This is a genomic window from Mesorhizobium sp. 113-1-2 (assembly GCF_016756475.1).
Classification (GTDB): Bacteria; Pseudomonadota; Alphaproteobacteria; order Rhizobiales; family Rhizobiaceae; genus Mesorhizobium; species Mesorhizobium loti_C.
In genome coordinates this window covers 738,460-796,130 of the sequence record NZ_AP023242.1, presented here as the reverse complement: position 1 = coordinate 796,130, position 57,671 = coordinate 738,460, and the positions used below count along the sequence as shown (strand labels likewise).

The 57,671-nt window shown below is 64.0% G+C and carries 46 protein-coding genes (2 of these 46 only partly in view); 19 read left to right on the top strand and 27 right to left on the bottom strand.

Annotation, left to right across the window (positions count from 1 at the left end; translation table 11 throughout):
- The 5 genes in view from JN279_RS03705 to JN279_RS03685 are tightly spaced (at most 10 nt apart) and all read right to left on the bottom strand, a layout consistent with a single transcriptional unit that may run on beyond the window.
- Positions 1–102: the beginning of an NAD(P)/FAD-dependent oxidoreductase gene (locus JN279_RS03705; RefSeq protein WP_202352022.1), read on the bottom strand. It extends 1,014 nt beyond the left edge of the window; the window shows 102 of its 1,116 coding nt (coding positions 1–102); its start codon is at positions 100–102; its stop codon lies off the left edge, out of view.
- A gap of 10 nt (positions 103–112) precedes the next feature.
- Positions 113–1,285 (bottom strand): N-acetylglucosamine-6-phosphate deacetylase, encoded by a 1,173-nt coding sequence (gene nagA, locus JN279_RS03700; protein WP_202352021.1) that lies wholly within the window; start codon positions 1,283–1,285, stop codon positions 113–115.
- Positions 1,282–2,316 carry an SIS domain-containing protein gene (locus tag JN279_RS03695; protein ID WP_202352020.1) on the bottom strand — a complete coding sequence of 345 codons (1,035 nt, stop codon included), beginning with the start codon at positions 2,314–2,316 and terminating at the stop codon, positions 1,282–1,284. Before JN279_RS03695 ends, nagA begins: the two co-directional genes overlap by 4 nt.
- Entirely contained in the window at positions 2,313–3,095 is a 783-nt protein-coding gene (locus JN279_RS03690) for a GntR family transcriptional regulator (RefSeq protein ID WP_095202943.1), read from the bottom strand. Before JN279_RS03690 ends, JN279_RS03695 begins: the two co-directional genes overlap by 4 nt.
- A complete protein-coding gene (locus tag JN279_RS03685) occupies positions 3,092–3,973 on the bottom strand; it encodes an N-acetylglucosamine kinase (RefSeq protein ID WP_202352019.1) in 882 nt (293 codons plus the stop codon). Before JN279_RS03685 ends, JN279_RS03690 begins: the two co-directional genes overlap by 4 nt.
- Before the next feature lie 198 nt (positions 3,974–4,171).
- On the opposite strand from JN279_RS03685, the gene JN279_RS03680 reads away from it, so the two are divergent.
- From JN279_RS03680 to JN279_RS03655, 6 genes are all read left to right on the top strand, one after another.
- The gene (locus JN279_RS03680) at positions 4,172–5,101 is read left to right on the top strand and encodes an N-acetylmuramic acid 6-phosphate etherase (protein WP_244734398.1); all 930 of its coding nucleotides are present in this window, start codon (positions 4,172–4,174) and stop codon (positions 5,099–5,101) included.
- 117 nt (positions 5,102–5,218) lie between these two features.
- Entirely contained in the window at positions 5,219–6,478 is a 1,260-nt protein-coding gene (locus JN279_RS03675; RefSeq protein ID WP_202352018.1) for an ABC transporter substrate-binding protein, read from the top strand.
- 254 nt (positions 6,479–6,732) lie between these two features.
- The gene (locus JN279_RS03670; RefSeq protein WP_096452264.1) at positions 6,733–7,662 is read left to right on the top strand and encodes a carbohydrate ABC transporter permease; all 930 of its coding nucleotides are present in this window, start codon (positions 6,733–6,735) and stop codon (positions 7,660–7,662) included.
- A 226-nt stretch (positions 7,663–7,888) separates the two neighbouring features.
- A complete protein-coding gene (locus tag JN279_RS03665) occupies positions 7,889–8,728 on the top strand; it encodes a carbohydrate ABC transporter permease (protein ID WP_202352017.1) in 840 nt (279 codons plus the stop codon).
- Positions 8,729–8,978: 250 nt separating this feature from the next.
- Positions 8,979–10,040, top strand: coding sequence for a Gfo/Idh/MocA family protein (locus tag JN279_RS03660; protein WP_202352016.1), 1,062 nt, complete (start codon positions 8,979–8,981; stop codon positions 10,038–10,040).
- A gap of 17 nt (positions 10,041–10,057) precedes the next feature.
- Positions 10,058–11,056, top strand: coding sequence for an ABC transporter ATP-binding protein (locus JN279_RS03655; RefSeq protein ID WP_202352015.1), 999 nt, complete (start codon positions 10,058–10,060; stop codon positions 11,054–11,056).
- A 193-nt stretch (positions 11,057–11,249) separates the two neighbouring features.
- Here JN279_RS03655 and JN279_RS03650 read toward each other — a convergent pair whose 3' ends face one another.
- From JN279_RS03650 to JN279_RS03620, 7 genes are all read right to left on the bottom strand, one after another.
- Positions 11,250–12,095 (bottom strand): fumarylacetoacetate hydrolase family protein, encoded by an 846-nt coding sequence (locus tag JN279_RS03650; RefSeq protein WP_202352014.1) that lies wholly within the window; start codon positions 12,093–12,095, stop codon positions 11,250–11,252.
- 26 nt (positions 12,096–12,121) lie between these two features.
- Positions 12,122–12,853, bottom strand: a complete 732-nt coding sequence (locus JN279_RS03645; protein ID WP_096452273.1) for an SDR family oxidoreductase — start codon at positions 12,851–12,853, stop codon at positions 12,122–12,124.
- Between the two features lie 300 nt (positions 12,854–13,153).
- Positions 13,154–15,526: an aldehyde dehydrogenase family protein gene (locus JN279_RS03640; RefSeq protein WP_202352013.1), complete on the bottom strand. Its 2,373-nt coding sequence runs from the start codon at positions 15,524–15,526 to the stop codon at positions 13,154–13,156.
- Between the two features lie 66 nt (positions 15,527–15,592).
- A complete protein-coding gene (gene deoC / locus JN279_RS03635) occupies positions 15,593–16,648 on the bottom strand; it encodes a deoxyribose-phosphate aldolase (protein WP_202352012.1) in 1,056 nt (351 codons plus the stop codon).
- Between the two features lie 201 nt (positions 16,649–16,849).
- Positions 16,850–20,008 carry an efflux RND transporter permease subunit gene (locus tag JN279_RS03630; RefSeq protein WP_202352011.1) on the bottom strand — a complete coding sequence of 1,053 codons (3,159 nt, stop codon included), beginning with the start codon at positions 20,006–20,008 and terminating at the stop codon, positions 16,850–16,852.
- Positions 20,008–21,162, bottom strand: coding sequence for an efflux RND transporter periplasmic adaptor subunit (locus JN279_RS03625; RefSeq protein ID WP_244734396.1), 1,155 nt, complete (start codon positions 21,160–21,162; stop codon positions 20,008–20,010). The genes JN279_RS03630 and JN279_RS03625 overlap by 1 nt, the downstream gene beginning before the upstream one ends.
- A gap of 501 nt (positions 21,163–21,663) precedes the next feature.
- Positions 21,664–22,491 (bottom strand): ferredoxin--NADP reductase, encoded by an 828-nt coding sequence (locus JN279_RS03620; RefSeq protein WP_202352009.1) that lies wholly within the window; start codon positions 22,489–22,491, stop codon positions 21,664–21,666.
- Between the two features lie 220 nt (positions 22,492–22,711).
- Between JN279_RS03620 and JN279_RS03615 the strand changes: the two genes are divergently transcribed.
- The 4 genes from JN279_RS03615 to JN279_RS03600 all read left to right on the top strand — a co-directional run bounded on the left by JN279_RS03615 (position 22,712) and on the right by JN279_RS03600 (position 28,640).
- Complete coding sequence (locus JN279_RS03615; protein ID WP_202352008.1) at positions 22,712–24,796, top strand: hydantoinase/oxoprolinase family protein; 2,085 nt, start codon at positions 22,712–22,714, stop codon at positions 24,794–24,796.
- A gap of 16 nt (positions 24,797–24,812) precedes the next feature.
- Entirely contained in the window at positions 24,813–26,555 is a 1,743-nt protein-coding gene (locus JN279_RS03610) for a hydantoinase B/oxoprolinase family protein (protein ID WP_202353635.1), read from the top strand.
- A gap of 125 nt (positions 26,556–26,680) precedes the next feature.
- A complete protein-coding gene (locus tag JN279_RS03605; protein WP_202352007.1) occupies positions 26,681–27,457 on the top strand; it encodes an ABC transporter substrate-binding protein in 777 nt (258 codons plus the stop codon).
- Positions 27,458–27,524: 67 nt separating this feature from the next.
- A complete protein-coding gene (locus JN279_RS03600) occupies positions 27,525–28,640 on the top strand; it encodes an aminomethyltransferase family protein (RefSeq protein WP_244734394.1) in 1,116 nt (371 codons plus the stop codon).
- 23 nt (positions 28,641–28,663) lie between these two features.
- On the opposite strand, the gene JN279_RS03595 is transcribed toward JN279_RS03600, so the two are convergent.
- The 6 genes from JN279_RS03595 to JN279_RS03570 all read right to left on the bottom strand — a co-directional run bounded on the left by JN279_RS03595 (position 28,664) and on the right by JN279_RS03570 (position 36,879).
- Positions 28,664–30,568: a BTAD domain-containing putative transcriptional regulator gene (locus JN279_RS03595; protein WP_202352005.1), complete on the bottom strand. Its 1,905-nt coding sequence runs from the start codon at positions 30,566–30,568 to the stop codon at positions 28,664–28,666.
- 369 nt (positions 30,569–30,937) lie between these two features.
- Entirely contained in the window at positions 30,938–31,594 is a 657-nt protein-coding gene (locus tag JN279_RS03590) for a methionine ABC transporter permease (RefSeq protein ID WP_202352004.1), read from the bottom strand.
- Positions 31,575–32,672, bottom strand: a complete 1,098-nt coding sequence (locus JN279_RS03585; RefSeq protein ID WP_202352003.1) for a methionine ABC transporter ATP-binding protein — start codon at positions 32,670–32,672, stop codon at positions 31,575–31,577. The genes JN279_RS03590 and JN279_RS03585 overlap by 20 nt, the downstream gene beginning before the upstream one ends.
- Positions 32,673–32,755: 83 nt before the next feature.
- Positions 32,756–33,610 carry a MetQ/NlpA family lipoprotein gene (locus tag JN279_RS03580; protein WP_096452293.1) on the bottom strand — a complete coding sequence of 285 codons (855 nt, stop codon included), beginning with the start codon at positions 33,608–33,610 and terminating at the stop codon, positions 32,756–32,758.
- A gap of 254 nt (positions 33,611–33,864) precedes the next feature.
- Positions 33,865–35,352: an aldehyde dehydrogenase gene (locus JN279_RS03575; RefSeq protein WP_202352002.1), complete on the bottom strand. Its 1,488-nt coding sequence runs from the start codon at positions 35,350–35,352 to the stop codon at positions 33,865–33,867.
- Positions 35,353–35,430: 78 nt separating this feature from the next.
- Positions 35,431–36,879 (bottom strand): APC family permease, encoded by a 1,449-nt coding sequence (locus JN279_RS03570; RefSeq protein WP_202352001.1) that lies wholly within the window; start codon positions 36,877–36,879, stop codon positions 35,431–35,433.
- A gap of 176 nt (positions 36,880–37,055) precedes the next feature.
- On the opposite strand from JN279_RS03570, the gene JN279_RS03565 reads away from it, so the two are divergent.
- Genes JN279_RS03565 through JN279_RS03540 form a run of 6 tightly spaced genes read left to right on the top strand, consistent with a single transcriptional unit; the run spans position 37,056 to position 43,509 of the window.
- The gene (locus JN279_RS03565) at positions 37,056–37,826 is read left to right on the top strand and encodes an IclR family transcriptional regulator (RefSeq protein WP_202352000.1); all 771 of its coding nucleotides are present in this window, start codon (positions 37,056–37,058) and stop codon (positions 37,824–37,826) included.
- On the top strand, positions 37,826–39,112 hold the full coding sequence (locus JN279_RS03560) for a Tm-1-like ATP-binding domain-containing protein (RefSeq protein WP_202351999.1): 1,287 nt from the start codon (positions 37,826–37,828) through the stop codon (positions 39,110–39,112). Before JN279_RS03565 ends, JN279_RS03560 begins: the two co-directional genes overlap by 1 nt.
- Positions 39,113–39,120: 8 nt before the next feature.
- Positions 39,121–39,777: an HAD family hydrolase gene (locus tag JN279_RS03555; protein WP_202353634.1), complete on the top strand. Its 657-nt coding sequence runs from the start codon at positions 39,121–39,123 to the stop codon at positions 39,775–39,777.
- 21 nt (positions 39,778–39,798) lie between these two features.
- Positions 39,799–41,148, top strand: coding sequence for an aminotransferase class III-fold pyridoxal phosphate-dependent enzyme (locus JN279_RS03550; protein WP_202351998.1), 1,350 nt, complete (start codon positions 39,799–39,801; stop codon positions 41,146–41,148).
- A 37-nt stretch (positions 41,149–41,185) separates the two neighbouring features.
- On the top strand, positions 41,186–42,493 hold the full coding sequence (locus tag JN279_RS03545; RefSeq protein ID WP_446720394.1) for an aminotransferase class III-fold pyridoxal phosphate-dependent enzyme: 1,308 nt from the start codon (positions 41,186–41,188) through the stop codon (positions 42,491–42,493).
- Positions 42,490–43,509: a phosphotransferase enzyme family protein gene (locus JN279_RS03540; protein WP_202351996.1), complete on the top strand. Its 1,020-nt coding sequence runs from the start codon at positions 42,490–42,492 to the stop codon at positions 43,507–43,509. Before JN279_RS03545 ends, JN279_RS03540 begins: the two co-directional genes overlap by 4 nt.
- A gap of 12 nt (positions 43,510–43,521) precedes the next feature.
- On the opposite strand, the gene hpaH is transcribed toward JN279_RS03540, so the two are convergent.
- From hpaH to JN279_RS03515, 5 genes are read right to left on the bottom strand one after another with little or no spacing between them, the layout of a single operon-like run.
- On the bottom strand, positions 43,522–44,328 hold the full coding sequence (gene hpaH / locus JN279_RS03535; protein WP_202351995.1) for a 2-oxo-hept-4-ene-1,7-dioate hydratase: 807 nt from the start codon (positions 44,326–44,328) through the stop codon (positions 43,522–43,524).
- Entirely contained in the window at positions 44,325–45,191 is an 867-nt protein-coding gene (locus JN279_RS03530) for a fumarylacetoacetate hydrolase family protein (protein ID WP_202351994.1), read from the bottom strand. Before JN279_RS03530 ends, hpaH begins: the two co-directional genes overlap by 4 nt.
- Before the next feature lie 8 nt (positions 45,192–45,199).
- Positions 45,200–46,180 (bottom strand): 3,4-dihydroxyphenylacetate 2,3-dioxygenase, encoded by a 981-nt coding sequence (hpaD, locus tag JN279_RS03525; protein WP_202351993.1) that lies wholly within the window; start codon positions 46,178–46,180, stop codon positions 45,200–45,202.
- 15 nt (positions 46,181–46,195) lie between these two features.
- Positions 46,196–47,713, bottom strand: a complete 1,518-nt coding sequence (gene hpaE, locus JN279_RS03520) for a 5-carboxymethyl-2-hydroxymuconate semialdehyde dehydrogenase (protein ID WP_202351992.1) — start codon at positions 47,711–47,713, stop codon at positions 46,196–46,198.
- Positions 47,714–47,725: 12 nt separating this feature from the next.
- Positions 47,726–48,112: a 5-carboxymethyl-2-hydroxymuconate Delta-isomerase gene (locus JN279_RS03515; protein WP_096452319.1), complete on the bottom strand. Its 387-nt coding sequence runs from the start codon at positions 48,110–48,112 to the stop codon at positions 47,726–47,728.
- Between the two features lie 186 nt (positions 48,113–48,298).
- Here JN279_RS03515 and hpaR point away from each other — a divergent pair, with 186 nt between their 5' ends.
- On the top strand, positions 48,299–48,727 hold the full coding sequence (gene hpaR / locus JN279_RS03510; protein WP_096452321.1) for a homoprotocatechuate degradation operon regulator HpaR: 429 nt from the start codon (positions 48,299–48,301) through the stop codon (positions 48,725–48,727).
- A gap of 3 nt (positions 48,728–48,730) precedes the next feature.
- Here hpaR and JN279_RS03505 read toward each other — a convergent pair whose 3' ends face one another.
- The gene (locus JN279_RS03505) at positions 48,731–49,240 is read right to left on the bottom strand and encodes a flavin reductase (protein WP_027040919.1); all 510 of its coding nucleotides are present in this window, start codon (positions 49,238–49,240) and stop codon (positions 48,731–48,733) included.
- 6 nt (positions 49,241–49,246) lie between these two features.
- The gene (locus JN279_RS03500) at positions 49,247–50,791 is read right to left on the bottom strand and encodes a 4-hydroxyphenylacetate 3-hydroxylase N-terminal domain-containing protein (RefSeq protein ID WP_202351991.1); all 1,545 of its coding nucleotides are present in this window, start codon (positions 50,789–50,791) and stop codon (positions 49,247–49,249) included.
- A 93-nt stretch (positions 50,792–50,884) separates the two neighbouring features.
- Between JN279_RS03500 and JN279_RS03495 the strand changes: the two genes are divergently transcribed.
- Positions 50,885–51,754 carry a helix-turn-helix domain-containing protein gene (locus tag JN279_RS03495; protein ID WP_202351990.1) on the top strand — a complete coding sequence of 290 codons (870 nt, stop codon included), beginning with the start codon at positions 50,885–50,887 and terminating at the stop codon, positions 51,752–51,754.
- 50 nt (positions 51,755–51,804) lie between these two features.
- Here JN279_RS03495 and JN279_RS03490 read toward each other — a convergent pair whose 3' ends face one another.
- Both JN279_RS03490 and JN279_RS03485 read right to left on the bottom strand, forming a co-directional pair.
- Complete coding sequence (locus JN279_RS03490) at positions 51,805–53,208, bottom strand: RtcB family protein (protein ID WP_202351989.1); 1,404 nt, start codon at positions 53,206–53,208, stop codon at positions 51,805–51,807.
- 1,107 nt (positions 53,209–54,315) lie between these two features.
- Positions 54,316–55,875, bottom strand: a complete 1,560-nt coding sequence (locus JN279_RS03485) for a vWA domain-containing protein (RefSeq protein ID WP_202351988.1) — start codon at positions 55,873–55,875, stop codon at positions 54,316–54,318.
- Between the two features lie 208 nt (positions 55,876–56,083).
- Here JN279_RS03485 and rtcR point away from each other — a divergent pair, with 208 nt between their 5' ends.
- On the top strand, positions 56,084–57,671 hold the 5' portion of the coding sequence (gene rtcR, locus JN279_RS03480; RefSeq protein WP_202351987.1) for an RNA repair transcriptional activator RtcR. It continues 11 nt past the right edge of the window; the window shows 1,588 of its 1,599 coding nt (coding positions 1–1,588); it begins with the start codon at positions 56,084–56,086; its stop codon lies off the right edge, out of view.

The following is a 57,671-nucleotide window of genomic DNA, read 5'->3' as shown; positions in this document are numbered from 1 at the left end:
CTGTTCGATCACCACCACCTCGCGGCCCGAGACGGCAAGCGCCCTGGCGACAGCAAGCCCGACGACGCCGGCTCCGGCGACGACACAATCGATTGTCTGCATGGCCTCGCTCTCAGTGCGGAGCGACAGCCTCGAACATTTTGGCGCCGCCGATCCAGACGCTTCCTATGCCAAGATCGTCCGACAGCGCAACGATGTCTGCCGCCGTGCCATTGGCAAAGCGGCCGAGCCGGTGCGACTGGCCGATCGCCTGCGCCGGATAGAGCGAGGCCATGCGCAAGGCTTCGGACAGATCGATGCCAACGACATTGTGCATGAAGCGCACGGCCGAGATCATATCGAGATCGGCGCCCGCCAACGTGCCGTCGGCAAGCCTGAGGCTGCCATCCCGGCGGTAGATGGTGCGGCCGTTCAGCGTGAACGAGGTCATGTCGGTGCCGATCGTCGCCATCGCGTCTGAAACCAGCACGATCCTGCCCGGCCCCTGTTTGGCGTCTAGCGCGATCCTGATGCTGGCCGGATGGACATGGATGCCGTCGGCGATCAGCCCGGCGGACAAGGTGCCGATGTCGATGGCCGCTCCGACGAGGCCAGGTTCGCGGTTGCCGATCTGGCTCATGGCGTTGAACAGATGGGTGACCACGCCGGCGCCAGCCTCGGCGAAGGCCTTGGCCGTGGCGTAGCCCGTGTCGGAATGGCCGAGGCTGACGATGATGCCGGCCTTGGCCAATGCCGTTACGCGCGCCGGATCGACGGACTCCGGCGCGATCGTGGTGAGCAGCACCGGCAGCTTCTGCCGCGCCGCGATCAGCATCGCCTGGTCTTGATCCGTCATCGGTCGGATCAGCGCCGGATCATGCGCGCCCTTGCGGGCGATCGACAGATGCGGACCTTCGAGATGCAGGCCGAGGAAACCAGGCAGCTTTTGCAGCGCGGCGGTTTCACCGGCGGCGATGGCGGCCGCGGTGATGGCGGGTGTGTCGGTGATCAGCGTCGCCAGCAGCGCCGTCGTGCCGAATGGCGCATGCGCCCGGCAGATGGTTTCGATCGAGGCGACATCGGGATGGTCGTTGAGCATGACGCCGCCGCCGCCATTGACCTGAATGTCGACGAAGCCCGGCGCCAGCATGCCGCCGCCGGTGTCGACGGTGCGGATGTCCGAGCCGATGGCGCCGGTGGGCAAAATAGCCTCGACAAGACCGTCGCGCACGACAAGGGCGTGGCTGTCATGCCAGTCGTCGCCGTCGAAAATGCGGGCGCCAGTCAGGGCAAAACGGTCGCTCATACGGTCTCCGTCACCTTGCGAAGGTTGCGCGGCGTGTCCGGATCGAGACCGCGGTGGCGCGCGAAGGCTTCGACGAACACGTAGAAGGAGACGATCAGCGTCAGCGGGTCGGTCAGCGGGTGACCGGTGGCGACATGCGGCAGGCGCGTCGCGCGTTTGGCAAGCGCCGAGGTGACGAACACGGGTGCGCCCTTGGCCGCCAGCCCGTCGGCCGCTTCGGCGATGGACGGTTCCGACGCATCGCGCGCGGCCAGCGCCAGCACTGGAAAGTCGGGGCCGATCAGCGCCAGCGGGCCATGCATGACTTCGGCCGCGCTATAGGCCTCGGCATGCATGCCGCAGGTTTCCTTGAATTTCAGCGCCGCCTCGTTGGCCATCGCTGCCGACGGCCCACGGCCGAGAATGAACAGCGATTTCTGCTTCTCGATGGTTTCGGAGAGCACGCTCATCCAGTCGCAGGCGATCGCCTTGCCGAAATGCTCGGGCAAGCGGGCGAGTGCCGCCAGAAGCGCGTCGTCACCGGTGGAATGCGCCATCAAAGCGAGGCCGGCGACGGCCGAATTGACGAAGGTCTTGGTCGCCGCGACGCTGCGCTCGGGTCCGGCAAGGATGTCGATCGCATAGTCCGAGGCGCGCGCCAGCGGCGAATCGGCGGTGTTGGTCACGGCAATGGTCAGCGCGCCGCCGGCCCGTGCGGTTTCGGCCATGGCGACGATGTCCGGGCTCTTGCCCGATTGCGAGATCGCCAGGCAGGCCGAGCCGCCAAGCCGCAGCTTGCGGCCATAGATCGAAGCGATGGAGGGGCCGACCGAGGCGACGGCAAGGCCGGCGGTCAGTTCGACGGCGTATTTCATGAAGGTGGCGGCATGGTCGGACGAGCCGCGCGCCACGGTGACGACGAATTGCGGGTCACGTTCCCGGATGCCGCGTCCGGCTTCCGCCAGCACGGCGCCGGAGCCATCGAGCAGGCGGGCGACGGCCTGCGGGATCTCCTCGATCTCGCGCTGCATATGGGTGGTGTTGGAGATCATGGTCGGCCCTCTTCGCTCGGCCCTGTCAGCCGCAGTTCGGCGACGAAGTCATAGGCATCGCCCCGGTAGATGGAGCGGGTGAATTCGATCACCTTGCCGCTCGCCAGATAGGAAATGCGTTCGATGTGCAGGCCGGCAATGCCCGGCGGCACTTCGAGCAGGCGCGCATCGCTGTCGCCGAGATTGGCGGCGGAAATGCGCTGCACCGCCCGCACCGGCCGGTTGCCGGTCAATTCCAGCGCGGCATAGAGCGAGGAACCGATGCCTGCCGGGTCGGGCAGCACGCTGGCCGACAGTGAGGCACGTTCGATTGCCAGCGGCGTGTCGTTGGCGATGCGCAGGCGCGCCACGCGTGCCACCAGTTCGCTCGACGACAGGCCAAGCACCATCATCTCGTCAGGCGAGGGCGCGTAGAGGCCGCGGTCGAGCCAGGCCGAACGCACCGCCATGCCGCGCCGCGCCATGTCTTCGGTAAACGAGGTCAGCCGCGACAGCGACTGCTCGACGCGTTCCATGCGCGGCGCCACGAAGGTGCCGGAGCCATGGCGCTGGACAAGAATGCCGCCCTTGACCAGGTCCTGCACCGCCTTGCGCACGGTGACGCGCGAAATGTCGGCCTTGGTGGCGATGTCGCGCTCGGAAGGCAGCGCGTCGCCCGGGCCGATCAGGCCGCGATTGACCGCATCCTCGATGCTCTTGCGCAGTTGCAGATAGAGCGGCGCGCCGCTCTGCGCGGATTGCTTCAGCGTGGCGAAGATCTGGTCGGCGGCATCGCTCATCGCGCCGCCTCCACGGGCTTGGCGAAAAGCCGCGCCGCCATCTGCACCGCGCCGCCCAACGCGTCATCGAGCGGCGGCTTGAGCAGCGCCTTGTAGCGCGCCGACAGCCGCGGCGCATAAAGCGGCGCCAGCCCGCCGAGCAGGCAAAGCGGCGCATCGTCCGAAAGGCCGAGCGCACCCAACGAGGCTTCGACATCGCCGACCGCCTTATCGACGATCCAGTTGGCGACGGCATCGCCCTTTTCGGCATGCTCGAACACTTTCGGCGCGAAGCCGCCGAAATCGCCGGGTTTGGCATTGGTGGTGAATTCCACCACATCCTCGGGATTGTTGCGGAAGATGGCCATCATGGCGTCGGTCAGCGGCGAAGCCGCGCGGACTCCGTCATAGGCAAGCAATGTCTGTTCGAGCAGATCGCGGCCGATGCGGGCGCCGCTGCCTTGGTCGCCGACCTGGAACCCCCAGCCGCCGATGGCGCGCGACTTGCCATCCTTGCGTGCCATATAGGCGGTGCCGGTGCCGAGGATGGCCATGGCGCCGTCGCCTGAGCCGACGGCGCCTTCAAGCGCGATCTCGGCGTCGGTCTCGACGCGGCTGATGCTGAACGGCAGGATGGCCTCGAGCTGCTGCCGATAGGTGCCGACATTGGCGCCGGCAAGGCCGAGAATGGCCGGTGTTTGCGGGATCAGCTCGGGATCCTGCCCGGCGGCGATGAAGGCCTGCCGCGCGGCGTCGACAATGTTCGAGCGCGCTCCGGTGAGGTCGGTGCGGATGTTGGCGGCGCCGCTTTTGGCACGGCCGATGACCGTACCTTCAACCGTTGCCAGGGCGGCCCTGCAGCTGGTGCCGCCGCCATCGATACCGAGCACGAATTTCACGCGATTTCTCCTCCGGGCGGATAATACCAATAAAATACCAATAGCCAAGGGTTAATTTCCGTTTCAAAAAGATTAAGCCGTATTTTATTGAAAAATCTGCACATTTCGCCGGCTCAGCGATTTCCTGCTCGCGAATTCGTTAATGCATGTGGACAAGTGGTATTTTTTTGGTATTGTTCTGGTATTGGAGGAACACGGATGGCTGAAACGCGCACCGAAGCGCTTCACAGGAATGCCGAGGGGCTGGATATCCAGGCTCCGGAGGCCATCCTTGTTTCGCTGGCCGACGCGCAGATCGAAGCCGCCAAGGCCGTCCGCAACGCCATTCCCGCCATCGCCAAAGCCGCCGGGATCATCGCCGTCCGGTTGAGCGGCGGCGGCAAGCTCGCCTATGCCGCCGCCGGCAGTTCCGGCCTTATGGCTCTGGCCGATGCCTTGGAACTTCCCGGCACTTTCGGCATTCAGCGCGACCGCATCGCCATACTGATCGCCGGCGGCGACGAAGCTTTCAAGACGCTGGCCGGAGGACCCGAGGATGATACGGAGGAGGCCGCGGCCGCCGTCGCCAACGCGGGCATCGGCGCCGGCGATTGCCTGATCGCCCTTTCCGCCAGCGGCACCACACCCTATGCGGTGCGCTCCATCGAGGAAGCCGCCCGCCGGGGCGCTGCCACCATCGGCATCGCCAACAATCGGGACTCGGCGCTGCTGCGCCAGGCCGAAACCGCCATCCTGCTCGAAACGCCGCCGGAAGTGATCGCCGGCTCGACACGCATGGGCGCCGGCACCGCGCAGAAGATCGCGCTCAACATGCTGTCGACGCTGACCGCTGTCCATCTCGGCCATGTCCATGACGGCTACATGGTCAATCTCATGGCCGACAACATCAAGCTGCGCGACCGCGCCGCGCGCATCGTCGCCGCCATCAGCGGGCGCAGCACGGATGATGCCGCCCGTCTGCTCGAACAGAGCGGCGGCGCGGTCAAGACCGCCATTCTGCTCGCCGCCGGCGCCGACAGCGCCGATGCGGCGCAGAAGATACTGGAAGAGGCCGGCCACAAGCTGCGGCCAGCCCTTTCCGCGCTGAGGCATGATCCCGGAAAAGATCATGCTCGAACAAAGAAATAGAGCCTGTTTCATCCCGATTTCCATCGGGGTGAAGCGGGCTTTCGAGGGGAGCAAGGGGTCAAAAGCCTCTGTTCTCATCAAAACCGAACCTGAAAAAGGTCAACAGGGAGACTGAGCATGACAACGAAACTACTGACGGCACTGCTTCTGGGCACCAGCATTCTCGGCTCGGCCGGGGTTGCTTACGCCGAGGACGTAACGCTCAACATCGAAAGCTGGCGCGGCGACGACCTGTCCATCTGGAAGGACAAGCTGATCCCGGCCTTCGAAGCCAAGAACCCCGGCATCAAGGTGGTGTTCGCACCCTCGGCGCCGACCGAATATGACGCGGCCCTCGGCGCCAAGCTCGCCGCAGGCTCGGCGGGCGACCTGATCACCTGCCGCCCGTTCGACAAGTCGCTTGAACTCTACAAGAAGGGCAACCTCGCCGATCTCTCGGCCCTGCCCGGCATGGAAAACTTCTCAGCCGTGGCCAAGTCCGCCTGGCAGACCGACGACGGCAAGGCGAGCTTCTGCGTGCCGATGGCGTCGGTCATCCACGGCTTCATCTACAACAAGGACGCCTTCGACAAGCTCGGCATCAAGGTGCCGACGACCCGTGACGAGTTCTTCGCCGCGCTCGACAAGATCAAGGCCGACGGCACCTACATCCCGATGGCCATGGGCACCAAGGATCTCTGGGAAGCCGCGACCATGGGCTACCAGAACATCGGCCCCAACTACTGGAAGGGCGAGGACGGCCGTGCAGCGCTGATCAAGGGCGAGCAGAAGCTGACCGACAAGGACTGGGTCGCTCCCTATGAGGAACTGGCCAAGTGGAAGCCGTATCTCGGCGACGGCTTCGAAGCCCAGACCTATCCGGACAGCCAGAACCTGTTCACGCTTGGCCGCGCCGCCATCTACCCGGCCGGCTCGTGGGAGATCGGCCTGTTCAACACCCAGGCCCAGTTCAAGATGGGCGCCTTCCCGCCGCCGGTCGAGAAGGCCGGCGACACCTGCTACATCTCCGACCATACCGATATCGGCATGGGCCTGAACGCAGCCTCCAAGCACGCGGATGCGGCCAAGACCTTCCTGTCCTGGGTGGCCTCGCCGGATTTCGCCACCATCTACGCCAACGCGCTGCCGGGCTTCTTCAGCCTGAACTCCGCTCCGGTGAAGATGGCGGACCCGCTCGCGCAGGAATTCGTCTCCTGGCGCGGCAAGTGCAAGTCGACGATCCGCTCGACCTACCAGATCCTGTCGCGCGGCACGCCGAACCTCGAAAACGAGACCTGGGTTGAATCGGCCAACGTCATCAACGGCACCGACACCCCGGAAGCCGCGGCCAAGAAGCTGCAGACTGGTCTCGACAGCTGGTACAAGCCGGCGAAGTAAGAGCTCAGGCAACGGAGCCGGCTGGGCGCATGCCTGGCCGGTTCCGGATACTCTGGTTTTCGGAAGTGCATCCGTCCAGATAGCGATTGTCGGCACCGCCTCGCGGCCTTACCCTTGTTCGTCTTGGGGAAGGCTAGCTGATCAGTCGCAGGCCTTTGTTCTTGCCGTACCGGGCAAGGATGTCTGGGCCGTGCATCGAGGCATCATCTAGCATTGACACCCTTTGGAACCGAGAGACGGCGGGGACCGAACTCATGGCCGCAGAAATACGACCGAAAAGACCGTTTCGCTGGCACATCGGCATCTTCCTGGCGCCGGCCGTGCTCGTCTACACGGCGATCATGATCCTGCCGCTCGCCGGCACGCTGCAGCTGTCGCTGTTCCGCAACATCGAGCAGCACCAGATCTTTGTCGGTCTGGACAATTTCCGCACCTTGTTCGGCGATCCCAACTGGTCGGTGAATTTCTGGAATGCGCTGCGCAACAACGTCTGGTTCTTCATCATCCACATGCTGGTGCAGAACCCGATCGGCGTCATGCTGGCCGCGCTGCTGTCCAGCCCAAGACTGAGATTCGCAGCCTTCTACCGCACGGCGATCTTCGTGCCGACCATCCTGTCCTTCGTCATTGTCGGCTTCGCCTGGAAGCTGATCCTGTCGCCGCTCTGGGGCGTGGCGCCGCATATGATGGACCTGGTCGGCCTGAAAAGCTTCTTCACGCCCTGGCTCGGCAAGGAAGAATATGCGCTGACCGCGCTCAGCCTGATCTCGGTGTGGCAGTTCGTCGGCATCCCGATGATGCTGATCTATGCCGCCCTGCTGTCGATCCCCGAAGAGGTGATCGAGGCGGCCGAATGCGACGGCATCACCGGCCTGTCGCAATTCTGGAAGATCAAGCTGCCGCTGATCCTGCCGTCGATCGGCATCATCTCGATCCTCACCTTCGTCGGCAATTTCAACGCCTTCGACCTGATCTACACCGCGCAAGGGGCGCTCGCCGGGCCGAACTACTCGACCGATATTCTCGGCACTTTCCTCTACCGCGCCTTCTTCGGCTTCCAGCTGCAGGTCGGCGATCCCAATATGGGCGCGGCGATCGCCACGATGATGTTCCTGATCATCCTCGGCGGTGTCTGCGTCTACCTCTTCCTCGTCCAGACGCGCCTGCGTCGCTACCAGTTCTGAGGGCGGATATGTTACGGCTGAACACCCCCCTCTGGCCTGCCGGCCATCTCCCCCTCAAGGGGGGAGATCAGATGTCATCACTGCTTTCGCAAATCGCCACCGTTGCAGAATGGGCGATGAGATCGACGCTGCCGATCTCCCCCCTTGAGGGGGAGATGCCCGGCAGGGCAGAGGGGGGTGCCTTGGCGCCAGCCCCGCCTGCTTTGGCTCATCAGGAGACCTTCCAATGAGCACCGCCACCCGTTCGCTGTCCCGCACCATCGGCGCCCACGCGATCCTGTTGACTTACACGGCGATCGCGCTGTTTCCGGTGATCCTGGTCATCATGAATTCGTTCAAGTCGCGCGCCGGCATCTTCGGCGCGCCGCTGACGCCGCCGACGCCGAAGACGTTCGACCTGATCGGCTACACCACCGTCATCGGCCAGGGCGATTTCATCCACTATTTCCAGAACAGCCTCGTCGTCACCGTCGCCTCGCTGTTCTTCGTGCTGTTGTTCGGCGCCATGGCGGCCTTCGCGCTGTCGGAATACCGCTTTCGCGGCAACACGCTGATGGGGCTTTACCTGGCGCTCGGCATCATGATTCCGATCCGGCTCGGCACTGTCGCCATCCTGCAATTGATGGTGGCGAGCGGGCTGGTCAACACGCTGACCTCGCTGATCCTGGTCTACACCGCGCAAGGCCTGCCGCTCGCCGTCTTCATCCTGTCGGAATTCATGAAGCAGGTGTCCGACGATCTGAAGAATGCCGGCCGCATCGACGGCCTGTCGGAATACACCATCTTCTTCCGCCTGGTGCTGCCGCTGGTGCGGCCATCGATGGCGACGGTCGCCGTTTTCACCATGATCCCGATCTGGAACGATCTGTGGTTCCCGCTGATCCTGGCGCCCTCGGAAGAGACCAAGACGGTGACGCTCGGCGCGCAGCTCTTCCTCGGCCAGTTCGTCACCAACTGGAACGCCATCCTGGCGGCGCTGTCGCTGGCGATCATGCCGGTGCTGATCCTCTACGTCATCTTCTCGCGGCAACTGATCCGCGGCATTACTTCCGGAGCCGTCAAGTGAGCGGAGACCAACAAATCTCTGCTGGAGCCTTCACCCCACCCGGCGCTTCGCGCCGACCTCCCCATCAAGGGGAGGTAGAAGGTCGCGGCTCCATTTACGACCGTCAAGGGGCACCTTTCGGAGAGGCTTCTTTGGCAGTGGGGGTATTCGCGCCAACGCCCTACCTCCCCTCGATGGGGAGGTCGGCGCGAAGCGCCGGGTGGGGTGACACCCTCTCAGTAGGAACAACCGGAATATCTGGAGTAGCCAGGTGAGCTCAAAACCACCCCTTCGTGTCGTCGTCGCCGGGCTCGGCAATATGGGCCGCAGCCATGCGCTGGCCTATCACACCAATCCGGGCTTCGAGATCGCGGCACTGATCAACCGCTCCGACGTGCCGCTGCCGGACGGGCTGTCCGGCTATGGCATCAGGCGCTCCTTCGACGACACGTTGCGCCACGAAAAGCCCGATGTCGCCTGCATCGCCACCTATTCCGACAGCCATGCCGACTATGCGGTCAGGGCGTTCGAAGCCGGCTGCCACGTCTTTGTCGAAAAGCCGCTGGCAACGACGGTCGCGGACGCCAAGCGCGTCGTTGCAGCGGCCAAGGCCAATGGCAAAAAGCTGGTGATCGGCTACATCCTGCGCCATCACCCGTCCTGGATCAGGCTGATCGCCGAGGCGCGCAAACTCGGCGGCCCCTACGTCTTCCGCATGAACCTCAACCAGCAATCCTCGGGCCATACCTGGGAGACGCACAAGCAATTGATGCAGACGACCTCGCCGATCGTCGACTGCGGCGTCCACTATCTCGACGTCATGCTGCAGATCACCGACGCAAGGCCAGTCGAGGTGCGTGGCATGGGCGTGCGGCTGAGCGAGGAGGTCGCGCCAACGATGTACAATTACGGCCACCTGCAGGTGCTGTTCGATGATGGTTCGGTCGGCTGGTACGAAGCCGGCTGGGGTCCGATGATTTCGGAGACGGCTTTCTTCGTAAAGGACGTCATGTCGCCGAATGGCTGCGTGTCGATCGTCATGAAGGAAGGTGTGAAGTCGGATGACATCGACACCCACACCAAGACCTCGACGATCCGCCTGCACAGTGCCGCGACCGGTCCGGACGGCAAATTCGTCAAGGAGGACCAGATGCTATCGATGGCAGGTGAACCCGGCCACCAGGATCTCTGCGACCTCGAACAGGCCTTCGTGCTGAAGGCGATTCGCGAGGATCTGGATCTCACCAAACACATGGACGACGCGGTCAAATCGCTCGCCGTCTGCCTTGCCGCCGACGAGAGCGTGCGCAGCGGCGCAGCCGTCAAACTCTAGAGCTAGGAACAAATATTGTGGGCTCGCTGAAGATCGAGAATGTGAAAAAGGCCTTCGGGCCGGTCGAGGTGCTGAAGGGCATCAACCTCGAAGTGAATGATGGCGAGTTCGTCGTCTTCGTCGGCCCCTCAGGCTGCGGCAAGTCGACCTTGCTCAGGGTCATTGCCGGGCTCGAGGATTCGACCTCGGGCAGGGTGGTGATCGATGGCGAGGATGTCTCCGTCACGCCGCCGGCCAAGCGCGGCATCGCCATGGTGTTCCAGACCTATGCGCTCTACCCGCATCTGACGGTGAAGAACAATATGGGCCTTGGCCTGAAACAGGCCGGCACGCCCGCCCCAGAGATCGATCGCCGCATCGGCATCGCCTCGTCGATGCTGTCGCTGGAGCCCTATCTCGAAAGGCGGCCGGCCGAACTCTCCGGCGGCCAGCGCCAGCGCGTCGCCATCGGCCGCGCCGTGGTGCGCGAGCCAAAACTGTTCCTGTTCGACGAGCCGCTGTCGAACCTTGACGCGGCACTGCGCGTCAACACGCGGCTTGAGATCGCGCAGCTGCATCGCCGGCTCAAGGCGACGATGATCTACGTCACCCACGACCAGGTCGAGGCGATGACGCTGGCCGACAAGATCGTCGTGCTCAACGCCGGCCGCATCGAGCAGATCGGCGGCCCGATGGAGCTCTACAATGCGCCGGCAAACGAGTTCGTCGCCGGCTTCATCGGCTCGCCGAAGATGAATTTCATCGATGGCGCGCGTCTCGGCGAAACGGCCAAGACCATCGGCGTGCGGCCGGAGCATCTGACGGTCGACACGAAGTCAGGCGCCTGGAAGGGCACGGTGGTACATGCCGAGCATCTCGGCGCCGACACCAATCTCTATCTCGATTGCGAAAAGGCCGGGCTGATCACGGTGCGCATCTTTGGCGTCTATGACGCTGAGCCAGGTGCGACGTTGTATGCGACGCCCGATCCGGCGAAGACCTATCGGTTTGGCGCGGATGGGAAAGTGCTGAAGTAGGCCCGGCGCCAACGCTTCTTACCTTCTCCCCCTGTGGGAGAAGGTGGATCGGCGCGCAGCGCCGAGACGGATGAGGGGTGTTCCAGCGGAGTGAGGCGTAAAAAGATCGAAAGATTTCAGGCGCTTACCCCTCATCCGACCTCGCTTCGCGAGGCCACCTTCTCCCACAAGGGGAGAAGGTAGGAGGCTGTCGCTACACGTCCGCCCTAAACGTCTGCTTCTGCTGGCCGAGGCCCTCGATGCCCAGCTCCACCACATCGCCGGCCTTCAGGAACACCGGCGGCTTCATGCCCAGCCCGACGCCGGGCGGCGTGCCTGTGGAAATAATGTCGCCGGGGTGCAGCGACATGAACTGGCTGAGATAGGAAACCAGATATTTGACGCCGTAGACCATGGTCTTGGTCGAGCCGTTCTGCATGGTCTTGCCGTTGACGGTCAGCCACATCTTGAGGTTCTGCGGGTCGGCGACTTCGTCCTTGGTCACCAGCCATGGGCCGGTCGGACCGAACGTGTCGCAGCTCTTGCCCTTGGTCCACTGGCCCTGACGCTCGGCCTGGAAGGCGCGCTCGGAGACATCATGCGCAACGGCATAGCCGGCGACATAATCGAGTGCATCGGCTTCGCTGACATATTTTGCCGTCTTGCCGATGACCACGGCGAGCTCGACTTCCCAGTCGGTCTTTTCAGAGCCGCGCGGGATCAGCACGTCGTCGTCTGGGCCGACAATGGCCGAGCTTGCCTTCATGAAGATGATCGGCTCCGGCGGCACGGTGGCGCCGGTTTCGGCGGCGTGGTCGGAATAGTTGAGGCCGATACAGATGAACTTGCCGGTGCCGGCGACACAGGGGCCGAGGCGCGGCTTGCCGGATACCGCCGGCAGCGACTTCGCATCGAGCTTGCCCAGCATCTCCAGCGAGGCCGGATGAAGCGTGGTGCCGGCAATGTCGGCGACATGGGCGGAGAGATCGCGGATCGTTCCATCCGCATCGAGCAGGCCGGGACGTTCGCTCCCGGCTTCGCCATAGCGCAGCAGTTTCATTGAATTCTCTCCTCAGTCAGATTGGTTCAGATCGACCAGCCGCCGTCGATATTATAGGCCTGTCCGGACGTATAGGTGGCGCCGGCGAGATAGACGGCGAGATCGGCGATTTCCTCCGGCGTGCCGAGCCGGCCCATCGGCTGGCGGGCGATGAAGGCGGCGCGGGCAGCCTCATAGTCGCCTTGCGCGTGCATGCGGTCCTGCAGCGACGGGCTTTCGACCGTGCCCGGGCAAATGGCGTTGCAGCGTATGCCCTTGCTGACATAGTCGGCGGCAATTGCCTTGGTCAGGCCGATGACCGCGGCCTTGGTGACGCCATAGGCGAAGCGGTTCGGCACGCCTTTGCCGGCGCCGGCGACGGAAGACATGTTGATGATCGATCCATCGCCGCGCTCCAGCATGCCGGGCAGCACCGCCCTGATGGTGCGGATCATGGCACGGACATTGAGGTTGAAGGCGAAATCGAGATCGCCATCCTTCATCTCGAGGATCGAGCCGGAATGGACGAAACCGGCGCAGTTGAACAACACGTCGACGCGGCCGATCTCGGCGAAGGCGGCGTTGACGGCCTCGTCGTTCAGCACATCGAGCTTGCGGGTCTTGATCCCTGGCGTCTTGGCGAGTTCGGCGAGAAGCGCCTCGTTGATGTCGGTGGCATGGACGGTGGCCCCAGTCCTGGCGAAGGCCAGTGCACTCGCCTTGCCGATGCCTTGCGCCGCTGCCGTGATGACAACGACCTTGCCTGCCAGATCCGCCATGTTTTTCCTCGTCAGCTTGGGTCAACTGCCTTTATCGGCGGCCGGCGAAGGCGTCATGTGCCAGTCAGGCTCGATTGTGCGGCCTGTGTCGCAGCCAGTTCACTGATAAAGATGTTTTTTCTCGTTAAAGAACATGTGTCCGGGCGTCAAGCCCGAACACGATCACCTTCGCGGCGTCAGATGTAATGCATATCGGTTGCTCTGATGCAACGACATGTATGACAACCGGACAATGAGTCGCGCTGCCACACAGGTTCAGGCGTATCGCAGCGAAAATGGGCACATTGCTGGCAGTATCAATCAATCTCCGTATGGCACCCAGACATTCTTGACCTCGATGGCGCGGCGCAGGAAAGCGTCGCCGGCGGCCTCGTCCGACGCCCAGTCGAGGCCGCGGCCATTGCCGCTCCAGACGCGCTTGAGGTTGCCGATGGACTCGGCTTCCGCCTTGGCGCAGGTGTCGGCATCGGCGAATATCCAGAGCCCGTCGACATCGTCATGCTTGGCCAGCACGCCGGCAAGCTCGGCGCTCCGTCCGGTGACGATGTTGATGGCGCCGGCCGGAACGTCGGAATATTCGATCACCTGATAGAGATCGGTGGCGAGCAGCGGATAGCGCTCGGACGGCACGGCGACCACGGTGTTGCCCATGGCCAGCGCCGGCGCGATGAGCGAGATCAGGCCAAGCAGCGGCGAGGCGTCCGGCGCGACGATGCCGACGACGCCGACCGGCTCGTGCAGTGCCAGCGTCACGGCACGGGCCGGCGGCTGGTGCACGCGGCCCTCGAACTTGTCGGCAAGGCCGGCATAGAGGAACAGCCGTTCGATCGACTGGTCGACCTCTTCCCGCGCTGCCTTGGGCGTAGCGCCGGTCAGTTCTGTCAGGCGGAAGGCAAACTCGCCGGCCCGACCGGAAAGGTTCTCGGCCAGATAATAAAGCACCTGGGAACGGTTGTAGGCGGTCGCCTCCGGCCACGCCTTGCAAGCGCGGGCGGCCGCAACGGCGTCACGGATATCCTTGCGGTTGCCAAGCCCGACTTCGCCGGCGAGCTTGCCCTTGGCGGTGGCAACCGCGAGCGAATAATTGCCGTCCGGCCGAACTTGCTTGCCGCCGATGAATAGTTTCGCGGTGCGGTCGATGGCCGTGCCGTCAGCCTGTTCGACCGGTTGCGCGGAGGTCGTCGCCGGCTTGATGACCGGGCCGAGCGGCAGCTTTGCCGCGAGATATTCGAACATGCCTTCGCGCCCGCCCTCGCGGCCGAAGCCGCTTTCGCGGTAGCCGCCAAAACCGCAGGCGGCGTCGAACATGTTGGTGCCGTTGACCCAGACGACGCCGGCCTTCAACTGCGGCGCGACATGCAGAGCGAGGTTGATATTCTCGCTCCACACGCTCGCCGCAAGACCGTAGCGCGTGTTGTTGGCAAGCTCGATCGCTTCTTCGGTGTTGCGGAAGGTCATGGTCGCCAGAACCGGTCCGAACACCTCTTCCTGCGCCAGGATGTTAGCCGGCGAAACGCCGGTGGCGAGCGTCGGCAGATGGTAGTAACCGGAAGACGGCAGCGCCGCATCCGGCTGCCAGCAGACGGCGCCTTGCTTGGCACCTTCGGCGACCAGGCCCTTGACCCGGTCGAGCTGGGTCAGATCGACCAGCGGGCCGATGTCGGTGTTCTTGTCGAGCGGACTGCCAACGCGCAACCGGCTCATCCGCGTCTTGACCTTGGCGATCAAGGCGTCGGCGATGCCTTCCTGCACCAAGAGCCGCGAGCCGGCGCAGCAAACCTGGCCCTGGTTGAACCAGATGCCGTCGACCAGACCCTCGACCGCGCTGTCGAGATCGGCATCCTCGAAGACGATGAAGGCCGACTTGCCGCCAAGCTCCAGCGACAGTTTCTTGCCCGACCCTGCGGTGGCTTTACGGATGATCTTGCCGACCTCGGACGAACCGGTGAAGGCGATCTTCTGGATGCCGGCATGGTTGACGATGGCCGCACCTGCTTCAGGGCCACCGTGAACAATGTTGACGACGCCTTTCGGCACGCCGGCGCGTTCGCAGATTTCGGCGAAGAGGATGGCGGTCAGCGGCGTGAACTCGGCCGGCTTCAGCACCACCGTGCAGCCGGCGGCCAGCGCCGGCGCGATCTTCCAGGCCAGCATCAGCAGCGGGAAATTCCACGGGATGATCTGGCCGACGACGCCGACGCCCTTGTGCCCGGGAAAATCCTTGTCCAGCGCCTGCGCCCAGCCGGCATGATGAATGAAATGCCGGATCGCCAGCGGCACGTCGATGTCGCGGCTTTCGCGGATCGGCTTGCCGTTGTCGATCGATTCCAGCACCGCGAACAGGCGCTGGTGCCGCTGCATGGCGCGGCCGATGGCATAAAGCACCTTGGCGCGCTGGTAGCCGGTGCTGGCGCTCCACTTCGGCAGGGCCTTGGTGGCGGCCGCAACCGCCGCGTCGATATCGGCGGCACTGGCGTCGGACACCTTGGCCAGCAGCTTGCCGGAAGACGGCTCGCTGGTCTCAAAGGTCTTGCCGCCGGTGGCGGCTTTCCAGCCGCCGTCGATGAACAGCGCCTTGCCGAAATCGCGCGCGGCAAGCCACGCATCGGCCTCGTTGCGGGCTTCCGGCGCCGGGCCGTATTCCATGGCGTGATAGCGGTCGAGAATGTTCATGGGGTGCCTCCTTCACCCTTCCCCTTCGCGGGAAGGGTCGATCGGCCAAGCCGATCGGGGTGGTGCTCAAGCCATTGCGTGGCGGTGATTGGCCGAATAATGCCCGGTCAGATGATGCTCGAGCTGCCGCTCGATGTCGGTCAAAAGGCTCGACGCGCCGAAGCGGAACAGCTCCGGCTCCAGCCACGGCCGGCCAAGCTCCTCCTTCATCAGCACCAGCCAATCGAGCGAGGCCTTTGCCGTGGAAATGCCGCCGGCCGGCTTGAAGCCAATGAGGTAGCCGGTTTCCTCGAAATAGGCCCTGATGGCGCGCACCATGGCCAGGCCAACCGGCAGCGTCGCATTGACGCTTTCCTTGCCGGTCGAGGTCTTGATGAAGTCGGCGCCCGCCATCATCGCCACCATCGAGGCCAGCATGACGTTGCGCAAAGTGGCGAGGTCGCCGGTGCCGAGAATGACCTTCAGATGTGCGTCTCCGCAGGCAGCGCGCATCGAGACGATCTCGTTGTAGAGCTCCCGCCATTTGGCGCCGAACACCAGGCCGCGCGGAATGACGACGTCGATCTCGTCGGCGCCGTCGCGCACCGAGGCTTCGATCTCCTGCAGGCGGGTCGACAGCGGTGCCAGGCCATGCGGAAAGGCGGTGGAGACGGCGGCGACATGGATGCCAGTGCCGCGCACGGCGTCCACCGCGGTGGCGACGAAGGGATGGTACACGCAGACCGCCGCCGGCCGGATGGTTTCCCCCCCAATGCCGAGCCCCTCGACGATGTCGCGGCGGAACGGGTTGATCGCCTTGGCGCAGAGCCGGCGCACGCGCTCCTCGGTGTCGTTGGAATTCAGCGTCGTCAGATCCATGCAGGCGACAGCGCGCAGCAGCCAGGCCGCCTGGTTGTCGGCCTTGATCGAACGCCGCTTGGTCAGGCTGGCGACGCGGCGTTCCAGCGCCGATCGGTTGACGCTGCGCACCGATTCCATGAAGCCGAGGTCGAGTTTCATGCCGGGATTGCGCGCAATGCGATGGTCCAGCGGTACGGGGGTGTTGGCGGCGGCGCGGGCCGGCAGCGGCGTCACCTTGGACGCGCTGGTGCCAGGCTCGGCTTCGCGGATCGTGTTGCTCATTTCCTGCCCTTTCTCGTTCAATGCATGTCGCCCAAAAGTGACCTCGGTTTTGGGGGAACGACATGCATAAAAACAAAAACCTAAAGCGCGTTGCGTGAATCCGTTTCGACGCGACGCGCCTTAGGGCGATACTTACACGATCGTTTGGACCGAGGCCACAAGCCTGTCCTGTCTGATGCCGGCCTTAAGCGTTGAGGGCGCCTATTCGGCCGCCAGCTTGCGCTGAGGCGCGCCGATTTCAACCTCCACGCGCTCGGGTTCACTGTCATCCTGCTCATGCTTACGCAATGAAGTGAGCCAATGCGAAAGGTCGTCGAGATAGAGATAGATCACCGGCGTGGTGAACAGCGTCAGCGCCTGGCTGACAAGCAGACCGCCGAACATGGTGTAGCCGAGCGGCTGGCGGATTTCCGCCCCCGTGCCGTTCTCCAGCATCAGCGGCAGTGCGCCCAGCATGGAGACCATGGTGGTCATCATGATCGGCCGGAAGCGCAGCAGGCAGGCCTGGCGGATCGATTCCAGGGAACTGAGGTTCTGATCCCTTTCCGCCGCGATGGCGAAGTCGACCATCATGATACCGTTCTTCTTGACGATGCCGATCAGCAGGATGACGCCGATCAGGCCGATCAGGTTGAATTCCATATGGAAGACCAGCAGCGTACCCAGCGCGCCAAGCCCGGCGGATGGCAGCGTGGACAGAATGGTCAGCGGGTGGACGTAGCTTTCGTAGAGGATGCCCAGGATCAAATAGACCACGACCAGGGCGCCGAGGATGAGCACCGGCACCGAAGACAGCGACTGCTGGAAGGCTTGCGCCGTCCCGGTGTAGTTGGTCTGGATGGTCGCCGGCAGCCGCATCTCGGCGGCGGCCCTGTCGATCGCGGCGGTGGCCTGTCCGAGCGCCACGTTGGGCGCCAGGTTGAAGCTGATCGTCACCGACGGGAACTGGCCTTCGTGGTTGATGACCAGCGGCTGCACCGGCTTCGTCGTCCATTTGGCGATGGCCGAGAGCGGCACTTGCGAACCGTTCGATGTCGTCAGATAGATCTGGTCGAGCGCCTTGAGGTCGCCGCGCAGCGACGGCAGCACCTCCAGGATCACGTCATAGGTCGAAAGCTGCGTGAAATATTGCTCGATCTGGCGCTGCCCGAAGGCATCGTTGAGCGTGTTGTCGACGTCGTTCGCCGTCAGCCCATAGCGGGCGGCCTGGTCGCGATCGACCTGCAGCGTCAGCGTCGTGCCGGAACTCATCTGGTCGGTCGAGACGTCCCGCAATTCGGGCAGGCGCTGCAAGGCCGTCAACAGCTTGGGCGCCCAATCGTCGAGCGTGTCGAGGTCGCTGCTTTCCAGCACGTACTGATATTGCGACGCCGACAGCCTGGCGCCGACACGCACGTCCTGCGAGGCCTGCATGAACAGGCGCGCGCCCTGGACGGCCGAGAGCTTCGGCTGCAATCGCCGGATGATCTGGTCGGCCGAAACGTCGCGCTCGTCACGAGGCTTCAACTGGATGAACATGCGGCCGGTGTTCTGCGTGTTGCCATTGCCGCCCGTCGATGCCGCGAAATGCGCCACCGCCGGATCCTTGGACACGATCCCGGCAAATTGCGCCATATAGGACTGCATCTGGCTGGTGGAGACATCCTGGCCTGCGATCACCTGGCCGAAAATCAGGCCGGTGTCCTGCTGCGGGAAGAAGCCGCTTGGAACCAGCGTGAAGAAATAGCCGGTCAGCCCCACGCAGGTCAGGAACACCAGCAGCGTGATGAAACGATGCCCGAGCGCCCGGTCGAGGCCGCGCTCATAAGCGCGCAGCATGCCGTCGAAGACGCTTTCGCTCCACCGGTAGAGCCTGCCGTGGTGCTCCTCGTTGGCCGGTTTGATGAAACGCGAGGCCAGCATCGGCGTCAGCGTCAGCGAGACGCAGGCGGAGACCAGAATGGTCATGGCCAGCGTCACCGCGAACTCCTTGAACAGGCGGCCGATAATGCCGCTCATCAGGAGCAGCGGGATCAGCACGGCCACCAGCGATATCGAGATCGACATGATGGTGAAGCCGATCTCGCTGGCGCCGCGGATCGCGGCATCCATCGGTTTCTCGCCATGCTCGATGTAGCGGACGATGTTTTCCAGCATGACGATGGCGTCGTCGACGACAAAGCCGATCGAGATCGTCAACGCCATCAGCGACAGATTGTCGATGCTGTAACCGGCAGACCACATCAGGGCGCATGCGCCAAGCAGCGCCAGCGGCACGGTGAAGGCCGGGATTGCGGTTGCCCAGACATTGCGCAGGAACAGGAAGATCACCATCACCACCATGCCGATGGTGAGCATCAGCGTGAACTGCACGTCCGCCACCGAAGCGCGGATGGTCTGGGTCCGGTCGGAAAGCACCTGCAGCTTCAGCGACGCCGGCATCGAGGCGGTCAGCATCGGCAGCTCGGCCTTGATCTTGTCGACCGTGTCGATGATGTTGGCGCCGGGCTCCTTGAAAATGACGAGGACGACGCCGCGCGTCGTGTCGGTCCAGCCGGCCTGGGTGTAGTCCTGCGCGTCGAGCACGGCCCGGCCGACATCCTTGACCCGCACCGGCGCCCCGTCGCGATAGGCGATGATGGCGTTGTTCCAGTCATCGGCCGCCGTCATCTGGTCGTTGGAGAAGATGGTGAAGGAGCGCACTTGGCCCTGGATGTTGCCCTTGGGCAGGTCCACCGTGCCGATTGACAGCGGGGTGCGCACTGCCTCCAGCGACAGGCCCCTTGCCGCGAGCTTGGCCGGATCGAGCTGGACACGGATCGAAGGCGTCTGCTGGCCGCCGACCAGCACCTGGCCGACGCCGTCGACATGGCTGATCACCTGCGCCAGCTTGGTGTAGACGTCGTCGCTCAACGTCGTCAGCGGCAAGTCGGTCGAGCTCGCGCCAATCAGCATGATCGGCGAATCCGTCGGGTTGACCTCCCTGTAGGTGGGGGGATTGGGCAGGTTCTTCGGCAGCTGTCCGCCGGCGGCATTGATGGCCGACTGCACCAGCCCGGCGGCCGATGCGATGTCGACGTCGAGAGCGAATTGCAAGGTGATCTGGCTGGAACCGGACAGGCTGCTCGACGTCATTTCGGCAATGCCGGGGATCTGCGCGAACTGCGTCTCGAGCGGCTGTGTCACCGACGATGCTATGGTGATCGGGTCGGCGCCCGGCAGGCTGGTCGATACCTGGATCGTCGGGAAGTCGACGTTTGGCATCGCCGCGACCGGCAGGTTGAGGTAGGCGACCACGCCGACGAACAGCACGCCGATCATCAGCAGCGACGTGGCGACGGGATAGCGGATGAAAGGCGTGGAAACACCGATGGCTGCCATCAGCTTGCACCCCCGGGCTGCGCGGCACCGTTCTGCGCCTGTCCGGCGCCGGGAGCCGTCGTGGCGTCGACGCTTGCGCCGTCAACCACCCGGTATTGGCCGGCAACCACGACACGCTGTCCCGCACCGAGGCCGTCGGTGACGACCGTTTCGCCGCCGTCCGAAGGGCCGGTCTTTACGGCTTGCCGACGGACCTTGCCGTCGTCGCCGACGACATAGGCGAAGAGCCCGTCGGGGCCATGCTGCACGGCTTCGTCCGGCACCACGATCGCGCCTGCCATCGTGCCGATGCGGATGCGTGTGTTGACGGACAGGCCCGGCCACAACGCATTGTCCTGGTTCGTGAACGTTGCCTTGAGCGAAATCGTGCCGGACGCCTGGTCGACCGCGTTCTGGATCGCCTCCAGCCTGCCGTTCGCCAGCACGGTCTTCATATCGGCGCCCAGCGTGTCGATCGCAACCGGGCCAGAAGCGAAAACCTTGTTGATGGTCGAAACCTCGTCCTGCGGTTGCGTGAACGACACATAGATGGGCTGAAGCTGCACGACCGTGAAAAGCCCGGGGTTCTGCCCGGCCTGCACGATGTTGCCCGGATCAATGGTGCGGAAGCTCGTCTTGCCGCTCAGCGGCGCCGTGATCCGGGTGAAATCGAGGTTGAGCTGCGCCGCCTCGATCGCCGCCTTGTCACCCTCGATCGTGGCGGCGGCAGTCGTCACCACCGCCTGCTGGTTGTCGACATCCTGCTGGGTTTCGAAGGTCTTTTTCAGGAGCGTGGACAGGCGATCGAGAACGACCTGCGCGTTCTTCAGCGTCGCTTCGTCCTCCGCCTGCTTGGCTTTCGCCTGGTCAAGCACCGCCTGATACGGGCGAGGGTCGATCTCGGCGAGCAGGTCACCCTGCTTGACCATCTGTCCCTGCTCGACAGGAACCCGGTTGACGACACCGGCGACGCGGCTGGAGATGCTGACGCTGTTCAGCGGCGTCACCGTCCCGAGCCCGTAGAGGTAAAGCGGGAAATCGGTCTTTTGCACGGTGGCCACGGTGACCGGGACCTTGGGCGCGGATTGGGTCGATTGGATGGCTGCGCTTGCCACGCCGCCGGCGTGGTTGCGCCAAATCCCGTAGCCGCCGCTCAGGAGGAGGATTGTGGTCAATAGGACGATACGCCGAGAACGCATGGGTCGGTTTCGCCTGACTTGCTGTGTTGTGGAAATGGTCATGATGCCGTCCACCTGCGGGCAAGAATATCAAGCCTTTTCAGGATGGTTGGGGGTTAGGACCGACCGTGTCGATCACCGGAAGAGTAGTCCCGATGACCCAGCCCTGTCAGGTTACAAGTCGGTCATGTTGCGCCGCAGCATTCAAGGATGCGTGAGGCTGCCTTGAATGCTGTATCGCAATAAAGTGACTTCTATGGTCCCTCTGAGCGAGGGTTCGACCGCCCATGGCTATGCCGGCCCGGTCGACGCGGCAGACGTCGTCGGTGCCGTTCCGGGGCAAATCTTGCCTGGCCCGAAATCAGATATGGCTGGTACGCGACGGGAGGCGCGCGCTTGCCGCATTTGCGGTTGGGATGGAGTGGCCCGAGCTATTGCAGCAGCCTATCCAGACTTGAGTATTCGCCTGGAAAGGCAGCATGTTCTGGGCAGCAGGCCTCAGCCGACGAAAGCGCGCTCGACGACGAAAGTCGCGGGATGGCTGAGCGAGCCTTCCTGGAAGCCGAGACTTTCGGCGAGTTCCTTGACATCCTTGAGCATATGCATCGAGCCGCAGATCATGATGCGGTCGGTCTCGGGATTGAGCTTCTCGATGCCGAGGTCGGAATAGAATTTGCCGGAACCGATCAGCGCGGTGATGCGGCCCATGCGGGCCGACTCTTCGCGGGTCGTCGAATTGTAGAGCGTGACGCGCCCGGCAGTCAGCTCGCCGATCAGCGGGTCGCTTTCAAGTGCTGCCACCAATTCCTGGCCATAGGTCAGCTCGGCATTGTCGCGGCAGGTATGGGTCAGGATCAGCTGGTCGAATTTCTCATAGGTGTCGGGGTCGCGCAGCAGGCTGGCGAAGGGCGCGATGCCGGTGCCGGTCGAGATCATGAACAGCCGCTTGGCCGGGGTCAGCGCGTCGACCACCAGCGTGCCGGTCGACTTCTGGCGCATGATGACGGTATCGCCGACCTGGATCTTCTGCAGTTCCGAGGTCAGCGGGCCGTCCGGCACCTTGATCGAGAAGAATTCCAGCTCTTCGTCCCAGGCCGGGCTGGCCACCGAATAGGCGCGGAACACCGGCTTCTCGGCATTGGGCAGGCCGATCATGACGAACTCGCCGGAGCGGAAGCGCAGCGACTGCGGACGGGTGATACGGAACGAGAACAGCCGGTCGGTGTAGTGCTTCACCGAGACGACGGTCTCGGCATAGACATTCGCCGGAATTGGAAACTGCAGCGGGCGGGCGCCGGCGGTGTCGAGAGCGGATGTGGTGTTCATCAAATCCAACTTTCTGGCCCAACAAGGGACGCGGGCGCCAAACTTTCACCTGCGCGCCCGGACCGTTCAGATCCCGGCGTGCCGTTCGCACACTCCAAAGCGGTAAGCTCTTGTGTCCGGAATTTATTAGTATACAAACGATATTTGCGTCAAGATGCTACCTTAAAACACCTTTCCAAACTGACGCATATCCGTAGTCCCAGCATTTCGGGTTTCGACGATGAAAGAGAATTTTCCGGCGCAAGCGCGCGATTCCCGGGGAAATGTCGTTGCCGGCATCGATGTCGGCGGAACCTTCACCGACCTGCTTCTGATCGACGGCAAGGACGGCGGCAAGGTGCATATCGCCAAGACCCCGACCACGGTCGACAACCAGGCGTTCGGCGTGGTTTCGGCACTTGGCGTCACCGGATTTGCGATCGACGGCATCGACCTCATCGTCCACGGCACCACCACCACCACCAATGCGGTGCTGGAGCGGCGGCTGGCCAAGACCGGCATGATCACCACGCGCGGTTTTCGCGACGTGATCGAGCTCGGCCGGCGCACGCGGCCTCAAGCTTATGGCATGACCGGCAGCTTCGTCCCGATCATCCCCCGCAATCTCCGGCTCGAAGTGTCGGAGCGCGTCGAGGCCTCGGGTGCGGTGCGCACGCCGCTCGACGAAGCCGAAATGCGCGAGGCGGTGAAGGCGCTGATCGCCGACGGCTGCGAATCCCTCGTCATCCATTTCCTGCATTCCTACGCCAACCCCTTGCATGAGCGGCGCGCCGCCGAGATTGCCGCCGAGTTCTGGCCGAACGGCTACATCACCACGGGCCATGCGCTGCTGTCGGAAGCGCGCGAATTCGAGCGCGGGGTGACGGCTTCCGTCAACGCTTCGGTGCAGCCAATCCTCGAGCGCTATGTCGAGCGGCTACGCAAGGAATTGGCGGCAAAAGGCTATGCCCGCGACTTCCTGATCATGAACGGCAATGGCGGCATGATCTCGGCCCGCTTCGTCACACGTGAATCGGCCAAGACCGTCATGTCCGGGCCTGCTTCGGGGGTCATCGCCGCCGCCTATACCGGTAAGCGTGCCGGCTTCGAAAACCTCGTCACCTACGACATGGGCGGCACCTCGACCGACGTGGCGCTGATCCGCAACGCCGAGCCGGCGGTCTCGAACGAGATCGAGATCGAATATGCCATGCCGATCCATGTGCCGATGGTGGCGGTGCACACGGTCGGCGCCGGCGGCGGCTCGATCGCCCGTGTCGATGCCGCCGGCCTGATCCAGATCGGCCCGGAAAGTGCGGGCGCCAATCCCGGCCCGATCTGCTATGGCCGCGGCGGCCTGGAGCCAACCATCACCGACGCCAATCTGGTGCTCGGCCGGCTGGCACCGAAGAAGCTGCTGGCCGTCGAAAACCCGGTCACATCGGAGCGCGTTACCGGCATATTCGAGGAGAAAATCGGCAAGGCGACCGGCCTGTCGGGCGTCGAGGCGGCGGGCGCGGTTCTGCGGCTCGGCAACATGAAGATGGCCGGCGCCATCCGCATGGTCTCGGTGTCGCGCGGCCATGACCCCCGCGATTTCGCGCTGTTTGCCTTCGGCGGCGCCGGGCCGCTGCATGCCACCGCGCTGGCGCGCGAACTCGGCCTGCCCCGCGTTTTGGTGCCGGCGCGTCCGGGCATCACCAACGCGCTCGGCTGCGTCGTCGCCGATCTGCGCCATGACTTCGTCAACACCATCAACCAGCCGGTCGCGGTTCTCGACGAAACCCAGCTTCACCATGTATTGGAACGGCACCGAAACGAAGGCGAAGAGCTGATCGGCAAGGAAGCGGTGAAGCCGGAGACGATCCGCGTCACCCACTCCGCCGACATGCAGTTCGTCGGCCAGACCCACATCATCAACGTGCCGCTGCCCTCGTCATCGGTGACCCGGCAGGAGCTGCAGGCGCTGTTCGAAAAGGCCTATTTCGCCCGCTTCAAGGTCGAACTGCCGGAAATCCGCGCCAACCTCGTCAACCTCAACACCTCGGTGACCGGCGTGCGCCCGGCGATCGACCTGTCGCGACTGATCGATCCGGCCGGCCGCGCCGAGACGCTCGACGAAGCGCGGCGCGAGATCCGGCCGGTCTGGTATGCGGGCCAGTGGCACGACACGCCGGTGTATGCACGCGAAAAATTGCCGCTCGACGCGGTTGTCGAAGGCCCGGCGATCCTCGAACAGATGGATGCCGCCACCGTGCTCGAACCCGGCGACCGCGCCCGCAGCGACGCCGACGGCAACATCATCATCGACATTGGCGAGGTCTGATATGCCTGACATTGATATGGCAAAGCTCGACGCCATCACGCTTTCGGTCCTCCAGGCGGCTCTGCAGCAGGCCTGCGACGAGATGGACCTGACCTTTTCCCGTGCCGCCTTCTCGCCGGTCATCGCCGAAGCCAATGACCGTTCCGACGGCATCTATTCGGCCGTCGACGGCTCGCTGATCGCGCAAGGCAGCCAGGGCCTGCCGGTGTTCGTCGGCGTCATGCAATATTCGACCAAAACGGTGATCGAGATGATCGCCGACGGCCGTTGCCTGCCGCCGGAGCCGGGCGACATCTACATCGTCAACGATCCCTATCTCGGCGGCACGCATCTGATGGATGTGCGCTTTGCCATGCCGGTCTACAGGGGCGGCAAGATTTTCTGCTGGCTGTCCAACACCGGCCACTGGCCGGACATTGGCGGCTCGGTGCCGGGCGGCTTTTCGGCTTCCGCCACCGCGGTCGAGCAGGAAGGCCTGCGGCTGCCACCGGTGAAACTGTTCAAGAAGGGCATGCTCGATCCGGAGATCTACGCCATCATCTGTTCCAACATCCGCGTCGCCGACCAGCGCATCGGCGACATCAGGGCACAGGCCGCAGCGCTGCTGATCGGCCAGGACCGGCTCAATGGAATCCTGGATCGTTACGGCGACGAAACTGTCGTCGAGGCAATCGCCGAGCTGCGCCGCCGCGCCGCCGAGCAGATGCGCGCCAACATCGCGGCCATTCCCGATGGTACCTATTGCTCCAAGGCCTTTGTCGATTCCGACGGCGTGGTCAACGAGCCGCTGACCATCGCCCTCGCGGTGGAAAAGCAGGGCGATACGCTGACCTTCGATTTTACCGGCTCGTCGAAACCCTGCGCCGGGCCGATGAACAGCGTGCTGGCGACGACGCTGTCGTCGGTCTACCTCGCCATGCGTCATATCTTTCCGGATGTACCGATCAGTGCCGGCGCTTTCGAGCCGCTGATCGTCAAGCGGCCGGAAGGCACCTTCCTCGACGCCAAGTACCCGCGGCCCGTGTCCGGCTGTGCGGCCGAAGTGTCGCAGCGCATCGCCGAGGCGGTGTTCGCGGCCATGGTGCAGGCATTGCCGGACAAGGTGACGGCCGCGCCCGCGGGTTCCAGCGGCAATTTCGCGCTCGGCGGCAACGATCCGGCGCGCGGCCGCGATTACGTCATGTACCAGATCTCCGGCGGCGGCTATGGCGGCAATTCGGGCCATGACGGGCTGACCAATGGCTGCTCGACCATCGGCATTTCCAAGTCGCCGCCGGTCGAGATCATGGAGCAGGCCTTTCCGGTGCTCTATCGCCACTACGCCTTGCGCGAAGGCTCGGGCGGCGCCGGCAAGCATCGCGGCGGCTTCGGCCTCGCCTATGAGGTCGAAATCCTGCGCGGCGATGCCCGAGCCTCCTTCGTCATGGATCACGGCCGCTTCGGCCCGCAAGGCGCGCTTGGCGGCAGCGATGGCGCCGTCAATACGGTGACCGTGTTCCGCAACGGCGAGGAGCATGTGCCGCCGCATCTGTCCAAGGAGCAGGACATCCCGTTGAAGGCCGGCGACCGCGTGCGGGTCGGCACGCCGGGTGGCGGCGGCTATGGCGATCCGCGCGAGCGTGATGCCGATCAAGTGCAGCGTGACGTGGCGCTGGGATACTACACCTCAGAGGAAGCCAACGAGAAATTCGGTGTGGTCCTGTCGGCGGTCGATCTCAGCGTTGACCGCAAGGCAACGGACAGGCAGCGCGCCGGCTAGCGCACCGCCACCCGTCACGGCGCGGATCGCCCACCGCGCCGTGATCGCCGCAGCGCATGTCGTTTCCGTCTCCGCCGCACGCATGGAAGCCCGTAGACTTCTCGTCCTCAACGGGGATCTGGAACATGCGTCTTTTCGGTCGTTTCGTGCTTGCCGCTTCCGTCGCTCTCACGCTTGCCACCGGTGCTGCCAGCGCCCAGGACAAAAAGCTCAGGATCGGTACCGAGGGTGCCTATCCGCCCTTCAACTACGCCAATGCCGACGGCACGCTGGGCGGCTTCGACATCGATCTCGGCAAGGCGCTGTGCGCCGAAATGAAGGTTGAGTGCGAGTTCACCGTGCAGGATTTCGACGGCTCGATCCCCGCACTGCAGGCCGGCAAGTTCGATGCCATCATCAACATCACCATCACGCCGGAACGGGCCGAGAAGGTCGAGTTCACCCACAAATACTACCAGACGCCGCCGGCCATCGCCGTACCGAAGGATTCGACCATCGCGGGCACTTCGCCGGACGATCTGAAAGGCAAGGCGCTCGGCGTGCAGACCGCCACCATCCACCAGAAATTCGCCGAGCAGAAATATGCGGGCTCGACCGTCAAGGCCTACCCGACCGGCGACGACGCCCGCACCGACATGGCCAATGGCCGCCTCGACGCGATGATAGATGGCTCGATCATCCTGACCGAATGGCTGAAGAAGCCCGACGGCGCCTGCTGCAAGCTGCTCGGCACGCTGACCGCCGATCCGGCCATTCACGGCCCCGGCGTCGGCATCGCCCTGCAGAAGGGCAACAAGGAACTGGCGGACAAGTTCAATGCCGCCATCGACGCCTTGCGCGCCAGCGGAAAATACAAGGAAATCAACGACAAATATTTTGCCTTCGACGTCTACGGCAACTGAGACCGACAACAAACGCCCTCGGCGGTGTCGGTCGTCGCCGCCGTTTTTCGTGATCATGGAGACCTTCTTGGCTGAGCGGCGTTCCCCCTTCTACAGCAGCATCGTCGGGCTCGGCGCGGCCATGGGTCGGGTCGGCGGTGATTTCATCTCGGCCAAATACTACTCCGGCATCGCCGACGAGCACCTGAACACCCGCGCAAATGTCGGCGTGCAGGATCTCAGCACCATGGGCAAGATGGACATTAAGGGGCCGGAAGCGGAAGCGCTGGTCAACCATGTCATCGTCAATGATGCCGCGGCGATGAAACCGGGCCAGGTCCGCTATTCCACGGTCTGCCGCGAGGATGGCGGCATCATGGACGACCTCACCGTTTTCCGCCTGGCGCCTGAGCATTTCATGCTGGTGACCGGCTCGGTCAACCGGCTGAAGATGCTGCCCTGGCTGCAGCATCATGCCCAGGGGCGGAAAGCCTATGTCACCGACATCACCGCCGCCATTGCCTTCCCGACCATCCAGGGCCCGCGCTCGCGCGAACTGCTGAAGGCGATGATCGGCGATGCCGATCTCGACGGGTTGAAGCGCTGGGCGTTCACATCAGGCCATGTCAACGGCACCAGGGTCCTGATCTCGCGCACCGGTGTGACCGGCGAGCTCGGCTTCGAACTGTTCGTGCCGGCCGACGAGGCGGCTTCGGTCTGGGACGCGCTGATGCGGACAGGGGCGGACTTCGGCCTGAAACCTTATGGCGTGCTGGCGATGTTCACGCTCGGCCTGGAAAAGGCCTATCCGGCACATGGCATCGATATGGACGAGAGCCGCACGCCGTTCCATGTCGGCCTCGACCGCTGGATCAAGTTCGACAAGGGCGATTTCGTCGGCCGAGAAGCGCTGCTCAAAATCCGCGACAAGGGCCTCGACGAACGCTGGACCGGCCTGATCCTCGACGGCGACACACCGGCGGCTACAGGTGCAAGGGTGATGGCTGACGGCGAAGACGCCGGCATCGTCACCTACAGCGACCACGGCTATTCTCTCGGCAAGATGCTGGCGACCGCGCATCTGCGGCTGCCGTTCACCGCTGTCGGCACTGAGCTGAGTATCGATATCGCTGGCAAGCCGACCCGCGCGGTCGTGGCACCGATCCCCTTCTTCGACCCGGAAGGGATTAGGTTGAGAGGCTAGCGCGGCTTACTGAAGATCCTCGCTCATCCATCGGGTATGCCGACGGCAAGCAGGTCTCTGCGAAGATCCTCAAGGATCTTTGGGTCACGATACGGATCGATCAAGATGGCGCTTACGGTCGCATCGGGCCTTGCCGCCAGACACTGTCCGGCTGCGTGAGCGGCGAGTTGCTCGTTGCCCATTCTCCAATGGCAGACCGCCAGAAACGCATGTGCCCAAAATGCGTAAGAATGGAGGTTCCGGTAGGAGGCTATCGCCTCGGGATAGCGTCCGAGTACCAGGAGAACCTGTCCGCGTAGATCCCAGAACCAATCGTAATTTAGCGGATCACGCGCGATACAGACGTCCAGGTCGAACAAAGCTTCCTCATGCCGACCGAGATAGCTCCAGCACAAGCCCCGTATCGCTCTCGCTCGGGTTTCGTTCGGATTGAGGTTCACACCCTGCTCGAGATGCAGCAACGCCTCCTCCAATTGTCCCATGAAGATGAGCGTGTGACCGACCGCTGTATGGCTCCATGCCTGTTTCGGCTCAAGTTTTAGAGCACGCAGACCGTGGCTAAGAGCGACCTTGAGCGTGTTCCCGTCCCCCTCGAGTAGCCATTTGCTTGTGAGGACAGTCGCCATCATTGCATGGATGGTAGCGACATTCGGGTCGAGCTCGATCGCCCTGGCAAGGTAGGGCTCTGCTTCCAGAGTAGTGTCATAGCGAACCATCAGAACGCGAGCCTGAAGATACAGATCGTAGGCATCGAGCTGGGTGATCGGAAGGCGCCGTATCTTCTCCACACCCGAAGTTCGGATTGTGCCGATGACGGTGATGGCGACACTTCTGGCGATCTCTTCCTGAAGCTCAAAAATATCGATCAGCTCCCGATCGAATCGATCGGCCCAGATTTGATTGCCGGATCTGGCCTCTATGAGTTGCGATGATATCCTGACCCTGTCGCCGGCACGGCGAATGCTGCCTCGAAGCAGGTAGTCGACGGACAATTGCTTCGCGATCGTGACGGCATCGACAACCTTTCCCTTGAACACAAAGGAGGAATTGCGGGCTATCAGATGAAGTTCGCCGAATCGTCCCAGTTCGGTGATGATGTCCTCGGTGACCCCATCGCTGAAATACTCCTGGTTGGGATCGCTGCTCATATTCTCGAATGCAAGTACCGCAACGGCTGGCCCGCGGCTTGATGCGCCACCGGTCTGCGGTCTGGGCGCCTCGTCCATGCTCCTGCGCAACAGCCGGAGCTCGTCGCCAGGCTCCAGGTCCAGTTCGCGCTTCAGCAACAACTTGCAGGTCTCATACTTCTTGATGGCGAGCGCGGCCTGACCCAGGGCGATATGCGCCCGCATCAACGCGACATGCGACGGCTCCCGCAGCGGATCAAGAGCAACCAGCCGTTCGCAAATAGCAACGCGCTCGATGCCGCTCTCCGATTCCGCCAGAAGCTGGAACGCATCGATTGCCCGCAGGGACAGGTCGGCACGCACCTCGCGAAGCCAATCCTCGAAAGCGTTGTCAAACGTGCTCAAACCATCGAGAAAAGGGCCGGCATAGAGGGTGGCAGCCCGCCGCAGCTCAGCCGTGTCACGGCTCGCGGATGCAGCCACGAATTCAGTCACGTCGATGGTGAAGAATTTCGGATTGAGCGCGACACGATCCCCGACCAGGGCCAAGGCATCCGCCCCCAACCCGGTAAAGTCCTTGCGGATAGCGCCCAAGGCCTGCCGCAGGCTGTCCCTGGCCTGCTCCTCACCTCGATCGCTCCATAGAAGAGCAGCCAGCTTGTGACGCGTCGCCTCCTGTTTCGGCGCTACGGCGAGGACGCCCAGAAGCGCCCGGCTCCTCTTCGCGCGTACCTCGAGGGTTTCCCCGTCATGGGATGTCAGGCGAAAACCACCCAGCAGATCGAGCCGCGCCAAGCTCATCGCGATTTACCCTGAATTTCAGCCTTTTCCGCGATTTTCACGAGGCTTTTCACAGCCGTCTCACGCCCCGAATTCGATGCTGCCTCTCGCAACTAAACAACATCTGAGAGGAAACACCAATGTCGGTCGTCACAGAGGTTCTGGGAAAGGCGGGCGGGACTCTCAAGAAGAGGCTCTTGAAGCGGCCGAAGTTCCGTCTGGGTTGCTTCTTGTGTCGTATAACCGAGGCATATGCCTCAGCGACCTGGAAGGCCTACGGCGCGGCGACCGGTCTCGATGAGAATAGTCCCTAGCGGCGCTCCGACGCGGACTGCGACAAGTACTGAAGGGCTTCGCCCGAACGCCGCGAAGCGTCCGTTGGCTTGTAAATCACCCCCGCCGATCCAGCCGCGCCACCAATCGATCCCCCGCCCACTGGATGCCACAGACCAGGACGATCAGCACGATAACCACCGCCACCATCACCGAGGTCTCGAAACGCTGATAGCCGTAGCGGATGGCGAGGTCGCCCAAGCCGCCGGCACCGATCGCGCCGGCCATGGCCGAGGCGCCGATCAGCGTCACCAGCGTCACCGTGAAGCCGGCGACGATGCCGGGAAGCGCCTCGGGCACCAGAACCTCGCGGATGATCGTCCAGCGGTTGCCGCCCATGGCCCGCGCCGCCTCGATCAGGCCGTGGTCGACCTCGCGCAGCGACACTTCGGCGATGCGCGCATAATAAGGCGTGGCGGCGATCGACAGCGGCACGATGGCGGCCCAGGTGCCGATCGAGGTACCGACGATCAGCCGCGTCAGCGGGATCAGCGCCACCAGAAGGATAATGAAGGGCACCGAGCGGAAGCCGTTGATGATGGCGCCGAGCACGCGGTTCACCCACAGGCTCTCGGCGATGCCGCCGCGTTCGGTGGCGATCAGAGCGAGCCCGAGCGGCAGGCCGAAGACCAGCGAGATGAGGCCGGAGGCGGCCGTCATCAGCACCGTCTCCCAGATCGACCGCAGCAGAAGCTCAAACAGGACTGGCGACATGGCCAAGCACCTCCACCCGCGCCTGGCGGGCCTTCAGGAATGTAATCACTTCGGCGAGATGGCTTGCATCGCTGCCGGGAACGGACAGAAACAGCGTGCCGACGGGCTGCTGCTGGATATGGTCGATACCGCCATGGACGAGGCGGAAGGCGCCCGGAACAGAAGTGGCAAGGTCGGACAGCAGCGGGCCGCTTGCCGCTTCACCCGCCACGTCCACGCGCAGGATCGTCTCGGCGCCGGAAGCCGGCAGCAAGCGCGCCGCCAGTTCGGCCGGGAGCTCTGGCCGGATGGCGCCGAGCAGGCTTTTGGTGATGTCCGATTGCGGATCGGCAAACACCGACCAGACCGGCCCTTGCTCGACGATGCGCCCGGCATCGATCACCGCCACGCGGTCGGCGATCGAGCGGATCACCTCCATCTCATGCGTGATCAAAAGGATGGTCAGGCCAAGCTGCCGGTTGATATCTTTCAGCAGCGCCAGAATGGAGCGGGTCGTCTCGGGGTCGAGCGCCGAAGTCGCTTCATCCGACAGAAGCAGCGCCGGCCGTGCGGCGAGCGCCCGGGCGATGCCGACGCGCTGCTTCTGGCCGCCGGACAGCGAAGCCGGATAGGCCTTGGCTTTCTCCGACAGGCCGACCAGCTCGAGCAGCTCTGCCGCCCGCGCCAGACGCTCGGCCTTCGGGCGGCCCTCGATCTTCAGCGGCAGCGCCACATTCTCCTCGACCGTCTTGGCCGACAGCAGGTTGAAATGCTGGAAGATCATGCCGATGCGCCGCCGCAACGGCTGCAGGTCGCGCTCGCCGAGCCGGCTGATCTCGCGGCCCTCGATGAACACTTCGCCGGAATCCGGCCGCTCCAGCCCATTCAGGCAGCGGATCAGCGTCGACTTGCCGGCCCCGCTGCGGCCGATAATGCCGAGAATCTCACCCTTGCGCACCGTCAGCGAGATGCCGTCGATCGCCGGCGTGGCGCCAAAGCGGCGCCTCAGGTCGACGAGGCGCACCACGTCCTGCGACGCGTCGGGCCGGGCGTGGGTCGGATCGGCGATCTCCTGGGATGCCGTTATATGCTGGTTCATGCGGTTCCCTATTCTCGCCATCGCAAGACGCAATTGCGGCCCGCGCTCAGGCGCGGACCGCATTTGCTCTCGATCCGGTCGGATCAATAAGCGCTGAGCCCGGTGCCCTTGTAGACCTTGTCGAACTCGGCCTTCACCGCGTCGTTCTGGTACGAAGCCACCAGCGTCTTCACCCAGGCTTCGTTCTCATTGCCGACTTTCACCGCGATGAAGTTGCGGTAAGGATTGTCTGCGATCGGCTCCTGCGCGATGCGGTTGTCCGGCGTCAGGCCGCTTTTCAGTGCCCAGTCGGTGTTGACCACGGCGGCGTCGAGATCCTCGACCGAGCGGCCGACGATGCCGGCGTCGAGTTCCTTGATCTCGACCTTTTTCGGATTTTCCGCGATGTCGGCGGTGGTGGCGAGAATGCCGGTGCCGTCCTTCAGCTTGATCACGCCTTCGTTCTGCAGCACGCGCAGCGCCCGGCCTTCATTGGAAGGGTCGTTCGGTACGCCGATCACTGCACCTTCCGGCAGGTCGGCGACCTTCGTGTACTTCTTGGAGTAGAGGCCGATCGGCCAGACGCCGGTATAGCCGACACGCACGATGTGGTAGCCTTGAGTCTTGATCTGGTTGTCGAGATAGGGCTGGTGCTGGAAGGCGTTGGCGTCGATCTCGCCGCGCTCGAGCGCCTCGTTGGGCTGGGTGTAGTCGTTGAACACCACGGTCTCGATGGTCAGGCCCTTTTCGGCAGCCTGGGCGACCACGACGCGCCAGACATCCTCGTCCTCGCCGCTGATGATGCCGACTTTGATCGCCTTCTTGTCCTCGGCGAAGGACGCATGCGGCGCCATCAGGCTGCCGACCGCGACCGCCGATGCGAACAACAGAGCAAGGCCGCTGCGCCGGTTGATGGTTGACCAAAGGGAAGAGGGCAAAGTGTTGTTGACGTCGGACATGTCTGAATCTCTGCGGTTGTGAAGTCATGGCAGCAAGGCGGATTGCCTAGGCTTGGACACATCGTCAGAAATTCTATCGATTTTATCAAAGAACGTGTTTCGCCTTTGTCCTCGATGCCGGGAATATTCTCTCAAAAATTCCAAGACATGGAGCACAAGACGGCACCGGACTGACCGCAGCGGCGCTGCGCTGCGATCCGGTCGCCTTGGACGGGAAGATCAGATTCGGCTGGAGCCCGACACTGCTGCCGGTCTCAAAGCGCGATCCAGGCGGTCTTCAATTCGAGATATTTCTCCAGCGCGTGCAGCGACTTGTCGCGGCCGAAGCCGGACTGCTTGACGCCGCCGAGCGGCACGGTGATGTCGGCGCCGCCATAGGTGTTGACGTGGACGACGCCGGCATGGATGGCGCGCACCATGCGGTGCGCCGTGGACAGGTTTGATGTCCACACCGCCGAGGCCAGACCGTAGACGGTCGAATTGGCAAGCCGCACGGCCTCTTCCTCGGTGTCGAAGCGCATGACGCCAAGCACCGGCCCGAACACCTCCTCGCGCGCAAGCTGCATATCCTGCGTCACATTCTCGAAGATCGTCGCCGCCATGTAGCTGCCGCCGGTCTCGGCCAGGATCCGCTCGCCGCCGGTGACCAGCCTTGCGCCTTCTTCCCTTGCCTTGGTGACGAAGCCAAGATTCTTGTCGAGCTGCTCGGCGCTCGACACCGCGCCGATATCGCTTGAGAGATCGAGCGGATCGCCAACCCTGAGCCGCGTCGTTGCCGAAAGCAGTTCCTCCATGAAGCGGTCATAGACCGACGATTGCACAAGCAGGCGCGAGCCGGCGACGCAGACCTGGCCGGAATTGCGGAAAATGCCATTGGCCGAGACGACCGCGGCCTGCTTCAAATCAGGCGCATCGGCAAAGACGATGTTGGGCGACTTGCCGCCGAGTTCGAGGAAGACGCGCTTCAAATTGGAACGGGCGGAATAGTCGAGCAGCCGGCGGCCAACCGGCCCCGAACCGGTGAAGGCAATGGCGTCGACATCCATATGCAGGCCAAGCGCTTCGCCAGTGACCGCGCCACGGCCGGTCACGACATTGAGCACGCCGGCGGGCAGGCCGGCCTCGGCAGCCAGCTCCGCCAGCCGCAGCAGCGTCAGCGAGGCGATCTCCGGCGGCTTGACCACCACACAATTGCCGGCGGCAAGGGCGGGTGCGATCTTCCAGGCGCCGATCATCAGCGGGAAATTCCACGGCACGATGACGCCGACGACGCCAAGCGGCTCCTTGTGGATCAGCCCCAGCACGTTCTCGGCCGTCGGCGCGATCTCGCCATAGACCTTGTCGATCGCCTCGGCGTAGTAGCGGATGGTGCCGGCGGCCGACAGCGGCTCGGCCTTATAGGCCATGCCGATTTCGGTGCCATTGTCGCGCACGCCAAGCACCGCCAGCTCGTCGACATGCTTCTCGATCAGCTCGGCGAGCTTTGTCAGCACCTTCTTGCGGAAGGCGGGGGCGGCGCGCGACCACGAACCCTTGTCGAACGCCTTGCGCGCCGATGTCACCGCGCGGTCGACATCACTGGCATTGCCGTCGGCGATGCTGGCGAAGGCACGACCGTCGATCGGCGAAATGACGGGCAGCGTCGCGCCTGTTATTCCTTGGGACTGCGCGCCATCGATGAACAGGCCGCGCGCGCCGATTTCTATGTTGCGCAGGGTGTTGATGGCATTCTGGCTGATCATAATTGTCTCGCCTGAGGTAAATGGATTGCAGGGCAGCGTGTTGCGCCGCCCTGCGTCGGTCTCGATACGATGTTTCGCTCAATCCTTCAGCGGCAGGCCGAGGCTCTCGAAGGCGACCGGGTCGCGGCCGCGCAAGGCGCCGGCCAGCAGCAGCCCGACCACCGCGGCGATCAGCACCAGCCCCGGCAGGAGCACGCCGAGGAAGCCGCCGGCCCCCGACAGGCTGCCGAAATTGATGACGATCAGGTAGATGATGACGACGAAGGCGATGAAGGTCAGCCCGGGCAGGATGGTGGTCTTCACCGCGTTCTCCTGCGCCGACGGGTTGGCACGGAAGTACATGACCACGGCGAGCGAGGCGACCGCCATCATGACGATGACGCCGAGCGTCGCGACATTGGTCAGCCAGGAGAACAGCGCCAGCACCGGGTCGAGGCCGAGCACGGCGAACAGGCCGACGACAACCGCCGCCAGAACGCTCTGGATGACCGAGGCGACATGCGGGCTTTGATGCGCCGAATGCGTCACGCCGATCGACTGCGGCAAAAGCTTCTCGCGGCCCGAGACATAGATGTAGCGCGCGACCGCATTGTGGAAGGCCAGCACGCCGGCGAACAGGCTCGAGACGAACAGGATGCTCATGGCGTGCGTGAGCAGCGTTCCGGCATAGCGGTCGGACAGGCCGAACAGGAAGGTCGTCGGGTCCTGCAGGCCTTGCAGCGCCGGCAGCAACTTGTCGACGCCGGCACCGACCGCCATCAGCCAGGCGGTGACCATGTAGAAGACGCCGATTAAAAGCACCGAGAAATAGGTGGCGCGCGGAATGGTAACCTTCGGGTCGCGGGCCTCCTCGGCATAGATCGTCGTCGCCTCGAAGCCGATGAAGGCGGCGAAGCAGAACAGGATGGCGATGGCCGGCGCGCCCGAGGTGATCTGGCTCCAGCTGAACGGTGCGGCCGACAGGCCGCTGTCACCGCCGGTCTTGAGGATGGTCAGATCGAGGATCAGCACCACGGCGTATTCGCACAGAACCAGAACCGTCAGGATCTTCGCCGAGAGGTCGACCTGGCGGTAACCGAGCACGGCGACGATGGCGATGGCGGTGAAGCTCCACACCCACCAGGGCAGGTTGATGCCCCAGCCGGCGAAAAGCCCGGAGGTCGCGGCACCGAGCAGCCCCATGACGCCGATCTGCATGGCATTGTAGGACAGGATGGCGATCAGCGCCGTGGCGCCGCCGGCAAGACCGCCGAGGCCGCGCGCGGCGTAGGCATAGAAGGCGCCGGCATTGCCGACATGGCGCGACATGGCGACATAGCCGACCGCGAAGAGGAGAAGCAGCACCGTCACGATCAGGTAGGTACCGGCAAAGCCCGCGCCATTGCCCATCAGCATGCCGAGCGGCGTGCCGCCTGCGACCGCCGTAAGGGGTGCCGCCGCCGAGATCACCATGAAGGTGATGGCGCCGACACCAAGACTGTTCTTGCGCAGCCTGTTGGCCGGCGCCTGTTCCGAAACTGCTGACATTGGTCCCTCCTGTTTGCAAACCGGGAGTCGGTCCGCCGGCCGCTTGGCCTGTCCCATACGCTCTGGATGTCGGTTCATTATTTGAACCCTTATTTTGAATATAGACTTGCAAACAAAGCGGCTTCCTGTCAAGTTAATTCACACGTTAATTGATTGGCCCGTGCTTGGAGGCAAATGTGGGTACGGTCGGCAAGGCGATTTCACTTCTGGAGCTTTTCACCGTGGCTGAGCCCGAACTCGGGCTGACCGATCTGGCGCGCCGGTCGGGCTTCGACAAGGCGACGACGCGGCGGCTGCTGGTGGCCCTGACCGGCCATGGCTTCGTCGAGCAGGACGCCGGCACGCGGCATTATCGGCTTGGCGCCGGCCTGTCGCGGCTGGCGCGCATCCGCGAGGCGCGCTTCCCCTTCCTGCAGACCGCGGTGCCGCTGGTGCGAGATCTGGCAAGTGCTACGGCCGAGACCGTGCATCTGTCGGAATTCGGCACCGACAGGCTGGTCACTGTCCATGTCGAGCATCCCGCCTGGGCGAACCGCGTCAACATCGACATCGGCCAGCTTCTGCCGCTGCATTCGACTGCGTCGGGCATCGCCTATCTGGCTTTCGCTGGGGATGAGGCCGTCAAGGCATGTCTGGCGGGTCCGCTCGAAGCCTTCACGGCGCATACGCTGATCGATCCCGCCGCCATCTCGCGCTCCATGGCCGAGGCGCGCGAGCGCGGCTATTCGATCTGCGACCAGGGCCTGGAAGAAGGCGTCATATCCGTCGCGGCGGCGATCCTGGCGGCGGACGGTTTCGCGCTCGGCACCATTGCGGTGGCGGCGCCGAAGGCCAGGACGACGACGGCCGACATCACGCAACGGGGACTTGCGGTCATGCAAGCGGCACGGGAGATTTCGATGCGCCTCAACGGCGACAACCTGCAAACCCTGAGGAGGCAGGCCTGATGTCTGCACAGACCGCGACAGCGCCCCGCATCCTGGTCATCGGTACCGGTGATACCAAGGCCGACGAGCTGCTGTTCATGAAAGCCTGCATCGAGGCCTCCGGCGGCAGCGCCGTGATGATGGATGTCAGCGTGCTCGGCAATCCGCCCTACAGTCCCGATCACGACAAGCATGCCGTCGCCCGGGCCGTCGACGTGACGATCGAGGAGATCGTCGCCAGCGGTGACGAGAACACCGCCATGACGCTGATGGCCGGCGGCGCCGTGCAACTGGTGCGCAAGCTGCATCAAAACGGCGAGATCGACGCCTTCATCGCCATAGGCGGCTCGATGGGCACCGATCTGGCGCTCGACGTGGCGCTTTCCCTGCCGCTCGGCGTGCCGAAATTCGTCGTCTCTACCATCGCCTATTCGCACCTCATCCCGCCCGAGCGCGTCGCGCCGGATTTGATGATGATCCTCTGGGCCGGCGGGCTCTACGGCCTCAACTCGATCTGCAAGCTGGTCCTGTCGCAGGCTTGCGGCGCCGTGGTCGGCGCCGCGAAAATCGTGCTCGAGAGCCGCGCCTCTGCCCCGGCAATCGGCCCGACCATCGGCGTGACCTCGCTCGGCAGCTCCTGCCTGCGCTACATGAAGACGCTGAAGCCCGCGCTGGAGCGGCGCGGCTATGATGTCGCCGTCTTCCACACCACCGGAATGGGCGGCCGCGCCTTCGAATCGATCGCCGGCCAGGACCATTTCTGCGCCGTCTTCGACTTCAGCCTGCAGGAGATCACCAATCATCTGGCCGGCTCCGTCGTCTCCTCCGGCAAAGACCGGCTGGAAAATGCCGGCGCCCGCGGCATTCCGCAAATCGCCGCCCCCGGCGCGGTCGACATGGTCGACCTGCCGACCTGGCAGGATTTGCCGGCTAAATTTTCTGAACGCCCGTTTCATGCTCACAACAGGCTGATCGCCTCGATCACCGTCGATGCGGATGATCGCCGCGAGGTTGCCAGGACCATCGCCGCCAAGCTCGGCGCCTCGAAAGGCCGCTCCGCCTTCATCCTGCCGTCCCGAGGGATCCAGGAATGGGACACGGAGGGCGAGCCGCTCTATGAGCCGGAAGCGCTTGCCGCCTTCGTCGATGAAACGCGCAAGGCTATTCCCGCCGGAGTCGAGTTCCACGAGATCGATGCCCACATCAACAGCGACAGTTTCGTCGCAAAGGCGCTGGAAATCTTCGACCGCTGGGTCGAGGAGGGCATCGTTCCGCGCGGCCTGCCGGCCAAGGGAGAGGCCGCGTGAGCGCTCCCGTGGCCCAGGCGCTGGTGCTCGATTTCGGCGGCGTCGTCACAAGGACGCTGTTCGAGACCCATGCCTTGACCGAACAGGCGCTCGGCCTGACGCCCGGAACGCTGCAATGGCGTGGGCCGTTCGATCCGGGCAGCGATCCGCTGTGGCGTTCGATGCAGGCCGATAAGATCAGCGAGCGCGACTATTGGCGCACCCGCACCAGCGAGGTCGGCCGGCTCGTCGGCGAGGATTGGCAGGCGATGGAAACCTTTGTCCAGCGCGCGCGCGGCGCCGAGCCGGAAAAGGTGGTGCGGCCTGAGGCCGACCATGCCATCCGCGCCGTCCATGCCGCCGGGTTTCGCCTGGCGATCCTGTCCAACGAACTCGACCTGTTCTACGGCGCGGATTTCCGACGGCGGCTGCCGCTGCTCGGCCTGTTCGACACCATCATCGACGCCACCTACACCGGCATCCTCAAGCCCGACCCGCGCGCTTATGGCTTCGTCACCGAGGCGCTCGGCCTGCCCGCCGAAGCTTGCGTCTTCGTCGACGACCAGCAGCGTAATGTCGATGGCGGCCGTGCCGCCGGCATGCGCACGGTGCATTTCGACGTTGCGCGGCCAGCACTCTCCTATGCCGAAGCCCTTGCCCATTTCGACCTCGTCCCAGCTACCTGAGACCATTTGCGGAGCCTTGTGATGCGCGACATCAATTTCCTCACCGAGACCAATGCCAAGCCGATCTGGCACCCGATGGCGCATCCGGCCGAGATGCGGGCCAATCCGCCCAAGGTGATCATGAAGGGCGAGGGCGTCACCGTCACCGACATCGACGGCAAGAGCGTGCTTGATGCCGTCGGCGGCCTGTGGAACGTCAATCTCGGCTACAGCTGCGACCCGATCAAGAAGGCGATCGCCGACCAGCTCAGCGCTCTCCCATACTATTCCGGCTTTCGCGGCACCTCGACCGGACCGTCGATCGAGCTCGCCTACGAACTCGCTGAATGGTTCGCGCCGGAAGGCATGGTGCGGACTTTCTTCACGTCGGGCGGTTCGGATTCGGTCGAGACAGCACTTCGGCTGGCGAGGCAATATTGGAAGATCCGCGGCCAGGGCGACCGCACCAAATTCCTGGCGCTCAAGAAGGGCTATCACGGCACACATTTCGGCGGCGCCTCGGTCAACGGCAACGCCAATTTCCGCCGCAACTATGAGCCGCTATTGCCCGGTGTCTTTCACATCCCCGCACCCTGGACCTTCCGCAACCCGTTCGACGAGACCGATCCCGCGCGGCTGGCCAAGCTCTGCGCCAAGGCGCTGGAGGACGAGATCGCCTTCCAGGGCGGCGACACCATCGCCGCTTTCATCATGGAGCCGGTGCTCGGCGCCGGCGGCGTCATTGTTCCGCACGAAAGCTTCATGCCGCTGGTGCGCGAGATCTGCGACCGCCACGAAATCCTGCTGATCGCCGACGAGGTGGTGACAGGCTTCGGCCGCACCGGCGCCTGGTCCGGTTCGCGGCTGACGGGTGTGAAACCGGATTTCATGACCATCGCCAAGGCTATCACCTCGGGCTATTTCCCGCTCGGCGCGACACTGATCGGCGCCAAGGTCGCCGACGTGTTCGAGGCCGACAAGACAAGTTTTGGCGCGATCGGCCATGGCTACACCTATTCCGGCCATCCGGTCGGCTGCGCTGCGGGACTGGCGGCCCTTGCTGAAACCAAACGGCTTCGCCTGAACGAGAACGCCGCGGCACGTGGCGTCGAACTGGCGGCCGTGCTGGAGGGGCTCAAGGCTAAGCACGCCATCGTTGGCGATGTCCGGTACAAGGGCCTGATGGCCGCACTGGAGCTGGTCTCGGATCGCGCGACTAAAAAACCTGCCGACAAGAAGACCATGGCCGTGGTTTCGGAGGCGGCCTACGAAGCCGGCGTCATGCTGCGTGTGTCCGGCAACAACATCATCCTGTCACCACCGCTGATCATCAGCGCCGCCGATGTCGCCAAGATCGGTGAGGCGATCGGCGCAGGCCTGTCGAAGGTCTGATGAGCCGGCAGATACAACGAGGTTCAGGTACCTACAGATGACACAATCGCAGAAGAAAATGACCGAGGAGACGCTCGTTAGCCGGCGCGGTCGCCTGCTCGGTGCGAAATCGCAATTGTTCTATGACGAGCCTGTGCATCTGGTGCGCGGCGAAGGTGTCTGGCTCTACGATGCCGATGGCCGTAAATATCTCGACGCCTACAACAATGTCGCCCATGTCGGCCATTGCCATCCGCATGTGGTCGAGGCGCTGTGCCGGCAGGCAAGCCTGCTCAACACCCACACGCGCTATCTGCACACCGCCATCCTCGACTATGTCGAGCGGCTGACGGCGAGTTTCGACGCCAGTCTCTCCACCGCCATCCTCACCTGCACCGGCAGCGAGGCCAATGACATCGCGCTGCGCATGGCGCAGGCGACGTCAGGCCGGATGGGCATCATCGCCACCGACGCCACCTATCACGGCAACACATCCGCGGTTTCGCAGCTCTCGACGCGCATGCCTCCGGTCGGTGGCCGCGCTCCCTATGTCAGGCTGGTGCCGGCGCCCGACAGTTTTCGCCACCCCGACACGATGGCCAACGGCAAGGCGTTCGGCGACGCCGTACGCGAGGCGATCGCGTCGCTGGCAAAGGACGGCATCGGCCTGTCCGGCATGATCCTGTGCCCGCTGCTCGCCAATGAAGGCTTTCCGACGCTGCCCAGCGGCTTTTTTGACGACGCCGTGGCAGCCGTGCGCGACGCCGGCGGTCTGGTCATCGCCGATGAGGTGCAACCCGGCTTCGGCCGCACGGGCAGCCACTTCTGGGGGCATCAGCGCGCCGGCTTCGTTCCCGACATCGTGACCATGGGCAAGCCGATGGGCAATGGCCACCCGGTCGCCGCCGTGGTGACCACGAAGGCGGTTTTGGCCACTTTTCGCAACGCCTTCCGCTACTTCAACACCTTTGGCGGCAATCCGGTTTCCTGCGCCGTGGCCAACGCCGTCCTCGATGTCCTGGAACAGGAGAAGCTTGTCGCCAACGCACGCGATGTCGGCGCCTATGCGCTCGATTTGCTGCAGCCGCTGGCAGATCGCCATGACTGCATCGGCGAAGTCAGGGGCGCCGGCCTGTTCTTCGGCGCCGAGCTGGTCCGCGACCGCCAGACGCGCGAGCCCGCGCCCGACATGGCCGGGCGCGTCATCAACGCCATGCGTGACCGTGGCGTGCTGATGGGCAAGACCGGCATCCACGGCAATGTGCTCAAGATCCGCCCGCCCATGCCGTTTTCCCGCGCCAATGCCGACCTTTTGATCGGCACGCTCGACGAAGTGCTCGGTGAAGTCGGTGGAGTGGCGGCGTGAACGCGGTTTCCGCGCGATCCGAGCCTGAGACGGCGGCTGATGTCACAGCGCTTGCCAGGCACGCGCTCGCCCATTGGGGTGTCCACGGCGGCGAGCCAGAGCTGCTGAAATACCGCGAGAATGCGGTTTTTCGCGTGCGCCTGGCCGATGGCCGGCCGGCCGCCTTGCGCATTCATCGACTTGGCTACCACTCCGACGCCGCGCTGCGCTCGGAATTGCAATGGATGGCCTTCCTGCAATCCGCCGGTGTCGCCACGCCATCCCCGGTGCCGACATTAGCCGGCGATCTGTTCGTGCCGGTCGGCCTCGGCACTTCCACGCCGCGCCAGGTCGATTGCCTGAGCTGGCTTGAAGGCCACGCCGTCGGCGCGCGCGGCGTGCCGCTCGGCCACACGCCGCTACGCGCGCGAGACGTCTTCACCGCCATAGGGCGAACCATCGCGCGCATGCACAATGCCGCCGCCGGCTGGACGCCGCCGCCCGGCTTTGCCCGCCATGCCTGGAATTTCGACGGTTTCTTCGGCACGAACCCGACATGGGGCCGGTTCGAGACCTGCCCGTTTCTCGACGATGCCAATCGCGAGCTGGTCCACCGTGCCCACAAGAAGGCGGTCACAGCACTCTCGCGGCATGAGCGCAGCGCGCGCAATTTCGGCCTGATCCATGCCGATCTGGTGCGCGAGAATGTGCTGCTCGACGGCGACAGCATCCAGATTATCGACTTCGACGATTGCGGCCATGGCTGGCACGCCTACGATCTTGCTGTCGCGCTCTACCAGAACCGCGAGGAGGCGCTCTATCCGCTGATCGAGGCGTCGCTGCTCGACGGCTACCGGCAGGAGCGCGACCTGACACGAGAGGACGTCGCGGCCTTGCCGCTGTTTTCCGCGCTGCGGGCCTTTGCCTTCCTTGGCTGGGTGCAGAGCCGCGTCGAGGGCGACATCACCCGCGAGGCCGGCATGCGCATCTCGACCATCGCCGCCGGCGTGGTGGCGGATTATCTGCGCGGCGCGTGAGTTGCCGAGCCGTCAGCTCTTGGCGAAATGGATGCTGACCGTTCCCGAGCTGCCGAAGTCGGCGACGATCGTGTCGCCCGGCCGTGCCTCGACCGGGCGTACGAACGACCCTGACAGCACCACCTCGCCGGCCGCGATCGATAGGCCGTAGCGGGCGAGCCGGTCGGCCAGCCAGGCGATGCCCATGGCCGGATGGTTGAGCACGCCGGCGCCGAGGCCCGTCTCCTCGACCTCGGCATTGCGCGAGACGATGGCGCCGATCCAGCGCATGTCGGCTTCATCGGGCCGCTGCGGCCGGCCGCCGATGACGATGCCGGCATTGGCGGCATTGTCGGAGATCGTGTCGAAGAAGCTGCGCGCCTTCTTCGTCTCGGCATTGACGCGCTCGATGCGCGTGTCGAGGATTTCCAGCGCCGGCGTGATGTAGTCGGTGGCGTTAAGCACGTCGAAGATGGTGACGCCTGGCCCTTTGAGCGGCGCTTTCATGACGAAGGCGATCTCGGCCTCGACGCGCGGCTGGATGAAGCGGCCGGCGGGAATGGTCGCGCCGTCGTTGAAGAACATGTCGTTGAACAGCACGCCGGAATCCGGCGTGTCGATGGCCAGCGCATATTGCATCGCCTTGGAGGTCAGGCCGATCTTCCAGCCCTTCGGCTTCAGTCCGGCATCGGTCTTGCGTTTCACCAGAGCCGCCTGGACGCGGTACGCGTCCTCCATGGTCGCTTGCGGATAATCCAGGCTGAGCAGCCGGATCTGCTGGTGCGAACGTTCGGCTTCGAACAGCCGGTTGGCGGCGTCTTCCACTTGCTCCGGGGTCATGAAGCTGCCTCGTCGACGACGCTGTTCCTGAGCACGCCGATGCCGTCGGCCTCGACCTCGATCACATCGCCCGGCTTCAGCCAGATTGGCGGGTCGAAGCGGGCGCCGGCGCCGGTCGGCGTGCCGGTGACGATCATATCGCCCGGCACCAGCGTGGTGAAGGTTGAGACGTAGTTGATGATCTTGCGGAAGGAGAAGATCATCCGGCTGGTGCGATCCTGCTGGCGCAGCTCGCCATTGACCCGGGTGGAGAGCGAAATGTCGGCGATCTGCGCCTCGTCCGTGAACGGCACCAGCCACGGGCCGATCGAGCCGGTGCGGTCGAAATTCTTGCCTTGCGTGACGTTGAACTTGGCGTGCCGCACCCAGTCGCGGATGGTGCCCTCATTGCACAGCGACAGTGCGGCGATATGGCCGAGCGCATCCGCCTCGGCGATGCGCCGCCCGCTTTTGCCGATGACGATGACGATCTCACCCTCATAGTCGAGCTGCGGCGATTCCGGCGGCCGCACCAGTGCAGCGCCATGGCCGACGAAGGAACGGGGAAAGCGGATGAACAGCGACGGGTTGGCAGGCGCCGCCTGCCCGTCCTTGTACTCCTCGTTACGGTCGGGATAGTTGACGCCGACACAGATGATCTTCTCCGGTGACGGGATCGGGATGTCGTAGGCGACGGCGTCGAGCGGGAAATCGACGGCAAAGGCCTCGGCCTCTTCCGCCAGCCGCCGCAAGGCGCCGGCCTCGATCACTTCGCGCAATGTCGACCACTGGCTGTGGCGAGCCGACAGGTCGATGACACCCTTGTCGCTGACCGCGCCATAGCGGGTCTTGCCGTTGATGGTGAAGGTGGCGAGCCGGTTCATGGTGCTGCTCACGGCGCAATGATCGGCGATGCCGTCAGATCCGGCTGGCGTGCGGTGGCACCCGCAAAGGTGCTGCCTTCCTCGAACCAGCTTTTCGGCGCCGGCGCGCCCCACAGCGTCTGCCGCTGCGGGTCCTTGAGGTCCCATTTGATCGGCTCGAGGTCCGGATCGACCGTCTGGTAATCCGAGCAATAGATCTCGATGCGATGGTTGTCCGGGTCTCTGACATAGAGGAAGAAGGCGTTGGAGATGCCGTGCCGGCCGGGGCCGCGTTCGATGTTCGGCAGCCAGCCGGTCGTGGCCATCAAATCGAGCAGGTCGATGATGTTGAGCGGCGTCGGCACCCAGAAGGCGACGTGGTGCAGGCGCGGCCCGACGCCGTTGGTGAAGGCGATGTCATGCACGCCGCCCTTGCGGTGCGTCCAGGCCGCCCACAGCTTTCCGCTCGAGGCATCCTCGGTGTATTCGGTCACGCGGAAGCCAAGCTCGTTGTAGAAGGCGACGGATTCGTCGACATTGGGCGAGAAGCAGTTGAAGTGGTCGATGCGCAGCGGCTTCACGCCCTTGTAGAGCGCGTATTTCTGATGGATCGGCGGCAGCCTTTCCATCTGCGCATAGAATTCCAATGGAATGCCGTGCGGATCCCGGGTGCGGAAAGTGCGCGACTGGTAGGGCCGCTCGACCCATTCCACCGGCAGGCCCTTGGCCTTGAAGAAGTGCTCGGCCTTGTCGAGATCCTCGTCTGAAAAAACCTTGAAGCCGAGGTCGCGCGCTTCCGGCGTCGTCGCCTTGCGCAGCACGATGCAGTGATGGCCACGCTCCTCCATGGCTCTGAGGTAGATGGCGCCTGAGGTTTCGTCGGTGACTTGCAGGCCGAGCGTGTCGACATAGAAGGCGCGGGATTTGGCAAGGTCGGTCACCGCCAGTTCGACATGGCTGAGGCGCACGATGTTGAAGGCGGGATAGAGGTTGGGTTTGGGCAAAGGCATTCTGATCTCCTCCGGTCAGCCGCCGAGTTTCTGGATCGCGTGCGCCGTCGTCGCGAAGGCTACGTTCTTCGTCTCCATGTAGAAGTCGAAGGAATGGTCGCCGCCATCGCGGCCGATGCCGGAATTCTTGACGCCGCCGAACGGCGTCGGCAGATGCCGCACATTTTCCGAATTGACCCAGATCATGCCGGCCTCGAGCGCATCGGTGAAGCGGAAGGCGCGGGTCACATCGGAGGTCCAGAGATAGCCGGTCAGGCCGTATTGCGTGTCGTTGGCGAGCGCCAGCGCCTCAGCCTCGTCCTTGAAGGCAATTGCGGTCAGCACCGGCCCGAAAATCTCCTCCTGGGCGATGCGCATCCTGTTGGTGGCGCCGGTGAACAGCGTCGGGCTGACATAGCAGCCGCCACCCGGGCCCGCGAACTTGCCGCCGCCGGCGGCAACCACCGCGCCCTCCGATCTGCCGATCTCGATATAGGACAGCACCTTTTCCTCGTGCACCGGATGGATCAGCGGCCCGACCACGGTTTTCGGGTCGAGCGGATGGCCTATTGTGATGCGCTTTGCCTTCTTCGCCACCAGATCGGTGAACTGGTCGTAGACCGAGGCTTCGACGAGAAGCCGTGACGACGACGTGCAGCGTTCGCCATTCAGCGAGTAGATCATGAACACCGCTGCATCCGCGGCGCGTTCGAGGTCGGCATCGGCGAAGACGATCACCGGGTTCTTGCCGCCGAGCTCGAAATGCACGCGCTTCAGCGTGTCGGCGCCCTGTTTCATGATCATCGAGCCGGTGCGGCTCTCGCCGACGAAGCCGATCGCCTTGATGTCGGGGTGCTCGGTCAGCGCCTTGCCGGCATGCTCGCCGAGGCCGTTGACCAGGTTCCAGACACCTTTCGGCAGGCCGGCTTCCTCGGCGATCTCGACCAGCAAGCGGGCGCTCAGCGGCGAAAATTCAGCCGGCTTATGGACGATGGTGCAGCCGGCGGCCAGCGCCGGGGCGATCTTCCAGGTCGACAGCATGAACGGCGTGTTCCACGGCGTGATGATGCCGACCGGGCCGATCGGCACCCGCGTGGTCAGGTTGATCTGCCCCGTGGTTCGCAGCGTCTCGCCATCGCGCGCTTCCGGTGCTCGGTCGGCGAAGAAGCGGAAATTTTCCGCACCGCGCAACGCCGCCTTGGCCATGAATTTCAGCGCCTGGCCGGTGTCCATACATTCGACGAAGGCGATCTCCTCGGCACGCGCCTCGATCGCGTCTGCTATTTTGTGCAGCAGCTTCTTGCGCGCTTCGCCCGGCATGGCGGCCCAGGCCGGGAATGCCGCCTTCGCCGCCTTGGCGGCACGGTCGATGTCGGTTGCGTTGCCGCGTGCGACCTTGGCGAGCGGCTTCAGATCGACCGGCGACAGCGTCTCGAAAGTCGAGCCGTCGGCGGCCGGCACCGCCTCGCCACCGATCTGGTTCAGCACGCCGTCTTTCTTGAAGCGGGCGAGATACGCCTCGGCCTTTTTCAGATTGCCTTCGAGGTCGGACATGTCAGTCTTCCGTCACTTGCCGCGCAGCCGCGGGTGGATTGCATTCTTCTTCCAGCTCAGCACCGGGTCGATTTCCCGGATCTCCAGCGACAAAGCGAAATGCGGGGTCTCGAACAGCGTGGCCAGATATTGGCTCACCGCCGCAAACACGGCCTCGCCGGTCCGCTTCTTGTCCTCGGCGCTGCGGCCGGTGCCGATGCGAAACGACATGTCGAGAAAGGCGTTTTCCGGCATTCTGTCGGCAATGGCATAGGCCTCGGCGCGAAAGGCCCGCACCCGCACCGCGCCGGTCTCGAACAACCCGGTGTCGAGCACGGTGCGCAGCACCAGCGCGCACAATTCGCCCATGTCGAGCTTGGCATCGAGATTGGCCGAATACTCGATGGAGAAGTGAGGCACCGCGTTTCGTTCCCTGGTCGCTTGTATTGTTGTAGTTAACGCGTTAATTACATGCGGTGTGGCCGAAGTCAAGCCTTGCATCAGGACTGAGGCGACGATACGGGATGACGGTGACGGGCTTTGGCGGCCAGCGCTGCTGGGCAAAGCCTGCCGCCGATCGCAAGCCAGCGCTGGAGAGAATTTCACTTGCTGCCCGAGAACACCCGCCGCTCCTTGCCAATGGCGCTGCTTCACGCCCGCGAAGTGGTGATGGCGCGGTTTCGCCCGATGCTCGCCGCGCATGACGTGACCGAACAGCAATGGCGCGTGTTGCGCGTGCTGAGCGAAGCCGGCTCGGTCGAGGCGACGGAGCTGGCCGATCGCGCTTCGGTGCTGCCGCCCAGCCTGACCCGCATCATCAAGGCGCTCGAAGGCCGAAAATTCATCACCCGCAACAAGGCGGAAGGCGACGGCCGCCGCGTCGTCCTGACCATCGCCCCGGCCGGTTCCGCCCTGATCGACGCCCTGTCGCCCGAACGCCGCGTCATCTACGACGACATCGAGCGCCGCTTCGGCCACGAGCGGCTGGAGCAGCTGCTCGACCTGCTGGAGACGCTGATCGACGGCGAGAGCTGAGCCTCACCCACCAAAACTCCCCAGCCGAGTCGGCTGCGTATAATTCCGATCGACATAAAGCAGCGCCGAACCGCCGCTACCGTGGCGCACATCGATGACGCGGCCGATCATGACATTGTGCGTGCCGACGATATGCACGTCCTCGATCTCGCAGTCGAAATTGACGATCGCGTCCGACAGTGCCGGCGTGCCTGAGGTCAGCGTCTGCCAGCGCGCCGCTGAATAGCGCGCCTCCATGTCCCGGGTCGCGCCGGCGAACTTTCCTGCCAGATGCATGTGGTCATGCGTCAGCACGTTGACGCAGAAGCGCCGGTTGGCGAGGAACATGGCGGCCTGCGTCGAACGCCCGTTCATGCAGACCAGCAGCGTCGGCGGCTCGTCGGAGACGCTGCACATGGCGGTGGCGGTGAAGCCGCCGCGCCCGGCCGGGCCGTCGGTCGTGACGATGTTGACCGGTGCGCAGACCCTTGCCATGGCGTCGCGGAAATCGGTTTTCGAAATCTGCGTGGCCATCTGAGTTTACTCAGCCGCCGAAGCAAGTGGATTGAGCCAGGTATCGCCTGTCCAGCCATGCTCGTCATAGTCGGCCATGCAAGTGTCGACGAGTTCCTCCATCGCCTTCAGCCGCCCGCCGCGTTCGGCGCCCTTCAGCACCTGCAGCCGCACCTCTTCCGGCGCACCGGCATAGTTGAGCTCGTAAAGCGCGTGACGGCCGCCGAACTCGGTGCCCGTCGCGTCCCACAGCAGCTTCATGATCTTGATGCGCTCGATGTGGCCCATATCGTTGGAGCCGCGCACATACTGCGCCAGGTATTTGTCGATCTCGGGATTGTTGAAGTCGCGCACCGAGGACGGCAGGTAGATCAGCCCCGAGGCGATCACTCGGCGCACCGTGTCGATGACGCGCGGATAGGCTTCCGACATGAAGGTCCGGTAGGCGAGTGCGGCGTCGAGATTGGGCAGCACCGCGCCATTCGCCCACGGGATCGGATTGTAGGCCATGGCATTGGAAAAGCTCCAGAACATGTGCCTGAGCGCGATCACTTCGCCGAGTGCCGCCTGGTTGCCGCGGAAGGCGTCGCCGCCAGTGGCCCTGAGCGCCTTCGCCAGCAGGCCGGCAAGGAAGTCGAGCTTGACGGCAAAACGCGTGCAACCCTGGAAGCAGTAGCCGTGCATGAAGCCGGACGCCGGATGGAACGACAGGATTTTTTGCGCGTCGCGCAGCACCAGCACGTCCTCCCAGGGGATGAAGACATTGTCGAGCACCAGGATGGCGTCGTTCTCGTCGAAACGCGACGACAAGGGATAGTCGAAGGGCGCCGCCACCGTGTTGGCCGTCTGCTCGTAGGAGACGCGGCAGAACATCTTTATCCCCGGCGCGTTCATCGGCACGATGAACATCACCGACAGCGACGGATCCTCTGTGACCGTCGCCGAGCCCTGCGCCAGGAAATTGTAGTGCGTCAGCGCCGACGACGTCGCCACCACCTTGGCGCCGGAAACATAAATCCCGGCATCCGTCTCCTTGGTGATGTGGACGAAGACATCCTTTACCTGTTCGGCCGGCTTGTGGCGATCGATCGGCGGGTTGACGATGGCATGGTTCATGAACAGCACGGCTTCCTGGGCTCTGCTGTGCCAGGCAAGCGCATTGTCCTTGAACGGCCCGTACCAGTCGGCATTGGCGCCGAGCGTGTTCATCAGCGCCGCCTTGTAGTCGGGCGTGCGCCCCATCCAGCCATAGGACATGCGCGACCACTCGGCGATCGCCGTCTGCTGGGCGGCGAGTTCGCCCGAGGATTTGGCGACGCGGAAATATTTGTGCGTGTAGCCGCCCGAACCGGTGTCGGTGGCCGCGGTCAGCATGTCGCGCCGCTTCGGATCATGCAGCGCATCGTAGAGCCGCGCCAGCGACCGCACGGAATTGCGCATCGCCGGGTGCGTGGTGACGTCGACGACGCGCTCGCCGTTGATATAGACCTCGCGGCCGTCGCGCAGGCTCTCCAGATACTCGGCGCCGGTGAACGGGCGCGCTTTGTCCGCACGAAAATCTTCTGACCGCATGTTGTTCCTCCACTTGATATAGCGATCCTAGCGTCAGGCCTGAGGATGGGTTATGGACGGAACGGCAAAACCGATTGGACTTTTTCCGGCGCCATGAGCCAGAGCTCCATTCCCGATTTCTTCGTCTATGGCGAGCCGGTGCGGCCGCTCGACATCGGCTTCCTGCATGTTGAGACAGTGCTTGCCCGCAGCAATATCCACCTCGGTCAGGTCGCCGCGCACAAGCATCCGCAGATGGGCCAGATCACCTACTGGACCAGCGGCTCCGGCACATACCGTATCGAGGACCGGTCCTGGGACTTTTCGGCGCCGGCCGTCAGCTTCGTGCCGAGCAATGTCGTGCATGGCTTCTCTATCGGCCCAGGCACCGACGCCATCGTCGTCTCGATCGCCGATGATGCGCTGGCCGCGATTGCCGGCCACAGCCTGCTGCCCCTGGACCGGCCGGTCTTCACCGACGGCCTTCCGGACCGGGCCGCGTGGAAGCGGTTGGCGACGGTGCTGGACATGATCGCCGCCGAATACGCCGAGGCGCGGGCCGGCAACGACAAGATCCTGCAGTCGCTGATCGCCGTCGCACTCTCCCACATCGCACGTCTCGCGCCGGCGACTGTCGCCGCGGCGCCGTCTTCCGATGCATCGCTGGCGACAGGCTTGCGCCGCCTCGTCGATGCGCATTTCCGCGACAACTGGCCGGTCGACCGTTACGTCGAAGCGCTCGCCACGACGCCGCATCTTCTCGACAAGGCCAGCCGCGCGGTGCTGGGCAGCGGCGTCAAGCGTGTGGTGAGCGAGCGCCGGCTGCTGGAGGCCAAGCGACTGCTGCTGTTCACCGTGCGCACGGTCGAGGACATCGCCTACGAGATCGGTTTCGATGATCCCGCCTATTTCTCACGCTTCTTTCGCAAACGGATAGGCGAGGCACCCGCCGCCTGGCGGCGGAAGCAGTTGCAAAGGCACTGACAGGCGGTGGTGGATGCGGACCTTGCGGCCCGCATCCGGTTTGTGACGGGCTAGCGCCCCTGCTGCTGGCGCGCTTCCCGCTTCTTGCGCCAGGGCGCATTGGCTTCCCAGTCGCCGGCCATGATGCAGCCATAGGGCAGCACCTCGTCGACGATTTCCGCCAGACCAAAGTGCTCGATCTGGCGACGCATCGAGGCCGCGTTCTTGTAAGCGCTCGGCAGCTCCGAAATATCCGTCACGCCGGAGAAGAAGCGGGCATCGATGCCCTTCGTCTCTTCCGCGAAGATATCGGCGTCGCTGCGTCCCGCCTGCATGCGCCGGTGCTGGGTGCGCGAAAAATTGCGCCCGGCGCCGTGCGGCGAGAAGCCAAGTCCGTGCGTCGCGTTCTTGCCACGCACGATCAGCACCGGCTCCGCCATGTTGAGCGGGATCAGCGTCAGGTCGGTCGCGTCGTCGGCCCAGTTGTCGAAGGCCGGCGTGGCGCCCTTGCCGTGGTAGAACAACCCGTCCGAGCGGCGGAAGACGAAGTTGTGCTCGTTCCAGAACCGGTCCGACACCTTCGCCGCCAGCTTTTCGGCCGCCAGGTCGTGGATGAGCATATGATTGCCCTTGGTCCATTCCCGGATTGTCTGCAGGGCCTCCCAATACTCATCGCCTTCCCGCGTGTCGGCGGGAATCCAGGCGTTCTGCGGCAAGGTTTCCGGCGACAGCGTCTTGCGCACACCCTCGGCGATCCTCATGCCCTTGGCATAGAGCCGCGCACCCGGCGAGCGCGAGCCATGATGCGTGACCAGCGCCGTCTGGCCGCTCGACTTCACCGTGCCGACATAGGCGAAATGGTTGCCGTCGCCCTGCGTGCCGAAATGCTCGATCGCCGCACTGGTCAGATCACGCAGCAAGGGGTTGGCCTCGAAACGCTGGAAGACCTCTTTGCCTGGCCGGATCTGCTGGCCGCGCGGACGCCCGCCCGGGCCGAAATGGGTGACCCCATGCACGGCATCGAGCAGTGCCGCCGGCGCCACGCCGGGAAACACCGAGATCGCCATCGAGCAGCAGATGTCGGCCGAATGCATGCCGGGATGGATCGCCTCCGACACCGCAACGCCGCCGACCGGAATCGTGCCCGACGGACCGGCCGGGCAGGCATCCGGCATGATGGCGCCGGCACGGATCACCGGCGTGCGCATCAACTCGGTCATGCTGCGCATCACCGCTTCGACATTGGCGGCCTCATCAGGCGTTTCAGCCTCGATGTTGAGGTGTAGCGGCATGGCGGCAGCCGACTGCAGCGGCATCGCCGGCGGCGGCGCGAAAGCACGCGCGGCCTCCAGCGCATCGCCCTGCGATCCGCCGCCGTCCAGCACCGCGTTGGCGGCGGCGAGCGCCTTGCCGAACCACTTGCCCTGCGGCATGCCGGCGTCGATCAAATCCTGTCCACTCAAAATCTCGGTCATGTCTTTCACTTTCGGTCATATCAAGCACTGGGTATTGCGGGCGGACGACAAGGGAATGCGAGACATCTTTTCCGCCACTTCGCGAAGCCGCGAAGGAGGGACACGAACCCTCACGCCTTTCGGCACCCGCTTGCCTGAAGCCGGCCGCGTCTACCTGTAGTCACGCAGGCATTCGTCCTATTCATTCGGTCTGGCGACAAGGGTCGGCAAGACAATGACTGAGCTACTTCCATCCTGGGACGGAAGGGATGGTTTGAACACCCGACCTTCCGCGACTTTCGCCGCGGACGCTCTATCCCTGTAGTCCTGCCTGCATTCGCCATTCTTTTCCCTTTCTTCGGCGGGCGACAAGTCGATGCGAGAAACCGATCGATCAACCGACCGACGGGCGGATTCGAACCGCCAGATACCAATGTATTCCCGCAGGCATTCGCCCTGTTCAATCGGCTGGCGACAAGGATCGGCAAGACAACGCTTGACTGCGCCACCCCGCTCCCGTGGAGCGGGAGAGTGATTTGAACACCCGACCTCCCGTCTTCCGACGGGCGCGCTACCTGTAGTCCTGCCTGCATTCGCCATGTATTCGCGTCGCCGCGGCGACAAAAAGATGATGAAACCCGGGAGTCCCGCTCGTGCCAGAGAGCGCCAGCAAGGTGAGGAGTCGAACCTCACGGAGCATCCCGCTTGGTTGGTACTGTAGTTCCATCGGGCATTCGCCACGGCTGTTTCATACGAGGTGCGACGACAAGTCTGTTGTGAAACTGCCTTTCTGCTCTACCGACTGAGCTACGGAGCCGATTGGCAGCTCCGGCAGGAATCGAACCCGCGACCCGAAAGTTAGGATGTAGTTCCACACGCATTCGTCACGCCTCGTGCTCGGTTCCTTTTCTGTCCGGTTGCGACCGAAGTCGCGCAAGATCGTCGGGCATGACGACAAGGTTTGACGAAACGTCCCGCTCTATCCGCTGAGCTACGGGCCCATAGTGGCGGACCCGACGGGATTCGAACCCGCGACCTGGAGGTGAACAGCCTGTAGTTCCATCGGCATTCGTCATGCCCTGAATTGTATTCCTGTGGTTCCGGCGAATGCATCGCCGGGACCATTGCTCAGAGTTCCACCGCCTCGATCATGCGCACCCAATGGTCCGGGTCGCCGCTCGAGGACAGCATCGTGCCCACCACGTCGAAGACGCGGTCGGAGAAGCCACCGACATTCAAGATGTCGGCATGCGGCTTGGCCTGCGTCGTCGCGTAGGGCTGGATGTCGACGCAGACCAGCTTGGCCCCCGGGTTCAACCCCTTGAGCTTCTGCCATTCCTGCATCGTCGCCGTGCCCTGATGCGCATGCGCCGACGCATCCACCCAGGACTGGTTGTCCGACACGAACACCACCAGGTCGACATCGGCCTTCTCACGCACCAGCCGTGCCAGCGGAGCCGAACAGTTGGTTCCACCACCTCCGATGGCGGCAAGCTTGGCGGCGTTGGTCATCACCGTATCGCGAGCGTTGAGGCGGATATCCACCACATCGTTCTCGAACGGCAAGACCCTCGCCGTCGGGTTGCGTCGCAGCATCGCGGCGGCCACCAGGGCAGCCACGTCGATGCAACGCACGGCCGACGTCGCGCCCTTGCGGTACCCGGTCGCCGGCGAGCTCATCGAGCCCGAAACATCCGGACACACGACCACCTTGCCCTTGATCCGGGGCACGTTGCCGAGCGCGATTTCCATCGCATCCTGCAGCGCATCCCTGACCACGCCAGGCACTTCCGCACCGGCCATGGTGAACGCCACCATCAGCTGATACGGGAACACCCGAGCACGCCGGACCTCTTCCGGGTCACGCAGTCGCGCCGCCAGCGCCTCACCGAACCCGTCCACTTCAAACACGCCGTTGCGGGCGAAAGTGTTCAGGTTCTGCCGCAGCATCTGCCATCCGGCCGTCGCCGCGATCTGCACCCAATGCTCGCGCGAAAGCGGCATCGAGGTCAGCATCTGGAACGGCACTTCCGGCACGGGCAGCGACGGATCGCGCTTGAACGCTTCGAACGCCTTGACCACGTCCGGCAGCACCGAAGCGTCGTACGGCTTGCCGATCAGATAGCCATAAAGCGCCTCACGCGAGGCCGACTTCGGCTTCGGGTGAACCATCTTGATGACATCGGCCAGCGACGGATCATTGCCGACCGCTGCCCGCATGATCTCGAAGTCGGCCGCCTGCTCGAGCCACGCCTGGACAAGCCGCTTCGGCCGCGTGCCGAGCGACTTGCGCCCGGTGGCGCCCGAACGCATGACCTGCACGAAATTGCGCAGCATCTTGCCGTTCCTGACGATGCGCCCGAAAGCACGGTTGAACTCATCGCCCTGCATGCAGGACAGAACGGCCAGCAGCAGCGCCGGCATATCCTTCATGTAGCCCTGCTCGAAAGCGTGGACGGCGGTGCGTGCCAGGAATCCCGGCTCGACCTGCCAGGCGAGCTTCAGCACCTCGTCCAGCTGCTCGCGCGGCTCGGCATAGAAGGTCGCGTTGAACGTGCCCGTCGCCGCCAGCTGCGCCAGAGCCTGATGCGGCGACAGGCGGTAAGCCCGGGCGCCTTCATGGTTCCTGGCGTCAGCCGGCGGGAGCAGCTTTCCTGCACTCGTCGCAAACACGGATTTGTTCGCCATTGTTCTCATCCTTCATTTTCACACCAGCATCAGTGCAGGCGGCGTGCCAGTTTGAAGGATGAGCGCATATCGGCTCGCTCAAAGTCAGCTAGCTATTTGATTTAATGAGGAAATAAAAACAAGCCAACAGCTATGCCCCCTCTGGCCTTGTCCAAGGAAGAACCTGTATAGTGATCCAAAAATCTCGGAACTTATATCATGGGATAATATGAAGAGACGCGTTGCGATTGGCATTCTTGGCACAACGCTTGATGCGGGCCGCACCGAAGACCGTTGGCGGAAGTGGCGGCCAACGGTTGCGCTGTGCCAGCAGCCGGGATTGTTCATCGATCGGCTGGAGCTCATCCACGGCACTCAGTCGCGACAGCTGGCCACGCAGATTATTGCCGACATCGAGCAAGTCTCGCCTGCCACCGAGGTCAGGCCGCATCTCATCAGCATGCGCGATCCCTGGGATTTCAGCGAGGTTTATACAGGTCTGCGTGACTTCGCCCGCGCCTACACATTCGATCCCGAGAAGGAAGACTATCTCGTCAACATCACCACCGGCACTCATGTTGCGCAGATCTGCTGGTTCCTGCTCACCGAGGCGCATTTCATCCCGGCGCGGCTGCTGCAGCTTTCGCCGCGCAAGGAGGGACGTGACGAGGACGTCTCCGGCAGCCATTCGATCATCGATCTCGATCTGTCTCGTTACGACGCCATCGCCACGCGCTTTACCGCCGAGCGCGACGAGGCGACGTCCTTCCTGAAATCGGGCATCGCCACCCGCAATCCCGCCTTCAACCAGATGATCGACCAGATCGAGAAAGTGACGATCCGCTCGCGCGCGCCGGTGCTGCTGACCGGCCCGACGGGCGCGGGCAAGTCGCAGCTGGCCAGGCGCATTTACGAGCTCAAGAAGGCACAGCGGCAGGTTTCCGGCGCCTTCATCGAGGTCAATTGCGCGACGTTGCGCGGCGACCAGGCGATGTCGACCCTGTTCGGCCACGTCAAGGGTGCATTCACCGGCGCCCAGAACGAGCGCGCCGGGCTGATGAAATCGGCCAACAAGGGCGTGCTGTTCCTCGACGAGATCGGCGAACTCGGCCCCGACGAACAGGCCATGTGTCTGCGCGCCATCGAGGAAAAGCGTTTTCTGCCGGTTGGCGCCGACCAGGACGTGATGTCGGATTTCCAGCTTCTCGCCGGCACCAACCGCGATCTGTCGATCGGCGTGAAGGAGGGCAAGTTCCGCGAGGATTTGTTTGCCCGGCTGAACCTTTGGACCTTCCAGCTGCCGGCGCTACGCGACCGCAAGGAAGACATCGAGCCGAACCTCGACTTCGAGCTGCGCCGCTTCAGCGAGCGTGAAGGACAGAACGCCACCTTCAACAAGGAGGCGCGCGACCTCTATCTGAAATTCGCCGTGGCGCCGGAGGCGATGTGGCGGGCCAATTTCCGCGATCTCTCGGCCTCCGTCACCCGCATGGCGACATTGGCGCCGCTCGGCCGCATCAACGAGGAAACCGTGCGCGACGAGATCGAACGTCTGGCCGCGCTCTGGCGCGCCGGTGAGGCAGACGACCGGGAGGCCATTTTGGCGGAGGTTCTCGGCCCCGAGCGCCAGAGTCAGATCGACGTCTTCGATCGCGCGCAGCTGGCAACCGTGCTGGCCATTTGCCGCGACAGCAATTCGATCAGTGCCGCCGGCCGGAAACTGTTTGCCGTCTCGCGGCTGCAAAAGACCAGCGGCAACGATGCCGACCGGCTGCGCAAATACCTCAGGCGCTTCGACCTCAGCTTCGAGGACATCA

Coding starts and splice junctions, on each gene's coding strand:
- deoC (WP_202352012.1), bottom strand. CDS start 16,648: ATGAGCAACACGATCCGCGAAGCCGAGCCTGGCACCAGCGCGTCCAAG.
- JN279_RS03675 (WP_202352018.1), top strand. CDS start 5,219: ATGACAACGAAACTACTGACGGCACTGCTTCTGGGCACCAGCATTCTC.
- JN279_RS03630 (WP_202352011.1), bottom strand. CDS start 20,008: ATGGCAGCCATCGGTGTTTCCACGCCTTTCATCCGCTATCCCGTCGCC.
- JN279_RS03530 (WP_202351994.1), bottom strand. CDS start 45,191: ATGAACCGGCTCGCCACCTTCACCATCAACGGCAAGACCCGCTATGGC.
- JN279_RS03610 (WP_202353635.1), top strand. CDS start 24,813: ATGGCAAAGCTCGACGCCATCACGCTTTCGGTCCTCCAGGCGGCTCTG.
- JN279_RS03490 (WP_202351989.1), bottom strand. CDS start 53,208: ATGACCGAGATTTTGAGTGGACAGGATTTGATCGACGCCGGCATGCCG.
- hpaE (WP_202351992.1), bottom strand. CDS start 47,713: ATGTCCGACCTCGAAGGCAATCTGAAAAAGGCCGAGGCGTATCTCGCC.
- JN279_RS03640 (WP_202352013.1), bottom strand. CDS start 15,526: ATGAACATTCTCGACCGCTATCACGCCATGGAATACGGCCCGGCGCCG.
- JN279_RS03485 (WP_202351988.1), bottom strand. CDS start 55,875: ATGGCGAACAAATCCGTGTTTGCGACGAGTGCAGGAAAGCTGCTCCCG.
- JN279_RS03545 (WP_446720394.1), top strand. CDS start 41,186: ATGACACAATCGCAGAAGAAAATGACCGAGGAGACGCTCGTTAGCCGG.
- hpaD (WP_202351993.1), bottom strand. CDS start 46,180: ATGCCTTTGCCCAAACCCAACCTCTATCCCGCCTTCAACATCGTGCGC.
- JN279_RS03595 (WP_202352005.1), bottom strand. CDS start 30,568: ATGAGCTTGGCGCGGCTCGATCTGCTGGGTGGTTTTCGCCTGACATCC.
- JN279_RS03505 (WP_027040919.1), bottom strand. CDS start 49,240: ATGGCCACGCAGATTTCGAAAACCGATTTCCGCGACGCCATGGCAAGG.
- JN279_RS03670 (WP_096452264.1), top strand. CDS start 6,733: ATGGCCGCAGAAATACGACCGAAAAGACCGTTTCGCTGGCACATCGGC.
- JN279_RS03495 (WP_202351990.1), top strand. CDS start 50,885: ATGAGCCAGAGCTCCATTCCCGATTTCTTCGTCTATGGCGAGCCGGTG.
- JN279_RS03585 (WP_202352003.1), bottom strand. CDS start 32,672: ATGAACCAGCATATAACGGCATCCCAGGAGATCGCCGATCCGACCCAC.
- JN279_RS03575 (WP_202352002.1), bottom strand. CDS start 35,352: ATGATCAGCCAGAATGCCATCAACACCCTGCGCAACATAGAAATCGGC.
- JN279_RS03690 (WP_095202943.1), bottom strand. CDS start 3,095: ATGAGCGATGCCGCCGACCAGATCTTCGCCACGCTGAAGCAATCCGCG.
- JN279_RS03665 (WP_202352017.1), top strand. CDS start 7,889: ATGAGCACCGCCACCCGTTCGCTGTCCCGCACCATCGGCGCCCACGCG.
- JN279_RS03645 (WP_096452273.1), bottom strand. CDS start 12,853: ATGGCGGATCTGGCAGGCAAGGTCGTTGTCATCACGGCAGCGGCGCAA.
- JN279_RS03680 (WP_244734398.1), top strand. CDS start 4,172: ATGGCTGAAACGCGCACCGAAGCGCTTCACAGGAATGCCGAGGGGCTG.
- nagA (WP_202352021.1), bottom strand. CDS start 1,285: ATGAGCGACCGTTTTGCCCTGACTGGCGCCCGCATTTTCGACGGCGAC.
- JN279_RS03615 (WP_202352008.1), top strand. CDS start 22,712: ATGAAAGAGAATTTTCCGGCGCAAGCGCGCGATTCCCGGGGAAATGTC.
- JN279_RS03590 (WP_202352004.1), bottom strand. CDS start 31,594: ATGTCGCCAGTCCTGTTTGAGCTTCTGCTGCGGTCGATCTGGGAGACG.
- JN279_RS03605 (WP_202352007.1), top strand. CDS start 26,681: ATGCGTCTTTTCGGTCGTTTCGTGCTTGCCGCTTCCGTCGCTCTCACG.
- JN279_RS03550 (WP_202351998.1), top strand. CDS start 39,799: ATGCGCGACATCAATTTCCTCACCGAGACCAATGCCAAGCCGATCTGG.
- JN279_RS03560 (WP_202351999.1), top strand. CDS start 37,826: ATGTCTGCACAGACCGCGACAGCGCCCCGCATCCTGGTCATCGGTACC.
- JN279_RS03570 (WP_202352001.1), bottom strand. CDS start 36,879: ATGTCAGCAGTTTCGGAACAGGCGCCGGCCAACAGGCTGCGCAAGAAC.
- JN279_RS03650 (WP_202352014.1), bottom strand. CDS start 12,095: ATGAAACTGCTGCGCTATGGCGAAGCCGGGAGCGAACGTCCCGGCCTG.
- JN279_RS03620 (WP_202352009.1), bottom strand. CDS start 22,491: ATGAACACCACATCCGCTCTCGACACCGCCGGCGCCCGCCCGCTGCAG.
- JN279_RS03580 (WP_096452293.1), bottom strand. CDS start 33,610: ATGTCCGACGTCAACAACACTTTGCCCTCTTCCCTTTGGTCAACCATC.
- JN279_RS03500 (WP_202351991.1), bottom strand. CDS start 50,791: ATGCGGTCAGAAGATTTTCGTGCGGACAAAGCGCGCCCGTTCACCGGC.
- hpaH (WP_202351995.1), bottom strand. CDS start 44,328: ATGACCCCGGAGCAAGTGGAAGACGCCGCCAACCGGCTGTTCGAAGCC.
- JN279_RS03695 (WP_202352020.1), bottom strand. CDS start 2,316: ATGATCTCCAACACCACCCATATGCAGCGCGAGATCGAGGAGATCCCG.